The 57,671-nt window shown below is 62.0% G+C and carries 47 protein-coding genes (1 of these 47 running past the window's edge); 16 read left to right on the top strand and 31 right to left on the bottom strand.

Translation table 11 applies throughout. From position 1 onward, the window contains the following. The 4 genes from A4R35_RS23105 to A4R35_RS23090 form a co-directional block, all read left to right on the top strand. Window positions 1-1,702, top strand: the 3' portion of a protein-coding gene (locus tag A4R35_RS23105) for a hypothetical protein (RefSeq protein WP_146747314.1). The gene continues 1,664 nt to the left of window position 1, outside the view; the window shows 1,702 of its 3,366 coding nt (coding positions 1,665-3,366); its start codon lies beyond the left edge, outside the window; the stop codon is at window positions 1,700-1,702. Between the two features lie 42 nt (window positions 1,703-1,744). After that, a complete protein-coding gene (locus A4R35_RS23100; protein WP_112433693.1) occupies window positions 1,745-5,602 on the top strand; it encodes a helicase in 3,858 nt (1,285 codons plus the stop codon). Window positions 5,603-5,789: 187 nt separating this feature from the next. Beyond that, window positions 5,790-6,674, top strand: a complete 885-nt coding sequence (locus A4R35_RS23095; protein WP_112433691.1) for a class I SAM-dependent methyltransferase — start codon at window positions 5,790-5,792, stop codon at window positions 6,672-6,674. A 99-nt stretch (window positions 6,675-6,773) separates the two neighbouring features. Further along, a complete protein-coding gene (locus A4R35_RS23090; RefSeq protein ID WP_112433689.1) occupies window positions 6,774-7,670 on the top strand; it encodes a class I SAM-dependent methyltransferase in 897 nt (298 codons plus the stop codon). A 278-nt stretch (window positions 7,671-7,948) separates the two neighbouring features. Here A4R35_RS23090 and A4R35_RS23085 read toward each other — a convergent pair whose 3' ends face one another. From A4R35_RS23085 to A4R35_RS23045, 9 genes are all read right to left on the bottom strand, one after another. Further along, window positions 7,949-8,833: a TIGR03560 family F420-dependent LLM class oxidoreductase gene (locus tag A4R35_RS23085; protein WP_112433687.1), complete on the bottom strand. Its 885-nt coding sequence runs from the start codon at window positions 8,831-8,833 to the stop codon at window positions 7,949-7,951. A gap of 371 nt (window positions 8,834-9,204) precedes the next feature. Beyond that, a complete protein-coding gene (locus tag A4R35_RS23080) occupies window positions 9,205-10,125 on the bottom strand; it encodes a carbohydrate ABC transporter permease (protein WP_112433685.1) in 921 nt (306 codons plus the stop codon). Continuing rightward, on the bottom strand, window positions 10,122-10,958 hold the full coding sequence (locus A4R35_RS23075; protein ID WP_112433683.1) for a carbohydrate ABC transporter permease: 837 nt from the start codon (window positions 10,956-10,958) through the stop codon (window positions 10,122-10,124). Before A4R35_RS23075 ends, A4R35_RS23080 begins: the two co-directional genes overlap by 4 nt. A gap of 470 nt (window positions 10,959-11,428) precedes the next feature. Next, complete coding sequence (locus A4R35_RS23070) at window positions 11,429-12,835, bottom strand: ABC transporter substrate-binding protein (protein ID WP_112433681.1); 1,407 nt, start codon at window positions 12,833-12,835, stop codon at window positions 11,429-11,431. Window positions 12,836-13,591: 756 nt separating this feature from the next. Then, the gene (locus A4R35_RS23065) at window positions 13,592-14,407 is read right to left on the bottom strand and encodes an ATP-binding cassette domain-containing protein (protein WP_112433679.1); all 816 of its coding nucleotides are present in this window, start codon (window positions 14,405-14,407) and stop codon (window positions 13,592-13,594) included. A 97-nt stretch (window positions 14,408-14,504) separates the two neighbouring features. Beyond that, window positions 14,505-15,602, bottom strand: coding sequence for an ABC transporter permease (locus A4R35_RS23060; RefSeq protein ID WP_223258459.1), 1,098 nt, complete (start codon window positions 15,600-15,602; stop codon window positions 14,505-14,507). 219 nt (window positions 15,603-15,821) lie between these two features. Continuing rightward, window positions 15,822-16,865, bottom strand: a complete 1,044-nt coding sequence (locus tag A4R35_RS23055) for an ABC transporter substrate-binding protein (protein WP_189362232.1) — start codon at window positions 16,863-16,865, stop codon at window positions 15,822-15,824. Window positions 16,866-17,032: 167 nt separating this feature from the next. Further along, on the bottom strand, window positions 17,033-18,469 hold the full coding sequence (locus tag A4R35_RS23050) for an ROK family transcriptional regulator (RefSeq protein WP_189362230.1): 1,437 nt from the start codon (window positions 18,467-18,469) through the stop codon (window positions 17,033-17,035). Between the two features lie 246 nt (window positions 18,470-18,715). Further along, window positions 18,716-22,051, bottom strand: a complete 3,336-nt coding sequence (locus A4R35_RS23045; protein WP_112433673.1) for a lectin — start codon at window positions 22,049-22,051, stop codon at window positions 18,716-18,718. A gap of 760 nt (window positions 22,052-22,811) precedes the next feature. Here A4R35_RS23045 and iolB point away from each other — a divergent pair. Both iolB and A4R35_RS23035 read left to right on the top strand, forming a co-directional pair. Continuing rightward, window positions 22,812-23,687 carry a 5-deoxy-glucuronate isomerase gene (gene iolB / locus A4R35_RS23040; protein WP_112433671.1) on the top strand — a complete coding sequence of 292 codons (876 nt, stop codon included), beginning with the start codon at window positions 22,812-22,814 and terminating at the stop codon, window positions 23,685-23,687. 76 nt (window positions 23,688-23,763) lie between these two features. Further along, window positions 23,764-25,284, top strand: coding sequence for a xylulokinase (locus A4R35_RS23035; RefSeq protein ID WP_223258458.1), 1,521 nt, complete (start codon window positions 23,764-23,766; stop codon window positions 25,282-25,284). A gap of 48 nt (window positions 25,285-25,332) precedes the next feature. On the opposite strand, the gene A4R35_RS23030 is transcribed toward A4R35_RS23035, so the two are convergent. From A4R35_RS23030 to A4R35_RS22970, 13 genes are all read right to left on the bottom strand, one after another. Beyond that, complete coding sequence (locus A4R35_RS23030; RefSeq protein ID WP_112433667.1) at window positions 25,333-26,217, bottom strand: class I SAM-dependent methyltransferase; 885 nt, start codon at window positions 26,215-26,217, stop codon at window positions 25,333-25,335. A gap of 253 nt (window positions 26,218-26,470) precedes the next feature. After that, a complete protein-coding gene (locus A4R35_RS23995) occupies window positions 26,471-27,214 on the bottom strand; it encodes a zinc-binding dehydrogenase (protein ID WP_146747313.1) in 744 nt (247 codons plus the stop codon). A gap of 54 nt (window positions 27,215-27,268) precedes the next feature. Continuing rightward, window positions 27,269-27,553 (bottom strand): hypothetical protein, encoded by a 285-nt coding sequence (locus A4R35_RS23020; protein ID WP_112433665.1) that lies wholly within the window; start codon window positions 27,551-27,553, stop codon window positions 27,269-27,271. 92 nt (window positions 27,554-27,645) lie between these two features. Continuing rightward, window positions 27,646-28,659, bottom strand: coding sequence for a branched-chain amino acid ABC transporter permease (locus A4R35_RS23015; protein WP_189362228.1), 1,014 nt, complete (start codon window positions 28,657-28,659; stop codon window positions 27,646-27,648). An 86-nt stretch (window positions 28,660-28,745) separates the two neighbouring features. Then, window positions 28,746-29,636, bottom strand: coding sequence for a branched-chain amino acid ABC transporter permease (locus tag A4R35_RS23010; protein WP_112433661.1), 891 nt, complete (start codon window positions 29,634-29,636; stop codon window positions 28,746-28,748). 32 nt (window positions 29,637-29,668) lie between these two features. Beyond that, entirely contained in the window at window positions 29,669-30,460 is a 792-nt protein-coding gene (locus A4R35_RS23005) for an ABC transporter ATP-binding protein (protein ID WP_112433659.1), read from the bottom strand. Continuing rightward, entirely contained in the window at window positions 30,457-31,260 is an 804-nt protein-coding gene (locus tag A4R35_RS23000) for an ABC transporter ATP-binding protein (RefSeq protein WP_112433657.1), read from the bottom strand. The genes A4R35_RS23005 and A4R35_RS23000 overlap by 4 nt, the downstream gene beginning before the upstream one ends. 100 nt (window positions 31,261-31,360) lie before the next feature. Beyond that, window positions 31,361-32,596, bottom strand: a complete 1,236-nt coding sequence (locus A4R35_RS22995) for an amino acid ABC transporter substrate-binding protein (protein ID WP_112433655.1) — start codon at window positions 32,594-32,596, stop codon at window positions 31,361-31,363. Between the two features lie 370 nt (window positions 32,597-32,966). Continuing rightward, window positions 32,967-34,454, bottom strand: coding sequence for a dihydrolipoamide acetyltransferase family protein (locus tag A4R35_RS22990; RefSeq protein WP_112433653.1), 1,488 nt, complete (start codon window positions 34,452-34,454; stop codon window positions 32,967-32,969). Window positions 34,455-34,613: 159 nt separating this feature from the next. Continuing rightward, window positions 34,614-35,966 carry a M24 family metallopeptidase gene (locus A4R35_RS22985; RefSeq protein WP_112433651.1) on the bottom strand — a complete coding sequence of 451 codons (1,353 nt, stop codon included), beginning with the start codon at window positions 35,964-35,966 and terminating at the stop codon, window positions 34,614-34,616. Window positions 35,967-36,197: 231 nt separating this feature from the next. Then, window positions 36,198-37,235 (bottom strand): alpha-ketoacid dehydrogenase subunit beta, encoded by a 1,038-nt coding sequence (locus A4R35_RS22980; protein ID WP_112433649.1) that lies wholly within the window; start codon window positions 37,233-37,235, stop codon window positions 36,198-36,200. Continuing rightward, window positions 37,228-38,253 (bottom strand): thiamine pyrophosphate-dependent dehydrogenase E1 component subunit alpha, encoded by a 1,026-nt coding sequence (locus A4R35_RS22975; protein ID WP_112433647.1) that lies wholly within the window; start codon window positions 38,251-38,253, stop codon window positions 37,228-37,230. Before A4R35_RS22975 ends, A4R35_RS22980 begins: the two co-directional genes overlap by 8 nt. A 282-nt stretch (window positions 38,254-38,535) precedes the next feature. Continuing rightward, window positions 38,536-39,234: a FadR/GntR family transcriptional regulator gene (locus tag A4R35_RS22970; protein WP_112433645.1), complete on the bottom strand. Its 699-nt coding sequence runs from the start codon at window positions 39,232-39,234 to the stop codon at window positions 38,536-38,538. 302 nt (window positions 39,235-39,536) lie between these two features. Here A4R35_RS22970 and A4R35_RS22965 point away from each other — a divergent pair, with 302 nt between their 5' ends. Beyond that, window positions 39,537-40,490 carry an NAD(P)-dependent oxidoreductase gene (locus A4R35_RS22965; protein WP_112433643.1) on the top strand — a complete coding sequence of 318 codons (954 nt, stop codon included), beginning with the start codon at window positions 39,537-39,539 and terminating at the stop codon, window positions 40,488-40,490. Between the two features lie 135 nt (window positions 40,491-40,625). Here the strand turns inward: A4R35_RS22965 and A4R35_RS22960 are convergent, their stop codons facing one another. Continuing rightward, window positions 40,626-42,149 (bottom strand): ribonuclease H-like domain-containing protein, encoded by a 1,524-nt coding sequence (locus A4R35_RS22960; protein ID WP_189362227.1) that lies wholly within the window; start codon window positions 42,147-42,149, stop codon window positions 40,626-40,628. Window positions 42,150-42,514: 365 nt separating this feature from the next. Between A4R35_RS22960 and A4R35_RS22955 the strand changes: the two genes are divergently transcribed. Further along, window positions 42,515-43,027, top strand: a complete 513-nt coding sequence (locus A4R35_RS22955; RefSeq protein ID WP_112433639.1) for a hypothetical protein — start codon at window positions 42,515-42,517, stop codon at window positions 43,025-43,027. A gap of 1 nt (window position 43,028) precedes the next feature. On the opposite strand, the gene A4R35_RS22950 is transcribed toward A4R35_RS22955, so the two are convergent. After that, complete coding sequence (locus A4R35_RS22950; protein WP_112433637.1) at window positions 43,029-43,547, bottom strand: molybdopterin-dependent oxidoreductase; 519 nt, start codon at window positions 43,545-43,547, stop codon at window positions 43,029-43,031. A 431-nt stretch (window positions 43,548-43,978) separates the two neighbouring features. Here A4R35_RS22950 and A4R35_RS22945 point away from each other — a divergent pair, with 431 nt between their 5' ends. After that, a complete protein-coding gene (locus A4R35_RS22945) occupies window positions 43,979-44,617 on the top strand; it encodes a hypothetical protein (RefSeq protein ID WP_112433635.1) in 639 nt (212 codons plus the stop codon). A 229-nt stretch (window positions 44,618-44,846) separates the two neighbouring features. Here the strand turns inward: A4R35_RS22945 and A4R35_RS22940 are convergent, their stop codons facing one another. After that, a complete protein-coding gene (locus tag A4R35_RS22940) occupies window positions 44,847-45,599 on the bottom strand; it encodes a DsbA family oxidoreductase (protein ID WP_112433633.1) in 753 nt (250 codons plus the stop codon). Window positions 45,600-45,717: 118 nt separating this feature from the next. After that, window positions 45,718-46,236, bottom strand: a complete 519-nt coding sequence (locus tag A4R35_RS22935) for a DoxX family protein (RefSeq protein ID WP_112433631.1) — start codon at window positions 46,234-46,236, stop codon at window positions 45,718-45,720. Between the two features lie 170 nt (window positions 46,237-46,406). Between A4R35_RS22935 and A4R35_RS22930 the strand changes: the two genes are divergently transcribed. Continuing rightward, window positions 46,407-46,901 (top strand): winged helix-turn-helix transcriptional regulator, encoded by a 495-nt coding sequence (locus tag A4R35_RS22930; protein ID WP_223258457.1) that lies wholly within the window; start codon window positions 46,407-46,409, stop codon window positions 46,899-46,901. 82 nt (window positions 46,902-46,983) lie between these two features. On the opposite strand, the gene A4R35_RS22925 is transcribed toward A4R35_RS22930, so the two are convergent. After that, entirely contained in the window at window positions 46,984-47,301 is a 318-nt protein-coding gene (locus A4R35_RS22925) for a hypothetical protein (protein WP_146747312.1), read from the bottom strand. Window positions 47,302-47,629: 328 nt separating this feature from the next. Here A4R35_RS22925 and A4R35_RS22920 point away from each other — a divergent pair, with 328 nt between their 5' ends. After that, window positions 47,630-47,965, top strand: a complete 336-nt coding sequence (locus A4R35_RS22920; RefSeq protein ID WP_223258456.1) for an SHOCT domain-containing protein — start codon at window positions 47,630-47,632, stop codon at window positions 47,963-47,965. 406 nt (window positions 47,966-48,371) lie between these two features. Here A4R35_RS22920 and A4R35_RS22915 read toward each other — a convergent pair whose 3' ends face one another. After that, on the bottom strand, window positions 48,372-49,376 hold the full coding sequence (locus tag A4R35_RS22915; protein WP_112433625.1) for an RNA-guided endonuclease InsQ/TnpB family protein: 1,005 nt from the start codon (window positions 49,374-49,376) through the stop codon (window positions 48,372-48,374). A 22-nt stretch (window positions 49,377-49,398) separates the two neighbouring features. On the opposite strand from A4R35_RS22915, the gene A4R35_RS24455 reads away from it, so the two are divergent. Together A4R35_RS24455 and A4R35_RS22905 are read left to right on the top strand one after the other, a co-directional pair. Next, window positions 49,399-49,539, top strand: a complete 141-nt coding sequence (locus A4R35_RS24455) for a hypothetical protein (protein ID WP_189362225.1) — start codon at window positions 49,399-49,401, stop codon at window positions 49,537-49,539. A gap of 278 nt (window positions 49,540-49,817) precedes the next feature. Continuing rightward, window positions 49,818-52,067 carry a Piwi domain-containing protein gene (locus A4R35_RS22905; protein WP_112433621.1) on the top strand — a complete coding sequence of 750 codons (2,250 nt, stop codon included), beginning with the start codon at window positions 49,818-49,820 and terminating at the stop codon, window positions 52,065-52,067. A 105-nt stretch (window positions 52,068-52,172) separates the two neighbouring features. On the opposite strand, the gene A4R35_RS22900 is transcribed toward A4R35_RS22905, so the two are convergent. Further along, complete coding sequence (locus A4R35_RS22900; RefSeq protein ID WP_189362223.1) at window positions 52,173-53,207, bottom strand: WD40 repeat domain-containing protein; 1,035 nt, start codon at window positions 53,205-53,207, stop codon at window positions 52,173-52,175. 909 nt (window positions 53,208-54,116) lie between these two features. Between A4R35_RS22900 and A4R35_RS22895 the strand changes: the two genes are divergently transcribed. Further along, window positions 54,117-54,740 carry a cyclodeaminase/cyclohydrolase family protein gene (locus A4R35_RS22895; protein ID WP_189362221.1) on the top strand — a complete coding sequence of 208 codons (624 nt, stop codon included), beginning with the start codon at window positions 54,117-54,119 and terminating at the stop codon, window positions 54,738-54,740. Beyond that, window positions 54,737-55,630: a bifunctional 5,10-methylenetetrahydrofolate dehydrogenase/5,10-methenyltetrahydrofolate cyclohydrolase gene (locus A4R35_RS22890; protein WP_112433615.1), complete on the top strand. Its 894-nt coding sequence runs from the start codon at window positions 54,737-54,739 to the stop codon at window positions 55,628-55,630. Before A4R35_RS22895 ends, A4R35_RS22890 begins: the two co-directional genes overlap by 4 nt. A 125-nt stretch (window positions 55,631-55,755) precedes the next feature. Here A4R35_RS22890 and A4R35_RS22885 read toward each other — a convergent pair whose 3' ends face one another. Further along, window positions 55,756-56,157: a globin family protein gene (locus A4R35_RS22885; protein ID WP_112433613.1), complete on the bottom strand. Its 402-nt coding sequence runs from the start codon at window positions 56,155-56,157 to the stop codon at window positions 55,756-55,758. Between the two features lie 551 nt (window positions 56,158-56,708). Between A4R35_RS22885 and A4R35_RS22880 the strand changes: the two genes are divergently transcribed. After that, a complete protein-coding gene (locus tag A4R35_RS22880) occupies window positions 56,709-57,455 on the top strand; it encodes a hypothetical protein (protein WP_112433611.1) in 747 nt (248 codons plus the stop codon). On the opposite strand, the gene A4R35_RS22875 is transcribed toward A4R35_RS22880, so the two are convergent. After that, on the bottom strand, window positions 57,433-57,671 hold a 239-nt coding region (locus A4R35_RS22875), incomplete at its 5' end, for a zinc ribbon domain-containing protein (RefSeq protein ID WP_223258455.1). The genes A4R35_RS22880 and A4R35_RS22875 overlap by 23 nt on opposite strands.

Here is a 57,671-nt window from a genome sequence, read left to right as displayed (position 1 = left end):
CAGCAATGTCCTCTGCAAACTCGCCGTTAGCCTTCAGATTGAGCCGCTCTACTTCCTCAGTAAGGAGCATGGCAGCGAGGAGACTATCGGCAGCTATGCCATGAGCTACGAGCTTGGGCACCTGCAGGCCCTGCCCGTTATCCTGCTTCCCATAGAGGCGGATAAGCAGAAACAAGCAGAGTGCAAAAAGCTCTTCCAGCAGTGCTTTGGTGGCTTCAAACACATCGCCCTGGGCTACGGCTACCACCACCAGGGGCTAGCCGTCCGTTCCGAGGCCGCCTTTGTCTACCGCTTCACCTACCTCCTTCTCGCCTACCTCTTCATCAAACTGGTCGTCGACAGCGCCACCGCTATTGAGCCAGCCAGGCGCTTCATTCCGCTCATCTGCATCCACATCAAGAAAGAAGAGGCCGGCCAGGAGCACTACGACGATGAAAGCGTCCTGCACGGCATCACCAAGGTGTTGGAGCACCTGCTAGGAGCCGACTACCCGACCAGCTCGCAAGGCATGCACCTGGAGACCCTGAAAGAGGAAGGCAAAAACGTCTACCTGCTTAGAAGCGCCCTCTGCTCGCTCTACTCGAACCTGCCGCATCGCTTCAAGCCGCAGTCGGAGCAGACCAACAGCGGGCGCGCGGCAGCCCGTCAAGCAGCCCGTCAGCCAGCACGGGTCACGTCCGCCCATCGGAGCGCGGCCCTCCAGCCGGCGCCCGCCGCCGCCACCGACGCCGACCAGTCCCAGCCCGCGCGCCTTGACAAAGTGGCCATCCTGGTCGTCTCCAGCCGCAAATGCGACTACACTACCCAGGCCCGCGATCACTACCTGGCCGTCATCTACGGCGAAGTGCTTGGCCTGGAGCGGCAGGGCAACGAACTCCTGCTGCGTCGCCTGAGAACCTTCGCCGACAATCACCCCTCCGAAAGCATGCACACGCGGCCCGACATCATCATCGAACAGGCCCGCTACTGCGCCCAGCAGGGCTATCGTCACCTGCTCTACGTCGCCCACGCTCCCTACAGCCGCACCCTGGGCCTCACCAAAGGCGGCGCCCGCGAGCTGTTTTTCATGAGCCAGGACGTCATCCAGGCCATGCGCGAGGTTGCCAGCGACTTCCGCGTCTACCCCATCTTCTGCGACCTCTACTACGTCCTCGATCTCAAGGCCAGCTCTGCCAGGCACGATCAAGAGTCACTCTACATTGACGAGCTGCGCGAACTGGCCGACGTCGTCAACGATCCCAGCAAACGTACCGTCATGTTTCTCAATCTCTACAATGGCTACTATATCCCTTCTGGTTCCCCCGAGGCGCAGGAGCGCGTCTACAACGGCATCATGGCCTACTCCACCGTCACCCATGTCTACGACCAGGACCCCAGCTACGAGCAGTACATCTGGTCCGACCTGCTGGCCCCTGACCAGCCAGGCACCATCAAGCACGGCCTGATCGAGGCCATCACCCTGCTGCACTTCATGCGCTTTGAAAGACCGTCCAGCCCCATGATGAAGCTTGATCCCTACAAGCGCACCATCGGGGACCGCAGCACCGGTGCCCAGGCCATCATTCCTCACATGAAAGGCCAACAGCGTTTCAACATGCTGGCCTGCCTGACACACGTGCGCTCAGTGCTGCGCACCCTGGAGCTGAAGCAAGGCGGCGGCAACCATCAGCACCCGGAGCCGCCGTCATCCACCGCGTCCTGAGCTGGATACGACGGAAGAGGAACAAGGAGGATCACCAGCGCCATGTCAGCCATGCCAGAGCCATCTGGCCAAAGCGTCCAGACCAGGCAGCCAGAGCCAGCCAGCAGCAACCAGCATTTCGGCGAAGACATGGGCCGTCTCTTTGAAATCGGCTTCGCCACCGGCCTGCTCACGGCCCTTGGCCAGGAGCCGCGCATCCACTGCCCCCCCTCCATCTCCGATTACTATCGGCGCGAGCTGGCCCAGCTCCACTTTGAGCCGCTCTACAGCAAGCTCAGCAGGCGCAACTGCGTCTTCAGCAGCTGGGACCGCGACCTGCTGCGCCACTGGGCCATCTTCATCTTGCTACGCGGCTACCTGGGCGGGCGTACCTTCCTTCAGGAACTGCTGGAGGCCCTCATGGCCGCCCACAACGGGCAGATTGACATCGTCTACCTGCAATGTCGCTTTCACGGTCCCAACAGTCTGGAGACCTACACCAAAAAAGAAAGCCTGGCCTTCGCCGAGTTACTGGAGCAACTGCGTCAGCGCGACTACTCACTGCCAGCCAGCGAGCAGATCTACGAGCAATACTGCGGACGCGGCCAATTTCCCCAGGCCGACCTGTTGCTCTTGCTGCAGCAGGGAAAGGACTGGCGTCTCCTCTGCATCGACCTTTCGGTCTTCAGCGTCCGCAGCCTCAGCGACGCCGCCAGTCTCACCTCAGTCGACCAGATCCGCGGCCTGCTGCTGCGCGAGCTGCGCTACATGCGCACTCGCAGCGTTTTCTCCAACCTGAGCATCGACACCGACGCCGCCCTGCTCAGCGGACAGGAGCTACTGGCCACCGGCCTCAAACGCTACTTCCGCGCCTTCAGCCGCCAGGACAAAGAGAGCTACAAACTCATCCAGGCAGGTAGCTATGCCTGCAGCTTCTACCAGTTTCTCACGCGCCACGGCATCCTCACCCCCCAGGACTCCATTGTCTTTCACATCATTGGCTACACCGACCGTGGCAGCAATAGCATGACCCTGCGCCGCGATCAGCTCCCCGTTCTCGAAGCCTGCGCCGAGATCTACCGTGAGCGCGAGGAGCACCTGATTCCCGGGCAGGAGATCGAGGCCAGCCGCGAGCAGCTCCTTGAGACCATCAGCCGCTACGTGGCGCGCTGCTTTCAGCAGGGCAAATCGTTCGTCAAACAGCTCCGGGAAGAGGCAGAGCGGGGCGACGGCCTGCACTGGGTCTCTCACGAGGAGCTGCTGACCGACTTCGTCGGCATGGACAGCCCGCTGACCCCCGAACAGGTCACGCCCGAGCTGCAGGCCCTTTTCCCCGACCAGCCATGTGCCGGGCGCAAACTGCGCGAGCTGCACGCCGAGCTTGTGCTCCGCGAACTGGAGCAACCTACCCCCTACCTCTTTCTGACCGGTACGCCCGGCATCGGCAAAACCACCGCCATCGTCAACTTTCTCAAAGAGCGCGCGATGCAGGGCGAGGGCTTCCTGTTCGTCTACGTCAGCCCCCGCAAGCAGGTCAACCTGGACATCATCGACAAGTTCCGCAGCTCAGAATTCGACCTGCGCTGCGATACCCTGCTGGCTCTCACAACCAACTCCGCCCAGATCCGGGCCAACGGCGGCAAGCGCACCGTCCACTACTACTCGTCCCAGCGCAACGACCGCTTCTCACTGCACGGCATCGACTTTCTGCCCGCCGAAGGCCCCGACGCCCAGCAGCAACGTCCCCGCGAGCGCCGGCTAGAGGAAGTCGAGGAGGGGCTGCTCATCGACCGCGGCCAGAACGTCAGCGGCGTCCTCGACAGCCTCTGCTCGGCGATTGACGCCGCCCTGACAGAACAGCTCTCCAACACCATCGTCGCCACCGTCGCTGTGCAATCGCTCAGGCGCACCAGTCACGACCAGGCCACCACCCTGCGACACCTCAAGAGCCTGTTCCAGAGCCTGCTCAGTCAGGGACTGGTACAACAGGAAGCCCTGGAACAGCTCAGCCGACGCATCAAATACATCTTCTTCATGATCGACGAGGTCACCGGCGACGAGAGCGGCGCCGCCTTCGTCGAGGGCGTTCACAGACTGCTCCATCAGTGCCAGCTCTTCAACCACCCGGCCATTCGCTGCAAAGTCATTGTGGCCGACGCCTCGATCGTCGACCCGCAACTCATTCAGCGCCACCTTGAAGACAGCTCCTACGAACCAGATAAGATCTACTTCCGGCGCGCTAGCCAGCCGCCGCAGCCCCTGAGCCGCAGCGCCTTCGGCTTCAAGCGTCTGAACGCGGTTGGGATCAACGCGAACGCCTATCCAGCCAGCGCCCTGCGCCTGCGCTATCACGTTGGCCTGGAGATCGAGAGCTACGAAGACATAACCGCGCTGCGCGCCATCAGCCAGCAGCTCAAAAGCGGCCTTCAGCAGGAGCTGCTGACAGACCTGCTGACCGTCCTTCGACAGCCCGAAGCTCCACAGGTGCTGGTTTACATTCAGGACAAGCAGCGCCTGGCCGAACTGATCGCCGAGCTACGGCGGAGCCTGGGGCAATTCCAGCTCTACGAGGACTACCTGGCCATCCATGCCAACATTTCCGAGGAGGAGAAGAAGAAGGTAAGAGACTATCAGGACAAGGTGCGCGTTGTCTTCATGACCGCCTCGGCCAGCCGTGGCCTCTCCTTCAAGCGCGCCCGCGCGATCCTGGTTGACGTGCCACGCTTCGCCATCGAGCAGAACCTGATGGAGATCCTGCAGGTTATCTACCGTGGGCGCGGCGGCGACCTCGACAATACAGAGAAAGCCATCACCTTCTACCTCTCCGACCGCTTCTTTTACAGCCGGGCCGAAGAGCGCGACTCAGCCCTGCGCGAGAGCCTGCTCGCCTTGCTCAACATCCTGCTCATCCTTAAGACCGCTCTGCTCACGCGCATCAAGGGCGAGGGGCAGATCGGTCACGGGCGCTATCTGATGATCCCCATTGGCGGTAAGGCCGTGCTCTCCGCTGGCGAGAGCCTGACCTCGCGTCTGGGGCGCCTGGTCGAGCAGCTCGATGATCTGCGCGATCAGCACCCGGAGACCCCGGACTTCCGTGAGGTCGCCGAGGATCTGATCAGCCTCCTCAGCGAGGCCCGTCTAGAGCTGAATCCGCCGGCGTCGGAGTCGGGCCGACGGGCTCATGGCAGTCCGAGGGGACAGGCCCGGCAGGACGGGGACCAGCGTCATCCTCGTCCCTATTTGATTGAGCTGGATCAACTGGCCGACAGGTTTGAGGAGGCCGCCATCCACGGCTTTGACCACCTGCTGACCCTCCCTCCCCTGGAGCGGGCCTACATCGCCGGCAGCCTGCTCATTGTGCCACTGGGCGAGCGGCATCTGAGGGAAGAATACTGGATCAGCCTGATGAAGCTCTTGCAGGTCAACCGGCGCGGGCAGCTGCTGCTCAGCCGGATGGAGACGCTCCGGCGCCACCCGTACTGCAACGATGAGATCCGTCTGCTCCTCAAGGATGGCATCGCGCTCATCAGAGAGCTGGGCCGTATCGCCCGTGGGAACATGGTCATTCCTCATTTCGGGCAGGAGACACAGCACGCCGACCAGCACTACGCCATTCCCCTGCATGTCCTGCTGGTCAGCAAGGTCTTTCAGAGCTACTTTCAGAGCGGCGCTGAGGACGCCTTCGGCTCCTACTGGAGTTTTCGCCGCCTCCTCGAAAGCTATCTGCGCACGCTCTATCCCATCGACAGCGTTCTGCCGCTGGGCCGCCACTACGAACACTTTCCGTTCCTGCTCTTTCGCAGTTACAACCTGCCCGAGGCGCGGCGCAAGATCTTCCTCGACCATTACCTCTTTATGTCCCACGAACTCAATATCATCAACATGCTCCTGGCCAAGAGCGGCGAAGGCGAAGCGTCCTAAGCGGAAGAAAGAAACAACCTTGCGAATTGTGATATAGGCTGGTATGCTTTCTAAAGAAAAGGGCAAGATGGGCAGCATCTTCTCCCGCAGGCTCGGGCAGATTTGAGCAGGCTCTGCGGGCAAGCAGGCCGCCCACACTTTGACCCATCCAGGGATCAGAAGCTGAGCAAAGGAGATCTTGCAAGCTATGACTGCAGCTGAAGCCGAAGCGCCAGGCGGCGATAGTCAGCCCGCTGGGGAGCGCACCTATTTTATCGATGCCGAAGAGGCCGCTGAGTTGGCGCGCCTCATGCAACAAGACCGCCTGGTGACGGAGGCAATGGGCGGCTTGCTGCCCGAGCTGGAGGCACTGCCAAGCGCAGCCCAGGTGCTCGATCTGGCCTGCGGCCCCGGCGGCTGGGCCCTCGAAATGGCCTTTCGCTATCCCAAAGCCGAGGTCATCGGCGTCGATCTCAGCCCCAGCATCGTCGACTACGCCAATGCTCAGGCTCGTTCGCGCGGCCTCAGCAACGTCCAGTTCGCCGCAATGAACATCACGCAGCCCCTCGCTTTCGCCGACGCCTCTTTCGATCTGATCAACGCTCGCTTCCTGGCGGGCTTCATGCGGCCCCAGGATTGGCCACGCCTGCTGACCGAGTGCCGCCGCCTGCTCAAGCCCGGCGGCGTGATCCGCCTCACCGAAAGCGAATGGGGCCTGACCACCAGCCCAGCCACTCAACGCTACTACGCGCTCTGCTCAGAGGCTCTCAAGCGCGCAGGTCAAAGCTTCTCGCCCGATGGGCACCATCTGGGCATTACACCTATGCTCGCCCCGCTGCTGCGCCAGGCCGGCTTTGAGGACGTCCGCCTGCGCGGTGGCGCGCTGGAGTGGTCCAGCGGTACCCCCCAGCACTACAGCACCTTCAAAAATATATTCGTCATGTTCGATCTACTGAAACCTTTCCTTGTAAGGACAGGGGTTGCCAGCGCAGAGGAAGTGGAGCCGCTCTATCAGCAAGCCGTCGCCGAAATGCAGGCCCCTGACTTCTTTGCCGTGTGGTTCTGGCTGACAGCCTGGGGGCGTCAGCCATGAAGGGAAAGAGCTAAAAGCAGCTGGCGCAAGCTATTATCGAGTCACCCATCATTTGTCAGTCGAGCCAAACTACAAGAAAAGAAAGGAACGCAGAGGACCATGAGCGAGCCGCAGGCAAACCGGCCTGTTCCAGAAGCCCAACCAGCGGCGACTGACTCTACCTACCCTATTGACGCCGAGCAAGCCGATGAGCTGGCCCGCCTCATCCAACAGGATCGCCTGATCACGGAAGCGATGGGCGGCCTCTTCCCTGAAGGCCAGACCCTGCCCGAGGGTGGGTGCATTCTCGACCTGGCCTGCGGCCCCGGCGGCTGGGCCACCGAGGTCGCCTTCCACTACCCCTCTGTCGAAGTCGTCGGCATCGATATCAACCCCAGCATCGTCGAGTACGCCAACACCTACGCCCGTTCTCGCGGCCTCACCAACGTGCAGTTCCAGATTATGAATATCATGCAACCCCTCGCCTTTCCAGATGCCACCTTCGACCTCATCAATGGGCGGTCGCTTTTCAGCTTCATGCTCCCCGAGGCCTGGCCACGCCTGCTGGCCGAATGCCTCCGTCTCCTCAAGCCCGGCGGCGTGATCCGCCTCACCGAAACCGAATTCGGCCTGACCACCAGCCCAGCCACTGAACGCTACTTCTCCCTCATCGCCGCTGCCCTCAAGCAGGCTGGTCAGAGCTTCTCGCCCGACGGGCGCCACGTCGGCATCACCCCCGTCCTGCCCCGCCTGCTGCGCCGGGCCGGCTTCACCGACGTGCGCCTGCGGGCCAGCGCCGCCGACTGGTCCAGCGACAGCCCCCTACACTATCCCTCCTTCAAGGATATGTTTATCCTCTTCGAAGTGATCAAACCCTTCCTTCTCAAGACCGGTGTCATCAGTCGCGAGGAGCTGGAGCCACTCTATCAGCAAGCCGTCGCCGAAATGCAGGCCGAGGACTTCTGCGCCATCTCGACCTTGATCACCGTCTGGGGACAGAAGCCCACCACCGCTTAAGCAGGCCCCGGCACGATCCTTCCATCCACGAGATAGATGGCCCAGCCGGACCAGACAGAGCAACTGTCTACCTCATCGCCAGGATGAGCAGCAGTGAGCCTCTCATGCAGAGAGAGGAAAGGAGAACCAAGGCCAGCCGTACGATCAAGCGGCATCTTCTTCGCCCTTGCACCTGTCGGAGCCTCATGCCTCCCATCACCAGGGAGCGAATGGTTTTCCTTTCCTCTCTCCTCACCCAGCCAACCGATCAACCAACCAACAAATTTCTCTCCACGTCCCTAGAGTTCAGCAGCCGCCGGAATAATCTCCCTGGCAAAAACCTCCAGCGACCTCAGCTCGTACAAATCCGGTAGATTGACAATGGCATGAGTGAAGCCCATCGCCGCAAGCTCCCTCAGCCGCTCGAGTACGCCCGCCGCAGTATCGCCGCCCGCCAGATGGACGGTCGACAGGGAAGTTTTCTCAATCGTGGCATAGTCGCGACCCACGGACTCGCAATGCCTCTTAAGCGCATCGAGGGTCTGCTGCATCCTCTCACGACCGAAGCGCTCACTGATATTACAGGCATCGGCATACTGAGCCACCAGGCGCATTGTCTTCTTGGGACCAGAACCACCGACCAGAATGCGCGGATGCGGCTGAGAAAGCGGGCGGGGATTATTGGTAATGGCCGGAGCGACCACATGCTTCCCCTCAAACGAGGCCTGATCACTCGCCCAGAGCGTCTTCGCCAGCCTCAGCGTCTCCTCCAGCAGCGTAAAACGCTCCGCCAGCGCGGGGAAGGGCACACCAAAGCCGCGGGCCTCCTGCTCGTACCAGGCCGCCCCGATGCCGAAATAGGCCCGTCCACCAGAGAGAATATCAAGCGTATTCACCGTCTTGAGCAAAATCGAGGGGTAGCGATAAATGACCCCCGTGACCAACACCCCAAGATAGGCCCGCTCAGTCAGCCCGGCTAAATAACCGAGCGTGGTATAGCACTCCATCATGGGATCGGTATACGTCTCGCCGAACAAACCTTCAATCTGATAGAAATGATCCATCACCCAGAAGCTATAGAAACCCGCCTCCTCCGCCCTCGTCACCACTTCCTTCAACCTGGACCGGATCGCAGCCGCACCACCAGGACACTTGAACGACGGAATCTGGAGTCCAACGTACATCAAAAAACCTCCTGAGAGCTACTCTCTCTAACAGGATAACAGTCCACGATGCAGCGCAGCCTTGCCTCACCGACCAAGGAAGCCGCCGCTGCACTCAAGCAAGCCATCCTGGCCGTCGCCGACGTTTCACTATACACCCATCCAGACCACAGGCACCAGGCCAATCGTGGCCATTTATTAGCGGATTCTGCAGCGTTTCCCATAGCGCCAGCAGAGAATCCTAGAGAAAAAGCCCTCCCCTTCCAGCCAGGCTTTGCACCCACCCACAGCCGCCCAGACAACAAGACAAGAGACGAGAGCAGGCCGAGAGCTGCCGTAGCCACAGCTCTCGCCTGCCCTCATCCCTCTTCTTGCCGGGCAGACACCTCAGACTAGCCCTTGACCGAGCCAGCCAGAATGCCACGGATAAAGTAGCGCTGCAGCGCGAAGAAGATCACCAGCGGCAGCGCCATCGACAGGAAGGCCGCCGCCGTCAGCACCTGGTCGTTCTCGCCATAGGAGCCAACCAGGCTGGCTATGGTCAGGGTCATCGGCGCATTCTGCGGATTGCCTCCCAGGAAAATCAAGGCCACCAACAGATCGTTCCAGACCCACAGGAATTGAAAGATCACCAGCGAGGCCAGCGCCGGCAGCGAGAGCGGTAAGACAATGGTCCAGAAGAGGCGGAAATTCGAGGCTCCGTCGACATAGGCCGCCTCCAACAGATCCCGCGGCAAAGCGGCGAAGAAATTGCGCAGCAAGAAAATGGCAAAAGGCAGCCCAAAGGCCGTATGAGCCAGCCAGACCGCTGCATATTGCCCCGTCAGCCCAATGTTGGTAAAGATCTGCAACAGCGGTACCAGAGCAATCTGCAGAGGAATGATCTGCAAACTGATGATCAAGAAAAAGATAGTATTGCGTGCCGGAAAACGCATCCAGGCGAAAGCGAAGGCGGCAAAGGAGCCAATCAGCGCCGGCAGGATGGTACTCGGCACCGCGATAATCACGCTATTGATAAAGGCGCGGCCCAGGCCCTGGGCCGTGATCACCTGGACATAGTTCTGCAGCGTGAACTGCCACGGCGGCAGAAGCGCCGTCCACCAGCCCGTCGTCGAAATCAAGCTGGGAGGGCGGAACGAGCTAATTAGCAAGCCCAGCGTCGGCAGCGACCAAACGACAGCGATCAGCAGGGCGATCACCGTAATGACCTGCTCGCTCAGGCGGCGCAGCCAGGCCCGGCGCCTGGACCGCGGGCGGCGACGGGCTGTCGCCAGAGCTGGGATCAGCGGCTGCTGTACCTGCTCTCCGATCATGCCTGGCCCCCTTCCTCCAGCTGGATACGGCGAATATTGAGGTACATCACTGGCAGAATCGCCAGCGTCAGCAAAACCGCCAGGGCACTGGCCAACCCATAGTCGCCAAAGGTAAAGAGCTGGCGATAGAACTCGACCGCCACTACATCGGTATTGTAGTTACCACCTGTCATCACATAGACGATATCGAAGGTCTTCAAAATGTTGATGATCATGGTGGTGGTCACTACGCCGATGGTCGGGCTAATCATTGGCACGATCACCCGCCAGAAGAGGACCCAGCGATTGGCCCCATCGATGCGCGCCGCCTCCACAATCTCATCGGGAATTCCCTTGAGCGCCGCCGAGAAGACCACCACACAGAAGCCGGTCCACATCCATACATAGACAGCGATCAAGGCAAAGGTATTGACACTGGTGTTGACCAGCCAGGGTTGCGGAGGCAGCTTGAAGAAGACGAGAATGGCATTCAGCAGCCCAACCTGCGTCTGATCAGGAGGGCGATAGAGGTAGACCAGGCGCCAGATGATACTGGCGCTCACCATCGAGATCGCCATCGGGATAAAGAGCGCTGACTTGACCAGACCTTCGACTTTGAGGCGATCCACCAGAACAGCAATGACCAGGCCCAGCCCAACCGTCAACAGGGTGCCGAAGACCAACCAGAGCAGGTTGTTCTTGAGCACACTCAACATATCGGGATCGGTAAAGATGGCCTGATAGTTTTTGAAACCAACGAAGCGGGTCGAATCGGCGTTCTCGAAGCTGAGCTGAACGGTGTTGATGAAGGGGTAGATGAAAAAAAGTAAGCAACAACAAGACTGCTGGAGCAATCCAGGCCCACGCCTCCAGCGGCAGTTGCAGCCGGCGCCGGCGCGGGCGCATCGTCAGTGGAACAGCTTTCTCAATGGAGAGATCCATAGCAGTCGCTCACTCCCTTCGTCCCATGCTGCTAACAAAACCAGACGACAAGACAACCAACCCGGCGCAGTCACCCAACCCAGGCGGAGCGTGGACCCGGCTTTCCCGCGCAATCAGCCCCCCTTCCCCCCTGCAGAGAAGGAGACGCCCGAGCGGGTCGGAGCGAGTCACCGCGAGCAAAGCCGCCAAACAAGACGAACAAGGCAGTCAGATAGCCAGCAAAGGCGAGAGGGACCGATCCCCTGCAGTGGCGATGCAGAGAGCGATCCCTCTCCTTTTCGGCTGCTTCGACTTCAGCGCTGCACGCTTTCCTTCAAGCGACCTCTGCCTGCCATAGCTGAAGCTCGGGGCCAGTCGGTCAGCCGCAATCGGCATCCCCCAGTCAGGAGGGGTAGAGGCGCGTTGCAGCATCCTCTAGCGAGCGGAGGATGCTATCGAGCTGCGAGGGATTCTGAATATAGGCCAGCAGCCCTTTCCAATACTCCTGCTCCATCGTCGAGGGCAGCAGGTCATCCTGGCCCACACTGAAGTACTTCGCATTGAGCAGCAGCTCAGCGGTGCGACGAGAAACCGGATCAGGGTAGACGCTGAGTGGCACCTGATTGTTCACTGAGACAGCACCACCCTGCTTCGGCCAGATGCTCTGGCCCTCGGGCGAGGCCAGAAACTCCATATACTGGCGCGTCCCCTCGTTGTCGCGGAAAGCGGACAAGATATTGACAATGCCAGTCACCGCGTTCGCATACTGCGGATTAATCGTCGGGAACGGGAAAAAGTCGAAGTCAACGCCCGGCTGGATGCCGGGGAACTGCGTCTTGAGGAAGCTCGCTGTGAAGTCGCCAAGGAAGTACATATAGGCCTTTGGCGGATTCTCAAAGGGCAGATAGGCGGCATCCTGGAAATTGGTGGCCAGAATCGACTGCGGCGCCCCGCTGATATAGTGCTTACCATTGACGATCTCGCCAAAGAGCTGGAACGCCTGCTTGACGCTCGGATGAGTCCAGGGGATCTTATGATTGACCCACTGCTGCGACAGATCGGGGCCGTTGAGGCTCAGATAGATCTGGTCCACCCAGTCCGCCGCCGGCCAGCCAGTGGAGGAGCCGCCTTCAACGCCCAGCGACCAGGGATACTTGCCGCTGCTGGCGATCTTGTTCGAGAGGGCGATCATTTCGTCCCAGGTCTTGGGCGGCGTGTAGCCATTGGCCTTGAACTGCTTGGGACTGTACCAGACCGTGCTCTTGGTGTTGACACGCGGGATGACCGCGTAGAGGTGCCCGTTGTACGAGGCCGTATCGATCCAGATGCGCGCGTATTGCTGCTCTATCTGGCTCATATTGAAAAATCTGTCAAGCTGGAGCAGCTTGCCCTGAGCGGCGTACTGCTGGAACTCGGGCACGCTCGACATACCGGCCACATCGGGGGGATTGTTGCCACGCACACGCGTGCTGAGCACGGCCCGCAGATCGCTGGTCGGCTCAACATTGACCTTGATGCCCGTCTTCTGGGTGAAAGCTGTGTTGATGGCATTGAAGGCCGCCAGCTCTGCGCCACTGAGCTGGGTGAGCACATCGATCGAGCTGACCTTGGGCACATTGCCACTGCTCGTGTTCAACGTACCCGTGTTCGTGCCGCCGCAGGCCGCCAGAAGCGCCGTCGCCGCGCTCAGGCTCAGCCCCGCCGCTGTCGCCCGCTGCAGAAACTGGCGCCGATTGATGTTGCTGGTGGTCAGGTACTCCTCGACGAGCTGATCTAACTCCTTTCGTGCACGCCGATCATAGATGTTCATCACTCACCGACCTCCTCGTGCTGCAGGAGTATAGCGCAACCACAGAGAAGCTCCGCCGCTACCCTGTCGGCGTTGGCAGCGTGATAAGCCTCTGCACCCGCTCGCTAGCTGGCCTCGCACCGGTCTGGCCATCTCTCTCCAGAGCCAGAGCGGACCGGCACGCCGCAGTTTCTCCTCGCTCGCCGGTCGGCTCGCAAAGGGCATGCTCTCCAATGAGTAGCGGACAAGAAGAGATCAACTGACTCGACCACCCCGGACCGCAGCCGTAAAGCTCCCCCCACTGCTGCCCTACTGCCGTGCGAGGTCAGCTCTCTTGCTGCGACTGGCCAGAAGTGAAGGACCAGCAGGGGAGGCACAGCCTGCAGATAGGGTTCCGTCCAAAGGCGCTGTCTTACCTGGCCTGGCAATCAGACAGACAAGACAATGGCGACCAGCTGCGAAGGGCGCTCGCTTCTCCTTGGCCACATCTCGTGAAACAGGGCGCGTGCTCTCTCTTCCCCGCCCACTGATGGCTTTAAAGCCAGGATATACCCCGCTTCTCCCCTTGTTCCCCTCTCTTCACGAGAATGAGGATACCATAGCCAGATCCAGTTGTCCAGAGGATTTACCCTTCACATCTACAGAGCCAGTTTCAGTCAGCTTATACTTTTTTAGGACAATGCACCTTCTTCAAGAGATCAGCATATCCGTCGATCGTTCCCTATCTGCCTGCCGTCCAGGTTAGCCGCTGGATCAGCAAGCCTCTAAAGCCCGATCTCAGGCACGCTCGGCCCCCACCATCAGACCAACCAGCTCGTTGGTCGTGGTCTCGGCCACACGGCGCTCGCCCACCTTCTGGCCACGGCGCATGACTACCACACGATCGGCCACCGCGAAAACATCCTGCATGTTGTGACTAATCAAGATGACCGGCACGCCGCGGGCCCGCAGCGTGCGCACCAGCTCCAGCACCTTCTGCTGCTCCGCTACCCCCAGGGCCGCAGTCGGCTCATCCATGATCATCAGGCGCGCATTCCAGTAGATAGCCCGCGCAATGGCCACCGACTGCCGCTGGCCGCCCGAGAGCTGGCGAATGGGCTGGCGCAGATCGGGGATATGAATGTCGAGCTGTTCCAGCACGTGCTGCGTTTCTTGTAGCATATAGCGATCATCCAGCTCCTTCAGGAAACCCCAGCGGCGCCGCACTGGCTCGCGCCCCAGGAAGATATTAGCTGGGGCATCGAGATTCTCACAGAGAGCCAGATCCTGATAGATGGTCTCGATCCCGCGTCGACGCGCCTCCATCGGCGAGGCAAAACTCACCTCTTGCCCCTCAAAGAGCAACTGGCCGCCATCTGGACGATAGACGCCGGAAATGACCTTGATCAGCGTCGACTTCCCTGCGCCATTGTCGCCGAGCAGGCCCACGACCTCGCCGGGCCAGACCACCAGGCTGACATGATCGACAGCGACCAGGCCCCCAAAGCGCTTGACCAGATCGCGCACCTCCAGCACGGGCCGCGCGTCGGCAGCGCTCCCCAGTCCAGCCTGCTCGATTTCAGCCTTGGGCAGCTGCGCTTTCTCTTCAAGCATGGCACTCACTCCTCACACTCTGAAGCAACACCGAGAGAGCCAGGCGGAACGGCATCGCCTGGGCAGACAGAGACAAGACGCCCCAGGCCGCGCCGTACTAGCGATTGAGAACGCGCGCCTTGGCCTGATCCATGAGAACCGCCAGGATGATGACGGCCCCGATCGCCACGAATTGCCAGTAGGGATCGATGCCAATGATCACCAGCCCGTTCTGAATGACATAGATGATCAGGGTGCCGATCAGCGTCCCCACCATCGTGCCCTCGCCTCCAAAGAGCGAGGCGCCACCGATAACGACCGCCGCGATCGAATCGAGCAGGAGAGGATCGCCGGCGTTGGCATCACCGTTAGTGAAGCGCAGCACGTAGAGCACGCCAGCCACCGAGGCCAGGAAAGCCGAGAGCATATAGAGCTTGAGCGTCTGCCGGGCCACCGGGATACCAGCGCGGCGCGCGGCCTCCGGCGCGCCCCCCAGAGCATAGGTATGACGGCCAAAGCGCGTGCGGCTCAGCAGCCAGTAACAGAGAAGAAAGGCCACGATGGCCACGATCAAAGGAAAAGGCAGGATGGAGATGAGATCGCGCGGCCTGGCCCCCGGCGGCAGCAGCGGCGCATGGAGCCAGGAGAAGCCCACCGCCGGGTGATAGTAGAGCAGATAGCCATTGCCGATGTCGCCCACCCCGGGGGTCTGCACACTCACCGGCTGCCCGCCGCCTGAGAAGATAAAGCCCAGGCCGCGCGCGATGCCATACATGCCGAGAGTGGCGATAAAGGGCGGCACGCGCAGGCGCCCAATCAGGATGCCGTTGACCAGCCCGGGCAGGGTGCCAACGCCGAGGGCGATCAGGATGCTCAGTGGCAGCGCCAGCCCCAGACCCAGCGGCAACCGGCCTACAAGCGCATTGAGCACTACCGCCTCAATGACTGCCGCAAAGCCCATCGTAAAGCCGGTCGAGAGATCGATCCCCGCCGCGATGATGACAAAGGTCTGTCCCAGCGACATCAGCAGCGCCAGCGCCATATCGTTGGCGATGGACTGCAGATTGAGGAAGCTAAAGAAGCCAGGACCAGTCAGCGAGAAAAAGAGGAGGAGCAGCAGCAGAAACAGCCAGGACCAGAAGCGGCTGACAATCTCTAACGGACGGCTCTTGACCCTGGCCGCAGGCAGAGCCAGCTGCTGGACCATCTTCGCCATCGGGTTCCCCTCCTTTCGGTACTGTGCGGCTGAGCAAGCAGATAGGACAGCTGGATCGCAATCTCTCTCCCGGGAAGCCAGCCCGCGCGAGCTACCTGCGCCCGCCCGGCCCACGGGGAGAGGGTCGAGGAAGGCGCCGGCGCGAGCGCGCAGGCCGGCCCGTCAGGTCAGCCCACCCGTCTCGCCGGCACCATTGCGCCCCTGCCTTTCCCGGCCTGTCTAGCTACTCTTGTAGATAGCCGCCTGGGCCTCGGGCGTATCGACGTTATCGCGAGTAATGATCACGTAGCCGGTGGGGACTCGTTTCTGAATGGCGCCCATGTTGCCCTTGAGCGCATCAACGGCATACTGGACGCCGATGCTGCCCATGTCGGCGGGCTTCTGGGCGATGACGATGTCGACGACGTTGTTCTTCAGGTCGACGATGGCCTGCTCGGGGGCATCGAAATTGGCGATCTTGACCTGGCCCTGCTTGTGGGCATTTTTGACCGCCTGGGCCGCGCCTTCCGAGCCATAAATATTGGTGCCGAAGATACCGGCCAAATCGGGGACGCGCTGCAGCATGGCCGTCGTCTGTTCGGCGGCCTTGGCGGCGCTGTCGCCATTGAAATCGACGCCAACCAGGGTGACAGCCCCATGCGTCGCCTCAATGGCCTCCTTGCAGCCTTGCTCGCGCTGGTCGGTGGTGCTTGTGCCAGGAACCGTATTCTGGATGTAGACTTTGCCATGACCGCCGATGGCCTTGATGAGGGCCTCGCCGGCGATCTTGCCACCCTGAACGTTATCGGAGCCAATGTACGAGAGCGGGAAAGTCACCGGCCCATGCACATAATCGCCATCGCCAATATAGGTGTCGACGGTGATGACTTTGATGCCCGCGTTGCTGGCCTGCTGCAGCGGGGCAATCATGGCCTGCTTATCACAAGGGGCAATGATGATGGCATCAACTTTGCGGGCCATATAGGCGCTGACGATGGGAGTCTGGAGGGTAGCGCTCCACTGCGAGGGGCCATCAACGAGCAGGGTCACGCCCAGCTCTTTGGCTTTGGCCTCAGCCCCTTTCTGCATGGTGATGTAGAAAGGGTCACCTTTGACGCCTACAATGAGGGCCAGCGTATAGTTGCTGCTGCCAGCACCTCCGCTGGTCGCGGCGCTGCCGCCACAGGCCGCCAGCATCAGCCCGCCAGCCGTGGCCAGGCTAGCGCTCAAGAAAGCTCGCCGGCTCAGACGATACTGCTCTGCCGTGAAGTCGCGCATCCGCATAGCGTTTCGCTCCTTTGCTGGCCTGACTGTCAGCATGCTTCCGTTGCCTTATCCCCTCAAAGACTGCGAGGGGAGATGACAGCCCAACGAACGAGCACGATTTGCAGAGTTTCCAGCCCGGCCCGGCCTGCCCCGGCCCGCTCCCTCAGCGGAGGGCACCGCGAGACTCATCCCCGGCTTGCGTCTGACGGCTGGGCCGGATAGGACGGAAGCGCCTCCTCTCCCCCCGCCCTTCCTCCCAGCCCCGGCAGCGCGACAGCCGGCGAGGCAAAGAAGGCCGAGGCAGGCAGAGAGAAAGCGGCATCCAGCACAGTAAGAACGGCGCCGAGGGCAATGGCATTGCCCTCCAGAGCGCTCGGTAGAATCTGCGTGCCTTTCCAGGCGGCAGGCAGACTGACCGTCGCGGCCACCCGACGCAGCGGCGTCAGCAACAGCTCGCCGGCACGCGCCACCCCGCCATCCAGCACAATGACTGCGGGATTGAGCAGGTTCACGAGACCAGCCAGGGCCAAACCGAGACGCTCACCCGCCCGCTCAATGGCGGCGATGCTGGCTGCGTCCCCCTGGCGGGCCGCCTCGATCACATCGGCAATATCGACGGCTCCAGTTGCCGCGCGGGCTGCCAGCGCTGGCTCGGGCAGAGCCATCTCCTGACCTTCCAGCGCCAGCTTGCGCCGCAGCGACTCCCCACGACAGGCATCGGCGACGATGGCGCGCGCCCCCGCCAATGTCTCCAGGCAGCCGCGATTGCCGCAGACGCAGGGTGGGCCGTTCTCATCGATACTCAGGTGGCCCAGCTCTCCAGCGCTGCCAGTATGGCCACGATAGATGCGCCCATCGATGATCAGACCACCCCCAACGCCCGTGCCAACCTTGATGTAGGCCATCTGGCCAACGCTGCGCCCGGCCCCACAGCGGCTCTCGCCGAGCGCCCCCATGTTCGCATCATTATCGATATACAGGGGACAGGGAAACTCAGCCTGCAGCCGCTGCCAGAGATCGAGATTATCCCAGCCGGGCATATGGGGCGGCGAGCTGAGGCGACGCAGGTCCGGCGAGAGCGGCCCCGGAATGCCCAGTCCTATACCAAGCAGCGACTGCCAGCCAACCCCCTGCTCCGCGAGAAAACGCCGCACCTCGGCCACCAGGAGCGCCAGACATTCCTCCGGCCCACGCTCGGTATCGAAAGGCAGCGAGCGCTGAGCCAGCACCTCGGGGGCCAGGTTGGTCAGGATCATCTTCACATGAGTACGGCCTACGTCAAGACCAAGAATGCGGCCCGCGTCCGTATTAAAATGCACCAGAATGGCACGCCGGCCTCCACGCGGCGTCGCGTCGAGCAGATGCCCCTCGCGCACCAGCCCCTCCCGCAGCAGAGCATCGACAATGCTGCTCACGGTCGTGCGCGACAGCCCAAGACGCTGCGCCAACATGACGCGCGCCAGCGGCCCATGCTCACGAATATAGTTGAGCACCAGCAGGCGATTGAATTGACGAATGCGATGCAGATCAGCTCCGCGCAGCGCCGGCGCACCAGCTCCCTCTTCCAGGCGACCCTCCCGGGCGCGCATGTCTGCCAACAGTGAATGAATAGCTCGCTCCACAGATACGTCCTTCTTGTCGGCGCCTTCCTTGCCCTTGCTCCCCTCCCCTACCCACCCGCGGCCACTAGTGACAGCCACAGGCAAGCAGGGAATCCTCCACGCTATGATGGTGAGGATTGTAGCACCCGCCATCTTAGTTTGTCAAGCGTCGCAACTAAGCCCGACCGGAGTCCAGAAGAAGCGGGGAGATCCTGGCGCCTGCGGGCCAGGGTCTCCCCGCAAGGTGAGCCGACAGAGAGAAGCGGCCTAGCTCAGCGCATAGGCAAAGAGATGCAAGTGGCCCTGGCTGACCGTCGCAGGCAGCGTAATGCTGGCCACGGTCTTACCAGCCTCCAGAGCAATGGGGGCGCTGGCGAAGAGGTAGGTCTCAACTTCCTGCGGCGTTCCCGAGCCGCTATTGCGATAGGGCATCTGGGCGGCCACCACATTGCCATAGGCGGGCGAGCTGACGCCGGCATTGAGTGTCCAATCGCTGAAGCCAAGCTGGGCTGTCTGCGTGCTCCCATCGGTATAGGTGATGGTCAGCGTGCCGACCGATGGACCATTGGTAGCGCTGCCCAGGAAGGTCAGCTGTGTGGCACCGGGTTTGGGCACGACCTGGATAGTCTGGCCAGAGCACTGGACATTATCCTGCGTTTCAACCGGGACGTTGGGCCAGGTGTAACTGACGCCGTCGACGGTGACTGTGGCGCCAGGCTTGTAGCCCAGGCTGGCCAGGAGCTGAGCCGAGTAGCTGAAGTGCGAGCCATCGAAGTCGGCGATGGTTGGCGTATTATCGTTCGAGATGCCAATGTTATTGACAAGTGGCAGCAGGCTGCCCGCAGGAGCGACCAGCACCGGCAAGGTGACGGTGGGTAGCGTCGAGCCGTCGGCGGTCTGCACGCTGAAAGTGATGGTGGCATAGCCCTCTGGCTGCCCGGAGGCCGCACTGACGGTGAGCGTCTGGCTGGCAGAGCCATAGGTCGGCACGCTGAAACTGCCGCTGGTTGGCGAGACGCTCAGACCGGCTGAGGGATGGGCGCTCCAGCTGATGCTCTGCGTCTTCCCGAGCAGGTCACGAGCGACCAGGCTGACCTGTGTGCTGGCCCCAGGGGCCAGGCTGGCCCGTGCAGGTGAGAAGCTGATGCGGGCCTCCATCTGACCGGTAGCATAGGAAGGCGGAGCATCAGCAGGATCGCTGCCCCAGGCGGCATTGGGCGCTGTATCCAGCACAAAGTCGAGGGTGCCCCCCTGGGCGATGAAGGAGGGCGGCAGCCAGGGCCGTGTCGTAGTCTGGCCGTTGACGCGCAGGCTCTGCACGTAGGGCGCGCTCTCGGCGGCCTGGGGCGCGTTGATCTGGATGACCTGGCCGCTGGGGCGCGTCACTTTGATGCTCGGGAAGAGGGGACTGGCCAGCACCAGATCGGCGGTGCCGGGTACGATGGGGAAGAAGCCCAGAGCCGCAAAGACGTACCAGGAGGACATTTCTCCGAGATCGTCATTGCCGGCCAGGCCGCCCGGACCGGGCGCGTAGAGCGTGTTGACCGCCTGGCGTACCACCTGCTGGGTCTTGTAGGGAGCGCCGGCGTAGTCATACTCCCAGGGCGTTTCAAGCGTCGGCTCATTGCCGAGAAAGGCGTAGGGCTGGTCCGGCCCGGCGTTGAGCTGGGTGAAGAAGGTGTCCAGACGCGGTAGCACTTTAGCATTGCCGCCGAGGGCGTCGAAGAGACCACGCAGGTTGAAGGGCACCATCCAGTTATATTGCGCTCCGTTGCCCTCGACCCAGCCGGCCTGACTGGCCGGATCGTAGGCTGTGGGGAAGGTGCCATCGGCGTTGCGCGGCTCCAGGTAGCCGTCGGCAGGATTGAGCAGATTCTCCCAGTCCTGAGCCCGAGCCATGAACTTCTGCGCATCGGCCTGATCGCCCAGGGCCTGAGCGAAGGCCCCAATGGCGAAATCGGCGCTGTCGTATTCGAGCTGCGTCGCCGCCGAGCCATAGAAGTTGCAGCAGCCATAGCCGCCGTCCTGGGGCAAGTAGCCCAGCTCCTCCAGGTAGCGCAGGCCAGGACGAATATTGTTCGGCTGCGTGGCCTCCTGCATCATAGCCTCCAGGGCGGCCCGCGTGTCGAAGTCGTGGGCCCCGAAGGCGTAGGCGCCAGCGATGATCGGATCGGCAGGATCACCAACCATCACATAGGTCTCGCCATTGGCCAGGCTCCACTTGGGCAACTGGCCGCTTTGCTGATAAGCCAGCACCATCGACTGAATGATGTCGCTGGTCTCCTGGGGAGCCAGCAAGGCCAGCAGCTGGATCTCCGAACGGTAGATGTCCCAGCCTGAGTAGTTCGCATAGAAAGCATGACCGCGTGGTAGTGTGTGAACCTGGCCGTCGAAGCCGATGTATTGCCCGTTGATATCCGAAAAGACGTTGGGCTGCAGCAGGACATGGTAGAGCGCGGTGTAGAAGGTGGTGAGCTGGGTAGAGGTACCGCCGCTGACCTGAACCTCGCCCAGCCAGCGATTCCAGGTTGCCTGAGCCTGCTGGCATACCTGGTCGAAGTTGCCATCGGGGTCCTCGCTGTCGACGTTGAGGCGAGCATTGTCACTGCTGACGAAGGAGAGGCCGACACGCACAGTGACCACGTTATCGCGTGCCGTGTCAAAGGTGACAAAGGCGCCAGAGCCGGGGCCGGAGACGGTGACGTCCGGGTGCTGATGGGCCGCCTGGACAAGGGCGGGCGTGGGTCGGGCACCGCGCGCCAGCTGGGCCTGGGCCAATTGGACTTTGCTAACCAGGGAAGCCACTTGACTGCCACCGCGCACGCTGCGGCTACCCGTGCTGACGGCGTTGTTATGCCAGGTTCCAATGCTGGCAAAGGGCTGGCTGAAGCTGGCCCAGAAGTAGAGGCGGTAGACGTCGCTGGCGCCGCAGAAGTGACCGCTGCTGACCCAGCCTGAGATGGTGCGGCTCACTGGATCGATGGTAGCCTCGGCGTCTAAGGCCCCGTTGGCCGAGCCGGAGACGTTGACCAGCATGGTCGCTGTCTGCCCGCGCGGATAGGTGAAGCGGCCAATACCGCTGCGCTGGGTAACGCTCAGCTCCACTTTGACACCGCTGTCAAGGGTGACGGCATAGTAGCCAGCGCTGGCTTGCTCGTTGCTGTGGGAGAAGGTAGCGATGTAGCGCATGGGGTCAGCTGCTGGCGAGTCGCTGACCGCGCCAAGGTAGGGCATGAACGGAATATCGCCATAGGCGCTACAGCCAGCGCCGCTGAGATGAGTCAGGCTGAAGCCGCGCAAGCGGTTGTCGTTGTACCAATAGCCGCCCGGGACGTAGCTGACGGTGTCGGGACTCCACTGCACCATGCCGAAGGGGAGATCAGCCCCGGGAAAGGTATCGCCGCCGCCGAAAGGCGCCCCTTGCTGGATACCAGTCCCGGTGAAGGGATCAACCAGGCTTGCCAGGTCTGTCGCCCGCGCCGGGGCCGCCAGCCGCTGCGCTGCCAGCACTGGCCTCTCTAAGCCGGTCAATGGGATGATGAGTAGTATGGTCAAGATGATGATAGGAAAGAGCCAGAATCTTGCGCTCGTGACGTACCTCATCGTGGCATTCTCCTCATCTCTTTTATCGCGCGGCAGCCATGTCATTCTGCGACAGACCGCCGACCAGGAGACAAGGCTTCGGCTGACTGGCTGCGCCGCGCTGCCCTTGTGAGCAAACACGATTACAGCGCTATGGCCCAACAGCACAGAGTGGGCATCGTGAGCCACACGCTGCCACAACAACGGAGCAGCAATTGCAACGCTTCAAACCTGGTCAACGGTGGTGAAAGGCTATCTCCGGGCCACGCTCCCCCAGCTGGCCCTGTCGACATGGCAGCGGTTGTCTGCGGGAAGGGCACCCCGCCAGCCAGGCCTGTCGCTGAGGCCGCTTCTTCCCCGGCTGGCACTTCCCGAGCTAATTGGTACATTTGACTATCTTACTCCCACAGGAGTAATGATACACTGCCCCGGTAAGATAGTCAAGTGTACCAACCAACTGCAGTGCTTGCGGCGCGGCACAGACAGCTGCTGTGCCGAGAAGCGCAAGCGCAAGGAGTTGTCGTCTGACTCCCCCTCTGCTTGCGCGTCGGCAGTATCAGCTCCAGCCCAATCCAAGGTGGGGCGAGAGCGCTTCCTGCTTACTCATCTTGCCCCTACTCAAGAGCCACGGCCCTCGATTATCATGTTAGGAGAATGAGCAGCAGAGAGCGCGACCGGCAGGTTGGTAAAGGCGCCCACGAGTAAAAGGGCGGACTGGCCGATCGGGAAGCGCTCTCAGCATTGCAGGTCTGTCAGGGCAATAGTTACGAGGGAGTCTGGTATGGGTTTGCTTATTCGTCCAACATCAAGGCTGGCCCAGGCTGAGGAGCCGCAGGCCCGGTTAGCCGTGACCCCTGCCTCGGCTGGCTGGCAGTATGTATCGTTTACGGTTTACCACCTGCGCTCGGGCCAGCGCCTCCGTGGGACAGCAGAAGGTCAGGAGACTCTGGTGCTGATTCTGACGGGCGTAGGCGCAGCCTGGCTGAACGGCCAGGCGCTGGGGGAAGTAGGCGAGCGCCTGAGCGTCTTTGACGACCGCTCTCCCTACGCCCTTTATCTCTCTGTCGATGGGCATTACGAGATCATCTGTCGCTCCGAGGCGATGGAGATCGCCGTTGCCGCGGCGCCTGCAACCGAGCAGCATCTGCCGGCGCGGCTGATCGGGCCTGCCGATATCAGCCTGGAGATTCGTGGCTCCGGTCAGACCGAGCGCCGCATTCGTCATATTCTGGACACCGACCAGGAGGCTGAGCGGCTGATCGCCGTCGAGGTGATTACTCCGGGCGGCAACTGGTCATCGTTTCCCCCCCACAAGCACGATAGCGAGAATCCGCCGCACGAGTCCTATCTTGAGGAGACCTATTATCACCATATCCAGCCGGCGGACGGCTTTGCCATTCAGCGTGTCTACACCTACGACGGGCTGGACGAGACCATGACGGTACACGACGGCGAGCTGGTGCTGGTGCCGCGCGGCTACCATACGGTGGCGGCGGTGCCGGGCTGTGACCTGTACTATCTCAACGTCATGGCCGGGCCACGTCGCGTCTGGCAGTACCAGGTCGATGCGGCTTTTCGGCGTCTGCTGCCTCCCTCTGGCTCGATTATGGGCACTGTGCTGCGCCCGGGTTCGGGGACCTCGGTTCGCAGCAGCTGAGGCCGGCACCAGAGGGTCTGGCAACCAGGTGCCAGGCTGGGGCCAGCCAGCTCGGAAAGTGGGAAAGGAAGAGTAAGTGACAGGAAAGGATGCCACGATGGGAGCAACGACCGCATTACTCGGGATCGACCTGGGCACGAGTGCCGTCAAAGCGGTCATCCTCGACCTGGAGGGGCGCCTGCTGGGCGAGGGTCGGGCTGAGTACGCCCTGTTGACGCGGCGGCCAGGCTGGGCCGAGAGCATCCCCGCCGACTGGTGGCGCGCGACCCGGCTGGCCGTGCGCGAGGCGCGCGAGCGAGCGCCGCAGTGCCGGATCGCAGGTGTGGGCCTGGCCGGCCAGATGCACGGCGTTGTCATGGTGGCAGCCGATGGGCAGCCAACGCGCGCTGCCATGCTCTGGCCCGACCGTCGCGCCGAGAAGGTCCTCGCCCGGTTTCGCGCTCTGCCCAGCGCCTTGCGGCAGCGCCTGGCCAACCCGCTCGTGCCGGGCATGGCCGGCCCTCTACTCTGCTGGCTTGCCGAGCATGAGCCAGCCTGCTACGCGCGCTCTGCGCGGGCGCTCTTACCTAAAGACTGGCTGCGCCTGCGTCTGACGGCGCGCCGCTCGACGACAGAGGTGACAAGCGGCCTGGTAACGGAGGCCAGCGATGCCTCGGCGACGCTGCTCTACGACCTGCCGGCTGATCGCTGGGCCGAGGAGGTCATTGCCGCTCTGGGCTTGCGCTTCGACCTGCTGCCCCCGCTGCTTCCTTCGGCGGCTCAGGCCGGTACCCTCTCTTCGGAGGCGGCGGCGGCTTTGGAGCTGCCCAGCGGCCTCCCCGTCGCCACTGGAGCCGCCGATGTGGCCGCCGCTCTGCTGGGCGCGGGGGTCCTGGCGCCGGGCACGCTCTTGCTAAGCCTGGGAACGGGAGCGCAGCTAGTGCTGCTCTGCGAGGAGCCGCAGCCCGATCCTACCCTGCGTACCCACCTCTATCGCGCTGCCGACGGACGTCACTGGTACCGGATGGCGGCAGTCCAGAATGCCGGGCTGGTCCTCGACTGGCTGCGGCGTCAACTGCACGCCGAGTGGTCGGAGGTCTATGCCAGCCTGGAGCAGGTCCCGCCAGGGGCCGAGGGCCTGACCTTTCTGCCCACGCTGACCCCCGAGCGTCCCCACTACAACGGGCCGCAGACAGGGGCCTTTGTGGGGCTACGCCTGGAGCACAGTCGCGCTCACCTGCTGCGCTCCGCTCTGGAGGGAGTAGCCTGCGGTATCCGTCTGGCCCTGGAGCGTCTTCCCGGAGCCGGTGAGGTCAGCAGCCTCCTGGTTGCTGGTGGCGGCAGCCTGCACCCAGCCTGGCGCCAGCTGCTCGCCGATCTTCTGGGTCGCCCTCTGCTGTCGTTGGAGGCGGCAGAGACTACCGCTCGGGGGGCGGCTCTCCTGGGTGGCCTGGCTGCCGGCGTCTGGAGCGAGGGCCAGGAGCTGGCCCGGCTGGCTCCGGCCCGCAGTGTGGTTACGACACCAGGCGAGCAACAGGCCCGCTGTGCTGCGCTCTATGCACGCTATCTGGAGCTGCTGGCGCGCGGGCGTGAGACGGGTACCCCCCTGGGGCCGTGACTGGCCTGGTCTGCCTGACCCAGCTCGCTCAGGGTGGGCGTATTCAGATCAGGCCGGCTTGCGCCCCCAGGCCACCACGGCCACCACCAGGCCGCGGAAATCGTCGGCCTGCATCTCTGCCAGGGCCTGCTGGGCCAGACGCTCTAGCTCTTCTGCGGTAGCCAGGCCCATCTGAATCAGAAAGGGGCGCGAGACCTCGAGCAAAATCATGACGTCCTTGAAGAAGCTGTAGTGAGCCGGCGATTCGCTGGACCAGTCCAGGGCACTGGCCCGCAGACGCACCTGCTCGAAGCCAGCCTGGCGCAGGAAAGGTGCCAGTTGTGGGGTGATGCCAATATGACGCCCGTCCGGGGAAAAGCTCTGGCCGGCGCGTTTGAGGGCCTGAAAGCCTAAGGCGAAAAAGCGCTCGGTCGCCTCGCTGTTGGTCAGCGGCCCCTCGGTGTCTGTGAGACAGAGAACGCCGCCAGGTTTGAGCAGGCGCCAGCACTCTTTGAGCAGCTCAGGCCAGGCCGCTGGCAGCATGAAGCTGCTTAGCAGACGACCGTTGATGACATCAAAGGAGGCGTCGGGGAAAGACATCGGCTTCATGACATCCATCACCAGGAAGCTGGCGTTCTCCAGACGCCGCGATTGGGCCTGGGCGCGCGCATATTCGATCATGCTCGCGCTGATATCGACTCCGATGAAGTCAGCCTGGGGATAGAGAAAGGCCCCCTCCAGGACCCAGCCCCCAGGTCCACAGGCCAGGTCGAGGACACGCCCCCCCTGCGGGAGAGCCAGCTCTTCGGGGAAGATGCCCCCCATTGCCTCGATCGCCAGACGATTCTGCTGCATGAGGCGCGCCAGCTCGGCGGCCTGCTCGGTATCAATATGATAGGTTGAGCCTGCGCCGGCCTCTTGCCCGGCCACGTCCTGCTCATCAGGGGAAGCCATGACTTTGCTCTCCTCTTCGCTGCAATGACAGCATTTCGCTCAGATGATGAGACCACCCTCCGCAGCGGTAGCAACGCCACCAATTTCGTGCTATGCTGCCCAAGATCTCTTCAGAGCCTGTCTGCTGGGCGGTCCCGCCTGTTTTGCCTCTTTGCTTCAGGATAGCAGAGCAAGGTCGTGCCTGGCAAGTCTCAGCCCAGTCTGGCCTGGGTCTGGATCTTGAGCCGGGCAGCAGAAGCGGCGGGCCAGCCACTCAGCTCTGGGGATCGAGCAAAATCTTGCCGTGGGCCTGCCCTTCCGCCAGAGCCAGCAAGCCATCAGGAACGAGGCGCTCCAGCGGAATCACACGATCGATGACCTGCTTTGCCAGCTCCTCCCGACTCAGAAGGGCCAGGGCTTCGGGCAGATCGACGGGGCTGACATGGGCGTTGGTCGTGAGCAGCTCTATCTCGCGCACGACCGCTGCATGCAGATCCAGAGCCCGTGGCTCGGCCTGAAGGCCCACGAGTAAGACACGCCCACCGCGCTGGGCTGCAGCCAGGGCCAGCGCTGGGGCCGAGGCAGCCCCCGAGGCTTCGATCACCAGCTCCGGGCCTTCGCCGTCGGTCAACTGTCTCAGCGCCTGCAGCACATCCTCGGCACCGGCCTGGACCAGCTGGCTGGCCCCAAGTACAGCCGCCCGCTCCAGTCGTCGGGCATCAACATCGACAGCGATCAGCAGGGCAGGTTCCAGGGCGCGAGCCGCCGCCTCATCGCTACAGCCCTCTGGCACCGGATAGCACATCCCTGCGCCGACCGCTACCCGCTGACCAACAGCCAGCTCTACCACTCCAGGGCCGAGGGCCACAACGCGCCCCATGAACTCATGGCCCAGAATCAGCGGTCCCTGATGGCCGCTGAAGGGATGGCGCTCCTGCAGAGGCGCAAAATGTGGTCCATAAAGGTGTGCCGCCTCCTCTGGCTCTCTGCCGGCGGTTGACATGGCAGTCTCTCTCATGCTATCCTCGCCTTGCGAGGCCTCAAGGCACTGACCTGTGAGTCAGCAACGGCTTCACCTCACCCGGCGGGGGACAGGCGGGTCAACCCAGCCGCAGTGCTGTCCTGTCCTACGGGGCAGTGGGCTGCCGTCAACCAGCCCCGAAGCCCGGGCCGACGAGGCTGCGGGCAAGCCCCTGGCTTGAGCCAGGGGTCGTTGACGTAAGAACTCTGCCACGTCGGTGCCACAGATGCCCGCACGCAGCACCTGCAATAAGACCTCGCCCTCGCCCGGCGTTCCCGGTTCGGGGACCTCTTCAATGCGCACATCCCCACGATCATAATAGCTCGCTGCCTTCATGGCTGCCGACCTCCTCTCCCGCTCTTTATCTATTCCTATCCTTTTTCTTGCCTTTATCGCCTCATAGCCCCAACCCCGAAGAGAGACCTAACCTAGACTGTCAAGCGGCGTCCCCGCACGCGACGCACCAGGCCCATGACGCCATAGGGGGCCAGGAGTGCCACCAGAATCAGGATGATTCCAAAGACCACCCGGTCAAACTCCGGTGGGATGGTGGACCCGAGAAATGGCAGTTCCCCGGCCAGAATGCGCAGTACCTGAGCCGTCACCAGCATCAGCGGTACCCCAATCACCGGCCCCTGCCAGGTGCCCAGACCTCCGACCAGACTCATCAGCACCACATCGATGGAAATGTCCAGACTAAAGGTCCCTTGCGGCTCAATATAGCTCGTATGGAAGGCATAGATCGCCCCGGCAACGCCAGCCAGAAAGGCCCCCAGCAGCAGGGCCTGCGTCTTCAGCCAGGTCGTATGCACTCCCAGGATCTCCGCCGGGTCCTCATCTTCACGGATGGCCACCAGGGCGTAGCCAAAGCGCGAGCGTTCGATGATGAAGGCCAGCAGCACCGCCAGCAGCATCAGGCCCAGAAAGGCGTAGTAGAAGATCTGCTCGTTTGTAAAGGGGTCGAAAGGCAGCGATGGCATATAGATTCCGCTGGCGCCGCCCGTAATGTCCAGGTTCGTGACCAGCACCTGGGTCAGGAAGCTGATAATGAGAGTCAGGATCGCAAAGTAGACCCCACGCAGGCGCAGCGCCGGCACACCCACCAGCAGCGCCACCACTGTCGCCATCACTCCTGCCAAAGGAATGGTCAGCAAAGGATGGACATTGTACTGCGTGCAGAGGACCCCGGCGGTATAGGCGCCAACGCCAAAAAAGGTCACCATCCCGAAATTGAGATAGCCGGCGTAGCCTCCCAGAATATTCCAGCTCTCCGCCAGCAAGATATACATAAAGACCGCAGAGAGGGTCGTCACCCAGTCCAAAGGGATCAAGACGCCCAGCACCGCCAGCAGACCCACTGCCGCCGCCGCACCCAGTCCGCGATAGAGCCAGCGCCGCCAGCGTGTCCTCGCCGTCACCTGTTCAAGCAGCGCGCTACTCATAGTAATCATCCTCCCGCTCGCTCTCGTTTTGTCCTCTCTCCTGAGAGGGCGCTTCCTGGCGCCTTACCTCTGCCTCTCTGTCTGCCTCACAGCGCGCGACTCTGGCTCCCAGCCAGGCCCTGGCCACGCACCAGCAGCGCGACCACCAGCAGCAGGTAGACAATGAAGTAGACATACTGGAAAGGGAAGAGGACGCTGCTCACGGTCTCGATCAGACCGATCAGCAGGCCGGCCAGCAGCGTATTGCGGATGCTACCCAGGCCGCCGATGACCACCACCAGAAAGGCCCAGGCCAGCCAGCGATAGTGGTCCTGCGGATCAAAAGGAAAGATCATCGCCAGTACTACGCCTCCAACGCCGGCGGTCGCCGTAGCCAGACCAAAGACCAGCAAGGAGAGGCGATCGGTATCAATGCCCGAGATGCGGGCCGCATCGCGATTCTGGGCCATGGCGCGGATGGCCTTGCCGTAGAGCGTCGAGCGCAGAAAGGTATCGAGGAGCCAGACGAGGACCAGAGCAATGGCGGCGGCAATCAGTCGTGGCACAGCGATGGCAATGCCAGCGAGGGTCAGGGAGGCATTGGTATAGCTCACCGAGAGCACCTGCGTATCGGTCGTCCAGCGCAGGATCGCCGCCCCTTCGATAACCACCAGGACCCCAAAGAGCACCAGCAAGCCCGTCGTCTGCGAGGTACGCGCCACACGGCTGATCAGTAGCCGCTCTAAGAGAACCCCGATCAGGAAAAAGACTGGCACAGCAATGACGGCGCTGATGATGGGGTCAAGGCCCAGGCGCTGCAGCAGCTCTAAGGCCAGATAGGAGCCAAGCATGATGAGCGTGCTGTGAGCGACGTTGACCACGCCCATAATGCCCAGCGTCAGACTCAGGCCGAGCGAAATCAGAGTATAGACTAGGCCGAGCAGCAGGCCATTGATCAGCGCCTGCACCAGCAGCGACAGGCTGATCGTTGTCAGCATAGCGCTTCTCCTTCTCTTCTGCTCTTCCCGCACTAAAAGCGCAGCCAGCTCTTGATCAGGGCCTCCAGTCGGTCCTCAAAGGCACCGCGCTCGCCCTCCAGATTGTTGCGACCATATTCCAGCGTGTAGATATAATCGGCCAGGGCCACGGCGGCACGCACGTTCTGATCGACCAGGAGAATGGTACGCTGCTCTTCCTTAAGGCGGGCAATCTCCTCATAGACCTGATCGACGATGACAGGCGCCAGGCCCACCGAAGGCTCATCGATCAGGATGACACGCGGATCGGCCACCATCATGCGCCCAATTTCAACCAGGCGTTGCTGACCACCGCTCAGACTGCCAGCCTGCTTCTGGCGCCACTCCTTGAGCAAAGGATAGCGCGCGTAGACCGCCTCCAGCGCAGCGGCCAGGCGGCGGCGATCGCGCCCCAGGAGCCAGCCGCCGATCTCCAGGTTCTCCTGCACAGTCAGCTCAGGAAAGACCGAGCGTCCCTGCGGCAGCAGAGCCATACCCAGAGCCAGGCGTCGCTGAGGCGGCACCGTGGTGATCTCACGTCCGTCGAGCAGGATTTGCCCGCTGCGCGGCCTGAGCAGGCCATAGAGAACGCGCAAAGCTGTCGACTTGCCTGAGCCATTTGGCCCCAGCAGCACGGTCACTTTCCCCGGACGCGCATTAAGGCTGACGTTGTTCAAGACCAGGTCGTGACTATAGTAGCCGGCAGTGACTCCGCGCATGCTCAAGCCAGCGTTGGCGTTCGACGCCAGTCCATTGGGCGAGGGCGCGCCAGAGCCTGCCGGCACGTCGGCGGCGTGCCTCATCATGACGGATGCCCTCCTGCCTGTTCAAAATAGGAAGAAGACGAAACTGGCGACGAGGGCGAGGTCTGGATCTGGGCCTGCCCCCCGGCATGGCCCAGATAGGCCGCGATCACATCGGGGTGCTCGCTGACCTCCTGCGGGCTACCGCGGGCGATGATTCGCCCATAGCTCATGCAGATGATGGTCCGCGCCAGGCTCAGCAGGTCGGGGATCTCGTGGCTGACAATAATAAAGGAGACCTGGCGCTCTTGCTGCGCCTCGCGGATGCGCTCCAGCAGCAGGGCCTTGATCTCGGGATGGACGCCACCAAACGGTTCGTCCATCAGCACGAGCCGCGGCTCTGTCATCAAAGCCCGAGCGAACTCTAACAGCTTCTGCTGGCCGCCCGACAGCTCGCTGGCCGGCAGAGCCTGATAGCGCTCCAGGCCGACAAAGGTTAGCAGCTGGCGCGCTCGCTCCTGGGCCTCGGCACTATGTACGCGGGCATGCACCAGCGACACCAGCATATTCTGGGTGACGGTGAGCGTGTGGAAGACGCGCGCATTCTGAAAGGTGCGGCTGATCCCTAACAAGGCTAGTTGATGGGGACGCAGGTTGCGCGTTGGGCGGCCCAGATAGCGGATCTCGCCGCTATCGGGTCGATAGAGGCCATTCAGCGTATTAAGCAAGGTGGTCTTGCCGGAGCCATTTGGTCCAATCAGCCCCAGAATGGTGCCAGCCTCCAGCGCAAATGAGACGCGTTCCAGCGCCACAATGCTCCCGAAGCGTTTCGAGAGGGAGTCGACCTGCAAGACAGGTTCCATCGTTGCTCTCCCGTTTCGACTCGACAGCGTGCCAGAGGGAGGGCCTGTCTCCTGGCGTCAGTCCCAGGCCAGGAGACAGGCCCTCCCGCCATAGGCGTCGCTACTGCAGTTGTGGCTTGGCAGTAGCCCGACTGGGTGGCCAGACTACCTCGTTCTTGCCGTTGAGATACTGCACCAGCACAGCATTGTAGCGAGGCATGCCGTACTGATCGAAGGTCAGCGGACCATTGACGGTGTTGAAGCGATGGCTCAGGACATAGGCCCGCAGCTGCTGCTGATCAAGTGTGCGTGCTCCCTCAACCGCTTGCTGCATGACCTGCAGAATGGTCATGGCGACGGCGGCGTACTGGCTGAAGACGGTTTCGTGCCGCACCTGCTGCAGCATGGTAAAGAGGTCGTTGATGCCGTCGTAGCTGTCGCTAGGCACAGCCATCGCCGTGGAGAAAATGCCCTCACCTGCAGGCCCCAACTGGGCCCAGTAGGGCAGCGAGGTCACCAGCGAGCCGCAGGCGCAGTAGATCTTTGGCTTGAAGCCGAGCGAGTAGGCGGTACGCGCGATGAGGGCCGCCGGGTTGGGCAGCGAGAGGGCGAAGAAGAGATCGACCTTGGCCGCTTTGGCCCGCTGGATGAGGCCGCTGACGTCGGTGGCCGTGGGCGGATACTCTTCATTGAGGACGATCTGCATTCCGCGCTGCTTGGCGAAGTTGATGACCCCACCCTGGCCCTGGTAGCCATCACGCACGGCCAGGGTAAAGGGATTCTGCTCGGTAACGATACCCACGCGCGTGGGTCGCTCGCTGGCCGGCAGGGAGTCGATCATCTCGAAGACGCCGCGACTGTAGTCAGGCTCCTGGTAGGTATAGGAGCCAATCATCCATTGGCTGCTCTTGAAAAGCTTGATGCCCACAAAACCGCCATTCCAGAGGATCATGTGGTTGGCGGCGGCAATCGGCAGCACGGCCCCACCAATGGCCGTCGTATAGGGCGAGAGCAGAAGGTTGACCTTGTCCTGGTGAATGAGCCGCTGGTAGAGGCTCTGAGCGGTGGCCGGATTGCTCTCGTCGTCGTAAATAATCATTTTGACGGGATGGCCAAGCAGGCCGCCGTGGCTGTTGACCTGCTGGAGCCAGTAATCATAAGTGGCCTTGTAGTCAGCTGAGGGGCCGGCATAGGCTCCGGTCAGGCCGAGGGTGCCACCGATGACGATCGGCTGACCCGCTGGCGGCAGCCCATTCGATGAGCTGGTGCTGCTGCCAGCGTTCTGGGCGGCGCTGCAACCGGTCAATATCAGAACCAGCAGCACGGTTGTCGTGACGAAGAGACGAAAAGACTTCATGTCGTCCTCCTTACGCGACGCCTCGCGACAGAACAGCCGGGCTTGCCCGTCTCCGGCGGAAAGTCACCGTCCCCCCGGGCAGGTGGGCGCCTCTGCTCCATAATGTCTGTCCGCGTGGACGGCCCGAAATAGATTGCGCGCCATAAATCGCCCGATCCTGCTCTGCCCGACTGAGGGCCTGCCACAGAACAACGCTGTTCTTGTCGCTGCTCTGCAATGCTCTGCTTCAGTAAGGCACCAGTGAAGACAAAAACAGCTCCTGCTCGGTATTTAGTTTGTTCTTCTTTCTATCGACCTCCGCTCCTGGCAGTTGTCGTATGTGAGTGAGATCGCCGGCCCAAGCGAGGGGCCTTGCGACGAGGAGCCGGCTTCAGGCCAGCAGCTCCAGCGGCTCCTCCAGCAGCTCGGCCAGGGTAGCCAGGAACTGAGCCCCGCGGGCCCCATCGATGACGCGATGGTCGCAGGAGAGGCTCAGCAGCATAGTGGGCGCGACCACCGGCTGACCGGCGACGGCGATGACGCGCTCGCTGATGCGCCCTACAGCCAGGATGGCGGCCTGGGGCGCATTGATGATGGCGTTGAAGGCGTCGACGCCATACATTCCCAGGTTGCTGATGGTAAAGGTCCCTCCCTGCAGATCCTGGGGACGCAGGCGCCGGCTGCGCGCCCGTTCGACGAGATCCTTGCGTGCATTCACCAGGGCCGACAGGCTCAAGCGATCAGCCTCGTGGATGACCGGCACCACCAGCCCTTCATCGGTGGCGACGGCCAGGCCGATATTGATTGCTTCATGACGAACCAGGCGCCCATCTTGCCAGGAGGCGTTGATCTGGGGATGGGTCCGCAGAGCGGCGGCCACCACACGCACGAGCAGATCAGTATAAGTGACCTCGGGCGAACAGCGCCGCTGCATGGCTTGATGCCAGGCGAGCAGCCGCCCTGCCTGGACCTCACGCAGCAGGAAGAAATGCGGCACCTGCTGCCAGCTCTGGACAGTGCGCTCGGCCATGAGGCGCCAGACCTGGCTCAGCGTCGTTGTCGCCGCTGTCTCCTCGCTCACCTGGGTCGGCTGGGGGGCGACAGTAGTCGCTCTCCGCTCTGCCTGGATGGAGGCGGCAGCCAGGACGTCAGCAGCCAGGATCGCCCCCTCGGGGCCACTGCCGAGACCAGTGCGGGCAAGGGCCGCCAGATCCTGCCCCAGCTCAGCCGCCAGACGCCTGGCCTTGGGCGAGGCCGCCAACAGACGCGTTTGCCCGGACGAGCGCGCAGCAGACCCGCTCGTTGTCGGCTCTTGTATGCGATGGCTGGCCAGATAGGCCAGGACATCCGCCTTTTGAATGCGCCGCCCCTGGGGCTGGAGCTGACGCAGATCGACCTGATGCTCGGCAGCGATGCGCGCAGCCAGAGGAGAAACCAGCCTCCCCGAGCCGCGCGTATGCTCGTCCGTGAGCGCAGGGGAAGGGGGTTCCACTGTGAGCGGGCTGGTACTGGTCGGATTGGAAGCTGCCGCTGGCCTGACCGCCTCGCCGGCGTCCCTCTCTTCTCGATGCTGCTGCTCACGCTCAGCCGGCTGGCGCGCTGCCGCTGCCGTCGAGGCAGGCCCAGCCAGGGGCTGCTCACTGGGAGCCAGAATCAGGGCAATCTGCTGCCCCACAGGAATGTCCTCCCCCTCTCTGGCCGTGATCGCGCTCAGCAGACCCGAAGCTGGTGCCTCCAGCTCGACGGTCGCTTTATCTGTCTCAATCTCAGCCAGCGGCTCGCCCTGGTGCACCGGCTCGCCCTCGCGCTTGAGCCAGCGCAGAATCTTCCCTGTCTCCTGGGCCATTCCTAACGCGGGCATGATGACCCTGGTCGCCATCAGTGCACTCCTCTGCTCTTCTGTTGCTCTGATAATCGGTGTTCAGCTCAGGCGCGGTGACCCAGGGTCTGGCCTGCCCCCTGTCTGGGGGAACCTGGCACGATCAGGGCCGGCAGAACAGGCGAGCAGACCAGACCGGAACGGACCAGCGGGCAAGAGCTAGAGTGTATGACCTGCTGAGGTTGCTGCTGGCGCCGGCATCCGCGGTCCACCCTGGCCAGCAGCCGTGTTCAGATGCGACTGCACCTCACGAATGGGGGAGAGTGGCCCGTTGACGGTGTAGTAGCGCGTACCGGCCACAAGTAGCTCTTCGGCGGGGAAGCGCGTAATCACTTCACAGCCGTCCTTCGTCACCACAAGCTGCTCCTCAATGCGGGCCGCCGTCCAGCCGTCGCTGGCGGGCCAGAAGGTCTCGAGCGCGAAGACCATGCCCTCCTCGATGACCTCGGGGTGATCAAAGGAGACCAGGCGACTGAACACCGGCTTCTCCCAGATCGTCAGGCCCACGCCGTGGCCGAACTGCAGCGCGAAAGCCGCCTCCTCATTGGGGAAGCCGAACTCCTCGGCGCGCGGCCAGAGCTTGACGACATCGGCAGTGGTCACGCCCGGCTTAATGGCATTGATGGCCACATCGAGGATCTCGCGGCAACGCTTGTAGGCGTCCACCATCGCTGGCGAGGCACTGCCAACGGCAAAGGTGCGGTAATAACAGGTGCGGTAGCCATTGAAGCTGTGCAGAATGTCAAAATAGGCGGGATCTCCCGGACGCAGCACGCGGTCGCTAAAGACATGCGGGTGAGGACTGCAACGCTCGCCTGAAATGGCGTTGACTCCTTCGACGTGCTCCGAGCCGAGATCGTAGAGGACCTTGCTGACCAGGGCCACGCACTCATTCTCGCGCACACCCGGGCGCATCCAGCGATACAGCTCCTCGTAGGCCGCATCAACCATCATGCAGGCGGTGGTCAAGAGGGTAATCTCATCCTGGGTCTTGATCATGCGCGCCGTCTGCATGAGATTCTGCCCGTCGGCGATGGTAATCCCTTCTTTCTGGAGGGCAAAGAGGACCTGCGGCTCAATGACATCGACCCCCAGCGGCTCATGCAGGAGGCCGCGCTCCTCCAGCTCGCTGCGGATCTTGCGCGCCACATCCTCGGCACGTCCAGAGCCGGGCGCCATCGCCCCGCGCATCGTCGAGATGCCCGCACGCGCCCGCTCTCCCATCCAGGGCGCATAGAGCTGATCATGGCGCGCCGCCGAGCCGAAGGTCCACAGAATCGGCTCGTCATCGCGTGGCAGCAGCGTAAAGCGGAAGAGCTTGTCCATGGCCCAGGTGCCGATGTGGGTCGAGGTAATATAGCGAATGTTGCTCATGTCGAAGCAGAGCAAGGCCCCTAGCTCGGACTCCCTGAGCAATTTTTGCACCCGCGCCAGTCGCTCGCGGCGCAGCCGCTCGTAGTCGACACGCACCTCCCAGTCAACGGCCATCGGTCCATACGTCTTGATCGCCATAGCGAGTTTCTCCTCCCTCAGAGTCGCAGCGCCGCGCCAGGTATTGCCCACCTGGCGCCGCACGCCTACGGATCAACGTCGATCGCGCTGACAAGAAGCTGTAACGACAACGGTCATGCTGAGATGCAGAACATCTTTGACTGGTCGCTTCCCTGCCGTTGACCGCGGATCTCGCCGCAAGCCTATTCATTCCCGCTGAGCAGGCAGGAGCGAGAGAGGGCTGGCAGAGTCTCAGGCTCTTCCACAGAGGGTTTTCGCCATCTCCACGACGGCGGCTGGCGTCGGCACGGTCAGATCCTCCAGAACAGGCGAGAAGGGTACTGGCACATCGAGGGCCCCGAGGCGCTTGACCGGGGCATCGAGATAGTAGAAGGCGCCTTCGCTAATGACGGCGGCAATCTCGGCGGTCACCCCGTAGCTCTGATAGCCCTCGTCGACAACGATCACGCGGCTGGTCTTCTTGGCTGACTCGATCAGCGTCTGCTTGTCCAGGGGCGAGGTTGTGCGCGGATCAATGACCTCAGCGCTGATGCCGAGCTGCTCCAGCTCAGTGGCGGCGGCCAGGGCCACCTGGACCATGCTGCTCGTGGCCACAATGGTCAGGTCGCTTCCCTCGCGCTTGATATCAGCCACGCCGAAGGGAATGGTGTACTCTCCCTCGGGCACCAGCCCCTTGAGCTGGTACATCATCTTGTCCTCAAAGAAGAGGACCGGGTTATCATCGCGAATGGCCGTCTTCAACAAGCCCTTGGCATCGTAGGGCGTTGAAGGCAGCACGACCTTCAGCCCGGGGATATGGCTAAACCAGGCGTGCAGGCTCTGGCTATGCTGGGCCGCCGAGCGGCGCGTGGCCCCGAGCGTTGTGCGCACTACCAGCGGCACCTTGAGCTTGCCGCCAGACATGTAGTGCACCTTAGCCGCCTGATTGACGATCTGGTCCATCGCCAGCGTCAGGAAGTCCCCGAACATGATGTCAACAACGGGCCGCATGCCAGTCATCGCCAGGCCCACGCCGATACCCGTAAAGCCGGCCTCTGAGATGGGAGTATCGATGACTCGCTCCGGTCCAAACTCCTCGACCAGGCCACTGAGTACTTTGAAAGGATTACCGGCTTCGGCGACGTCTTCACCTAAGAGGAGGATACGCGGATCACGGCGCATCTCCTCTGCGAGCGCCTCACGAATGGCCTGCCCGAGCGTGATCTCGCGCCAGCCCTCTGGCGCTTGTGGCACTTGTGGCGCACTTGCTGCGCTTGAGGCACTAGGCATAGACATGCTGGGCCACCTCTTGCGGATCAGGATAGGGAGCCTCCAGAGCAAAGCGCACTCCTGCCTCGATCATGGCACGCACGCGGCGCTCGATCTCAGCAAAGTGGCTGTCCTCGGCCAGTCCCTGCTCGCGCAGCCAGGAGCCGAGGAGCTTCAGGGGATCGCGCTGCGCCTTCCACCACTCTTCTTCTTCGCGGGAACGGTAGTAGCTGCGCTGGATGTCGCCGACATGATGGCCGTAGAAGCGGTAGGTGTTGCACTGGAGATAGGCCGGCCCTTCACCGCGCCGCGCGCGCTCGACGAGGCGCACAGCAGCCGCGTAGACAGCGCGCACGTCCTGTCCATCGACTTCCTCGGTGTGAATGCCGAAAGCCCGGGGGCGGGCCAGCATGTCGCCGGCGGTCGTCTCGCGATTGGGCGTGTACTCGTTGTAGAGATTGTTCTCGCAAACATAGATGACGGGCAGCTGCCAGAGCGCAGCCATGTTCATGGCCTCGTAGAGCAGGCCCTGCCCCAAGGCGCCATCGCCGAAGAAGCAGACCACAACCTGACCGCTGCCCCGCCGCTTGCAGGAGAGGGCAGCCCCGGTGGCGATACCAGCACTGCCTCCGACGATGGCATTGGCTCCCAGGTTGCCGCTTTCCTGATCGGCAATGTGCATAGAGCCGCCCTTGCCGCGACAGTAGCCGGGCTGCTTACCGAGCAGCTCGGCAAACATACGGTCGACGGCGGCGCCCTTGGCGAGACAGTGCCCATGACCACGATGGGTGCTGGTGATGTAGTCGTCGCGGCGCAGAGCCGCGCAGACCCCAACGGCCACCGCCTCTTCGCCGCTGTACAGGTGGGCCAGGCCCGGCATTTTGGCGCTCATATATAGCTCGTTCACCTGCTCTTCAAAGAGGCGTATGGTGAGCATCTGCTCGTAGAGACTCAGCCAAAATTGTCGCTCGCGCGCCCGGCTGGCTTCGTCAAGCGCCAGCGGACGCCCTTCGGATGAGGTGAGGTGCTCTGAGACCATCGTTGTGCTTCTCCCGCTCCTGACTGATGCGGCGTTCTCACTCAGCGCCCCGGCTGGCCCGCGGGCCTCACTGGCGACGCGGCTCCCCGGACATTGCTGCCCGGCCAGCCATTGTAGCCTGATGAGAGGACAATAGGATGAGTATATCTCATCAGCGATGACGAACAGTCTCAGCGCAGGGAGGAGCAACGGCCCGCCCCCCTCGACAGCCAGGCCAGGCCGTTTGGCCCGCTAAACTGCCAGGGGGGTCACCCCAGCAGAGGCGCTCATCAATTGCTGCGCCTAGCCGCGGTTGGCCGTCTCCAGATCCTGGCGGACCTGGTGCAGGTGCTCCTGCATGGCAATGCGGGCGGCTTCGGCGTCGCGGCGGCTCACCGCTTCCAGAATGCGCTTGTGATGATATTGGGCCCGCTCCATTGCTCCACCGATGCGCGAGATATGTTTGCGCTGCTCGCTGAGCAGATCGACGATCGAGTCGACAAAGGTCAGGATCAGGCGATTGCCCGAGGCTGTGGCGAGCGTGCGATGAAAGTCGTTGTCGGCGGCAATGTAGGCCTCGACATCGTGGAGACTGGCATCCATCTGCTCAACAACCGCGCGCAGGCGCGCAAGATGCTCTTCGCTCGCCCGTGCCGCCGCCAGGGCGGCAATGCCCGGCTCAAGTAGCTCCCGTAGCTCGACCAGATTGGCATAACCGTCCTCGCGCCCAACACGCACCATTAGCTCTAAGGTCTGCTGCATGGCGCGCGAGGTGGCATTGATGACGATGGTGCCGCGTCCCGGTCGCATGTCGACCAGCCCCCGTTGAGCCAGCGTCTTCATGGCTTCTCGGACCGCCGTCCGGCTCGCCCCAAATTGCTCGCTTAGTTCGCGCTCGCTCGGTAGACGATCGCCGCTGCGCAGTTCGCCTCGCAGAATACGCTCCTCGATCTGTTCCGCAATCTGTTCGAACAGCTTGCTGGATTGAATAGGTGTGTACAATCCTTTCTCCGCTGCTGCCAGGATCTTTACCTGGTCAGAGACCAGATGGTATGTTTATCATACCAATGATTATAGTATAATCAGACCGGCTGTCTTTGACAACCCTTTGGCACGGTGCTTCTGTTTGCCGCTCCCCAGTTCACCAAGACGAGACGGCCTGGCGAAAGTCGTGAGAGAGGGGAACTGGCTGGCTGGCTGGCAGAGACAGTAGCGCCGGGTTGCCAGGTTGGAGTAGAACTATCTAGCAGCAAGGCGCGGAGCGCGCTCTATCAACTCTACTGTAGAGGAGGGTATTGACAGCGATGGCAAATCTGGGTTTCGTTGGTCTTGGAGCTATGGGTGGGCGCATTGCCTACCGCTTGCTGCAAGCCGGGCACATACTCACCGGCTACAATCGCACTCGCGAGAAGGCGCGCTGGTTGCTGAAGGCCGGCATGCGCTGGGGAGAGAGTCCGGCGGCGGTGGCCCAGGCCGCCGACATTATTTTCAGCATGGTGGCAGACACAGCGGCCTTGCAGGCCATCACCGAGGGGCCACAGGGCCTGTTGGCTGGCCTGGGTCCTGGCAAGATCTACGTTGATATGAGCACAGTCAGCCCTTCGGTCAGCCGCGCCCTGGCGGCCCGCGTCGCTGAGCGTGGCGCCCACATGCTCGACGCTCCCGTTTCAGGAAGCACGGTGACGGTCGAACAGGGCCGGCTGGCGATCATGGTCGGTGGCGATCAGGCCGTTTTCGAACAGGTTCGACCGGTGCTGCTCGACATCGGTCCGAAAGTCAACTATGTTGGTCCCAACGGGCAGGCTGTGCTGATGAAAATCGCCATCAATCTCAGCCTGCCGGTGCAGTTCCTGGCCTTCAGCGAGGGCTTGCTGCTGGCCGAGAAGGGGGGCATTCCACGCGAGACGGCTTTTCGTGTCTGGATGGAGAGCGTCGTGGCCTCGCCGGCGATGCAATACCGCGCTCCGTTTGTGCTTGAGCGTCCAGCGGAGGCGCTCTTTTCGGTCAATATGATGCAGAAAGATCTGCTGCTGGCTCAGGAGCTGGGTCGCGAGGTCGATGTGCCGCTGCCGTCGGTTGCCCTGGCCAACGAGCTGCTGACAGCGGCGCGGGCTTTGGGTCTGGGCCAGGAGGATTTTGCGGTACTCTTCGATGTGCTGGCCCATATGGCGGGCGTACCTGGCTCTCCCAGTGCGGACCAGCAGTCGTCGTCAGGCAGACAAGACAAGACCAGGGCGACAGGACCAGAACAAGGCTAAACGGGCCAGCGCCACGGACGAGAGAAGCTAAATCAGGACGGGCATAGCCAGCTCTCCTGCCTGTGCGACAAGAAGCGCCGTGACCTGGGCCAGAGCTTGCTTACAAGGTCACGAAGGCGAGGAAAAAGGGCCGCTCTAGCTGGGAGCTGGCTGGCCTCGGCCAGGGTACGGTGACGAGATCGACGAGCCAGAGGTCGTCGGTACAGTGCCGAGCAGGTACTGCATGACATGAGCCAGGGCCAGGACGTCCTCGGCATTGTAACCCATGAGCGTCTCAACTGGTAGAGGTTCGCCGTAGGTCCGATATTCCTCATAGAGCAGGCCGGCCTCAAAGCCATCGAGATCGCCGCTGAAACGGAAGCCGCACCAGACGGCGACCTCCTTGAGCGACCAGCTCGCCAGCGGAAGCACCAGGATCTTTTTGAGCGCTTGCAACAGGTCGAGCTTGGGCAGAGATCTCCAGCGCGGCAGGAGCGATGGCGCCCAGCGGGCAAGGCCCGCCTCGATGGAGCGTTCGTCGAAGCGGCGACCGCTCCAGGAGCAGAGCGTCGCGCCTGGATGGGCCTCCACATAAGCCAGGAAGTCTCTGTACATAGCCTGACGGCGGCCTGGATGCTCTTCGGGGACGGCCCACTGACGCAGGGTCTGGCCATCGAAGGTGCCAATGAGCCACGGCTCCGGGGTTCCCAGTTGAAGAGGATCACAGGAGGCGAGGCCGGTCTCAACGTCGTAGAAGAGGAGCGGCGAGGGCAGCTGCGGCGCCTTCAGCCAGATGGCACAGTTCTCCTGACAAGCGCGCAGGTAGCTGTCCAGCACCAGGCGACGCTGAGGGCCGAACTGGATGGCTTTGAGCACTTCGAGCGGGGCCGTACGCAGTTCTTCCAGGCGCGTGATGCCGTAGGCCGCTAACCGCGCGGCGCGCCGGGGGCCGATATGTGGTCCGCGCAGACGGGCGGGTGGCTCCAGCCAGGTCACTGTCGGCAGGGCCGCGGTGGCCTCCAGCTCGATCAGAGCGGCGCGCGCCAGCTCGGGATTGACGTCATCTGAGGCCCCATTGACCACCAGCGCCTCGCCCAGGAGGGCCGTCTTGCCGCCTCGTGAGTGGCAATGTCCACAGAGAACCAGGGCCGGCTGCTGAGTGAAGACAAACTCCTTGAGGGCCTCCGAGCCGAGACGGCTGAAGCCGAAGCGAATACCGATGTCGAGACGGCAGCCCGCCGGCGGGGTGTGCGAGACTACAACCAGGCGTCTCGCCGCCTCGCCCAGGCGCTGGCGCGCCTGATCCAGGTGAGCACGCACCTCGCTCTCGGGATGGAGAATCTTGCCGATGCTGTTGCGTTCTCCGTCACAAATGGCTCCTTCGATGCCGATAAAGCCAACGTCTTCAATGAGGAGTGGCTCGGCGTGGAGATCATGCACGCCGCGTGCGTGCAGCACGAGGCGGTCTTCCGGCCCGCAATCGTTGCCGATGACGCCCAGCAGGCCGTAGCGGGCATAGCTGGCCAGCTGACTGAAGTAATTGCGCCCAGAAGAGACCTGGAAACGCCGCACATCATCGCCGCCATAGACGATCACATCAACGGGCGCTACGGAGCGTAGCAGTTGCTCAGCCAGCTCCAGCTCCTGGATACGCCAATCAGAGAAGAAGAAGATGCGCATAGCACGAAGCTCCGCTCTGCTCTCTCCAGGTGATAGGTTTCTTTCTGCCCAGCCGCCCGCGATCCGGGCCATCCCTGTTCCGCTTGCAGAGCGACCCTGGCAAACTGGACATTCTGCATAGGCAGACGCAGGAGCCGGCAGATTTTTGATGATGAGGTGTTCCTACAGCCGAGGGACGTTCAAGGAGGGCCGGATGTCGTTAAGGGTTGGCTTTCTGAGAGAAAGGTGCTATAGTTAGCAGCACGAAAGAACCAGGCTACTAGCGGTGAGTCTGGTCGGTGCCGGTCCTTCATGAAGGATGAGGCGAGAGTCACTTCGTCCTGGCCGGGACCCCCGATAGAGAGGTTAACGGAGGATGCGACGCCATGCTGAGGAGAATCACCCTTATTGCTCTCGTGCTGGGGCTGACCTTGAATCTGCTCGCCGGCGGCCTCTCGCTCTTTAATCCGGAGCGGTCACTGAGTCTCCTCTTCTCCTTCTTCTTCTTCTTTACGACCGCCGTGCTGACCTATGGCCTCGCTCTAGCGCTGGCCATGGTTATGGTGCTGCTCCGGCTGATCACTGGCTGGCGCCTTCTCTATGGCCGGCGCGCCCGCTTCCTGGCTACAGACCGCTATAACGAACGACTGCTTTGGCGCTTCTTCGCTCAACGACTGGTTCTCATTGTCTGTATTGCTCTTATACCTCTTATAATCAATTTTCTACTAAGGTATCAGGCAGAAATGAGCATTGAAACCAATATGTCCCTCACCATGCTCATTTTACCGGCCATTATTTGTATCATCCTGCTCATTGAGAGAACCTCTCCCCCGCGGACGGCGGCGACCACGCCAGACCCCAGCACAGCAGGCGGCCAACAGCGTGGATCAGGGAGCTAGCTCAGCGAGCCTCCAAACGCTGACGAGCAATCTCCTCGGCAGTGGATACACCCACCGTCTCGCTGATAAGCAAGGTATCGACCCACTTCACACTTGTATAGCACTTGCCGCCAGGGACGAGCAGCCGCCACGGAGCCCCATGCTCGCGCGAGAGGGGGGCGCTATTGAGACGATCGCAAAGCAGGGCCTGCCCGGCCTCTTCAAGAGTTAGCCAGACGGTGTAGCCACCGGAGCAGACGGCCACTGCGCGCGCCGTGGGCAAGGGCCGGGCCAGATCGAGCAGGCTGCACAAACGCCAGCCCTCCCAGGTCAGGGCGGGCACGGTCCAGCCCTCCTCACACGAGAAAGGAGCTTGCCAGGTCTGGCGAGGGAGATGGGCCAGGTCCGCCACCTCTAGCTCCAGGGTATGGGCAACGCAGCCGCAGATGCGTAATTTTCTCTTGATCTCCTCAGCCGCGTCCCCCAGCGGGTGAGACGGCAGGGTGGAAAGCTGCTGCGGCGCTTCTTTTTTTTGTTGCATCGTTCTGCTCCTGAACAGTGGAGAGCTGTGCTCTTACGAGTTATAGCACGCGGCGAGATAGCAGGCAAGGCTATCTTCGCCTCCTTCTGATCGGAGGCTGGGAGAGTTAGCAACCAGGCGCTATTTTTCAATAGAGAGACACACTGATACTATTTGAAATCTCTTGACAATAAGCGCAGACAATTGTACACTCCTCAATAGAAAAGTATCAATTTCAAGTGTGTCGGGACGGGTCAATTTTTCAGTGCGAAATAATGGTGTACCATTACGGACGGCATGGCCCTCGAGCCTGGTTACGCCGCTGGCAGCGTCGCTATTGGCGGCCCCCGCCGCCGACGCCAGCCAGAGAGGAGAGACAGGCCCTACCAGCAATCCTGCCACTGCGACTCAACGTGCGTGTCTGGCAACTCACAGAAAGGATCATCGTCATCATGATTGACTTCAACTTCCAGGACGAACCTGAAGCACTGGAACCTGTCAACTTGCCCCACCTGCCAGGGATTTCTGACAGTGGCATTCCTCCCACTCTTCACAACCGACTTTGTTTGCGCGCCGCACAAGAGTTGCGGCGATTGGCTCAAGAGACCGCAACCCGTCATCATTACTTTTACCTCAATCGCTCAGCCCTCCGACGGCAAGCTGATCAGATTGCGACAGAAGAACTCGGCAAATCTATACCAGAAACGAGGCTGAGCACCAAGGCTTATCTGGAACTGCAAGAGAGTGCCGTGAATTTCTACGTCAAAGAATTCACAAACAGTGTGATCTCGGAGAGACGTAATGCAATATTTGTCGATGAAGAGCAGTATGCTCTGGCCAAGAGGGCCAAGGAGGAAAGAGATCGCTACCGCGCTGCTAAAGATCCTTATCAACGCGATCTGGCTGTCATAGCAGTACTACAGATTCTTCAAACAAAATGTGATCAAAAACTATCTGATGACCAGCTAGATCAAATTCATCGAAATGCGGACTGGTATGAACGGGTCATCCACGAGGATATAGAGATCATCGAGTGGCCTCCAGCCGAGGGACCCTTTCGTCACGAGCGCAACAACGACATGGGGGACTGAGCTTGCCGGCAGGATCAGCCGCCAGCTTGGGCGCCTCTCTGGTGCTCTGCCTGGTTTCAAGGGGAGCAGGCAGCAGCGCCTTTTGATTGCGCTGCTGATCCTGAAGTTCCTGGCGTTGCTCACCCTGATTGGGCTTGTCTGCTACCTGATTCTGCGCTAGGCGCCTCCCGACGGGCAGGAGCTGGGCCACGCTGGCGACTGTGGATGGACTGGCCCAGCCCCCAGAGCCTCAGCCAGCGCGCTCGCTGCCCGGCAAGGCACAGCTCCCGTCGGCGCAAGGCTGTTCTTGGTCCAGGCTCTGCCCGTCGTCGGCGCTGGCAGCAGCCACCACCTGCGGCTGTTCCCGAGCGCTCTCGCGCCAGGCCCGTTCCAGCACCTGACGCAATAGTGAGACTGGCTGTGCGCCCGAGACCGCATAGCGTCCAGCGAAGAGGAAGAAGGGCACACCCTGCACGCCCAGCTCGTGAGCGCGCCGCTCATCATCACGCACCGCCTCAGCATAGGCCGAGCTTTGCAACACAAGCTCTATCTCCTCCTCTGGCAGACCCACCTCCGTTGCCAGGCGCCGCAGCGTCTCTGGCTCACTCAACGCTGCCCCCTCGCCGAAGTAGGCGCGAAAGAGGCGCTCGGCCAGCTCCTGAGTTCGTCCGTGTGCAGCGGCCAGATGGAGTAAGCGGTGAGCATCGAAGGTATTGCTATAACGCGCCTGCTCCAGACGGAAGGTCAGGCCCTCCTGGGCAGCCAGGGCACTGACACGCGCATTCATAGCCTCGGCCTCGGCCAGGGAGACACCATACTTACGCGCCAGCATCGCACTGACGCCCTCACGGGCCTCATACGGCGCCAGCGGATCAAGCTGAAAGCTACGCCAGACCAGCCTGACACGCTCGCGCTGGGGAAAGTCTGTCAGCGCTTTCTCCAGGCGCCGCTTGCCGATATAGCACCAGGGACAAACAAGGTCCGACCAGATCTCAATCTCCATGATACTCGCCTCGCTCCGCGATGGCCAGCTGGACCCCCAGCGCCCGTCCCAGAGCGAACTGACCGACAGGGCGCCGCGAGCCAGCCAGCTAGCTTTATGCGGACAGACTCAGGCATCCTCAGGCATCCTGCGAGGCTGTCTGTGGCCTGCGACTAATAACAATACCAATTGCCACTACGATGAGTGCAGCCAGGGCCAGCCCAATAAAGAGCACTGTCTCTCGCTGGCCGATGCCAAGCAGGGCATCGAGTGCATAGTTGCCCGGCCCTGTGAGACCGATGACGATGCTCACCAGCATCAGAAGTAGACTATATTCATAGCCACCGCGCTGCATCCAGAAGCCGTTGCGCCAGTGGCTCTTGAAGGTCGCCATTGCCATCGCGCCCGCCATGCCTGCCGCTCCTACAGCAGTGAGGAAACCTAGCGCCACCGCCAGACCACCCCCTACTTCCCCCAGAATAGCGAGCGTCACCCAGAGCCAGGCCGGCTGCAGGCCCTGACGCGCGAAGTTCTCGCGCGTGCGCGCCAGTCCCGCCCCGCCAAACCAGCCAAAAAGCTTCTGCAGTCCATGCCCGGTCAGCGTTAAACCAGCCCCGAGACGCAGGATAAGCAGCCCCAGGCTCAGGGTTGTTGACATGAGAAGACCACTCCTTTCCTTTCTATTGCCGACCCGCTCCGGGAAGAGGCTTCTCTCTTCCCCGGCAGCGATGCCTATCTTTTCTTTCTGTATGAAAGTAAGAGTATCATAGAAAGTTCCTATCGTCAAGGATGTTGCTTTTCTATTTATAGTATGATATACTAGTAGCCATGAAGAGAGCTGAGCGAGAACAGCCGGCGGCGAGGCCGGAGGCCTGTAACGCAACAACCCCAATGGGGCGAGCCATTCGCCTGGTCGGCGATGTCTGCATCCTGCTGATCATCATCAATCTCTTGTCGGGGCCGCGGCGCTTCAGCGAGCTGCTGGAGCAGCTAGGCCACATCAGTTCGCGCACCCTGACCCAACGCCTCCGCTTGCTAGAGGAACTGGGCTTTGTCGAGCGGCGCGCCTTCCTAGAGATTCCGCCGCGCGTCGAATATCATCTGACGCCCACAGGCCAGGAGTTCGGCCAGGTCATTGCCGCGATTGAGGAGTTCGCGCGCAAGAATCTCGCCGATCCTCTGCCAGCCTCTTCCTGCGGCACACTGTGCTCCGCCTCATCCTCGGCATCCGCTGACCAGTCCCCCATCAGCAGGTCCGTCACCGCCCCTCTCTGTGGCGAGAACGATGCCTTTGCAGGGACAAGTGAAGAAGCAGAAAACTGAACGAGAAAGAGCCTTTCTCCCCTTGAACAGTCACTAAAGAGATCTACCGTCTAAGAGAGGCACTTGCGTGCGGTAGAGGTCATCATAGCCGGCGCTCCAGGCCAGCTGCTACCTTCCGCTCTGCCAGGGCCAGGCCCTCGGCCTCGCGGAGGGTCTGCTCTAGCTCCGTGATGAAGTCCTGGTCCGTGAGCAGCTGGCCCTGCTGTTCTTGCCGCTCATCCCAGACCTGTTCGAAGAAGGTGGTGTCCCGACCTGGTAGCCTCCGGTTCAGAGGTGAGATTGTGAGCCCGGCGAAGAAATAGATTGCCAGGCGACGATGTTTCATAAAAGGGGAGGGGAAAAGAGACCAGGTAGACAGCGGAGCCAGCATGAGGAGCGAGTGACGACGGCTTGCAGGCAAGAGCCAGACACTGCCTGCATAGCATTTAACCTGTGAACTCCTCGTGCGTATCTCTTGAGTGGAGGAGAGAAAAAGGCCGGCAGGCAGACGACCTACGTGAGCCGGAGAGAGGAGTGGATTAGCCAGAGGAACGTCCGCCGGGCGCTAGCAGCAGCTCCGAGCGAGTCTTCAGCTAGCTGATTGCCTCCTGGTCTGCCTGCCGGTCCTCTAGCTGGTCGGAGGAAAGAGGCACGACAGCCACAGAAAGGCTGGCCGTCGCGAGTACCCCGAGAGGGCGGGGTAGAACAAAAAGGCAAGCGACGCTTACACAGCGAGGAGGGTGAACAGTATGCATCATCATCATCATGGTTGGGGCTGGGGTGGCCCCGTCTTCTTCCCCTTCGGCTTCGGTTTCGGCGGTGGGTTGTTCGGTGACCTGCTAGCGGGCGGCCTGGGCTATATGCTTGGCCGCTGGCAGGGACGCAATCAGCCGTATCAGGGCTACCCGCCATACTATCAGCAGGGCTATGGTTATCCACCCTATCAGGCGCCGACGCAGAATCCTGGCACCCCGACGGATGCCCGCCTGGCCCAGCTCCAGTTGTTGGAACGACTGCGCGCTTCGGGCGCTCTGACAGAGGCCGAGTTTGAGGCAGAGAAGCAGCGCATTCTGAGCGGCTACTGATGCCTCCTCGGATCAAGGGAGACCAGCAGCTCTCAGGCTCCTGGGAGGATAGCAGGAAAGAAAGAATCGAGCCAGTGAGCTAGCTTACTGGCCCCTTCCTCTCCCTCACAAGGGAGTAGAGGCGCTCCATACGAAGTGGCTGCTTGTCTGATCGCTAACAGGCAGCCACGGCGTATGGAGCGCCTTTTTGTGGCAATGGCCATCCTTCTTCCGAGGGTTCCCTTAGATTAGAGAGAGCAACCGAGAAGTGCCTCTGGCAACGTTTTTTTCATGGATAGGTCCAGACACTTGCCCCATAGGGGCCTCAGCATGCACTTGCACTCTATGCCTGATGTCTGACCAGACTACTTATCTTTCATTGGCACTGAGATCGTTACGGAGGGTTCCCAGGTCAACGACCCCCGGCTCAAGCCAGGGGCTTGCCCGCAGCCTCGTCGGCCCGGGCTTCCGGGCTGGTTGACAGCAGCCCACTGCCCCGCAGGACAGGACAGCGATCTCGAATATTACGGGCCGCATTGATATCGGCATGCTCCTGGAACCCACAGTGGGGACAGGTGAAGCGATGCCGGCGACGCGTTCCGCGTTGGCCGCAGTGGGAACAGAGCTGGCTGGTGTAAGCCGGGTTCACCTCTGCCACGCGCAACCCCTTCTCCTGCGCCTGCTGCTCGGTCCAGCGGCGGATCAGTCCCCGCTGCCAGAGTGCTAACCGGCGCCGCAGTGCTCGCCCCCGGATGTGTTCTTGCTGAGGCTGAGGGACCTGCAGCCGTTCAAAGACCAGTACCGCCTGCGGTGGTGCCCACTCCACCAGGCGCTTCGCTACTGTCTGCGCAAAGGTCTGGGTGCGGTGCCGTTGCCGGTGGCCAGGCCGTTGCAGCACCCGCCGGACACTTCTCGTGTCCCGGTGCTGTGCCTTGTGGGCCGCCAGCTTCCGCTGCAACCGCGTCCGCGTCTTCGCCGTGCGCCGATTGCGTACCTTCACCGCTTTCCCGCTGACAAAGAGGACCCGCTCCTGTCCATCCACGGCCACCAGCGCATTCGTCTCGTTCAGATCAATCCCCCCGACGGCCTCGGTCTTCGGGCATGCCATCGGGAGATCAGGTACCTCCAGCGTGATGGTGAGTCGCCCGATCAGCTTCCCACCTCGTTCCAGCACGGTGAGGCTGTCCATCGTTTTCGCCTGCGTCAGCCGCTGCTGAAAGGCCTCCGGGACCTGGTACGGGAGACGCTTGCGTCCGGCGACGGTCCAGATCGAGAGAGAGCCATCGGGGCGCAGACGGGCATCGCGTCCTCGTGGCCCGATCAGGAACAGCGCCCGTCGGCGTCGAAACTGGAACGGATGCTGTGGGGGACGGCGGTTGCTCTGGGCACTCTGGTAGGCGGCGGCCACCAGGCGGATGGCGCTACAGGTCATCACGGGAGCGCATGCCAAAACAGTGCTTGATCAGCTGATCAGCAGCCAGGCCTGGCCGGCGCCCCAATACGCCATCGTGAACAACTGCGCTCTCCTCACTGAAGACATCTCCACGATCACCGATTGGAACGCCTATATCGCCATCATGCAGCAGCTTTGCTAAACGGCTGGCACGGTCTCAGGGCACCCATCTGGTCACTCCTGCAGGACCCTTGCCCTGAGACCGCGCCAGATACCTGTCTGCCTGTCAGGCCCCTGCCTCCTTTCTGCCAGCCCCCCCATTGTGGGGGAGCTTTTCCGCCTCCAGCACCTTAACATAGAAAAGAGAAGGAAAGGACGAGAGCGATGTCCCCCGTGGCAGACCTGCCCTCGCCGGGGATAGCCCGGCTGTACCACAGCAGTGCAGTCTTCTCCTATTAACTCAATAAAATATATAACGATATGGAAGCATTAATTTCTGAAATTTTCCCTCTTAACAGGGAGGCTCTGCCTCCTCTTGTTGGTTACCTGCTGGATCTGACGACCCACGATGACCCGGCCATGATTGGCGGCAAGCTGGCCTATGATCTGCGCCGGCGCACCGGGGGCCACTGGTTCTGGAGTCGCAGCAGCCGGCACCTGGTCAGCGACCAGCTCTGCACTGCAGAGCAGCTGAAGCAGCTCTGTCGAGACCTCTGGTCCACGCCGAGCGGCGTTTTTGGTGGCCTGCGTACGATCCAGCTCGAGGAGCAATGGCAGGCTGGGCCAGGCGAGCAAGCCGACTATGTAGCGCTTGGCCTAGCCGACGAACTGGCGGAAGAGTTAAAACAGGCCCTGCAGCCCTTCCACGAGGAGCTGCCACCGGCGCTTCAGATCTGGCGTATCTACCACCTGCGTGGCTGGCTGGTCCAGGGGGAACCAGCCATCTCGCTCTCGGTCAGTTCCCAGCCGGTGCTGAAGCAGGACCTGTGGTCGTTCTGTCAAAGCTTTTCCTGGCAAACACTGAGCGAGCTAGAGGAACACATTCGCGATCTGCGCGTCAAGGCCAAAGAGGGAGACCTCTGCGGCTCCATTGCTCGCGTGACAGGGAAGGTCGCTACGGAGCGTCAGCGACTGCTGGCCCTGGCGACGCGAGAGCCTTCGCGGCGGCGTCTAGAGCAAGCCAGAGATGAGGAGGCCGTGGTCTTAGTAGCCACGGCGAGCGGCAAAGGGTACGAATATCCGCTGAGCGGGCTGCGCATTGTGGTACAGCCAGGAGATTATGAGCGCCTGGGCCTGAACGGCTGCCAGGTCCATAGCCGCCTGCACCTCTCGCCCGCCAGGCGCGCTGCGATGATCCGCTCGCTGTCGCAGCCTCTGCAGCAGCGCAAACTGATCAAGTCCGCGGCCTACAGCACGCAGCGGACGCCGAGGCTCTTCCAGCATGGTACCGACCTGGGTTTTGTTCCTCGGCTCCGCGTTGGCCAGGATCAGATCATCGAGCACAAGGACAGCGGGGAAGTCATAACGGGCTTAAAGCGCTACGGCTTCTATCGCCCAGCGCCCTCGCTGGCTGACAGGAGAACTCTGCGCCTTGGCCTTGTCTCAACAAGAGATCTACGCAAAGAAGAGGCGGCGAGCTTTGCTCGGCTTCTGGGGAAGGCTTTCAAGCTCTTCCAGGCACCCGTGCAATTCTCTCTGAAGCGGCTCCCCCATAACAGCAAGGAGGCCTTGGAGCAGGTCATCGCCTCCCTTCGGGAGGAGCGCGCCGTCGATGCGCTGCTGGCTTTCTTCCCCGATCGGGAGGCACAGCCTTCGCCCCGAGAGGAAGCCAGCCAGAAGCCCTGGACCCTCTACCACCATTTCAAGGCCCTCACGGTTGGCAACGACATCCCCAGTCAGGTGGTTCTCTTCTCGACTCTGAAAGAGCGGGTCTTTGCCGCAGCTAACATCGCTTTGGGTCTCTTGAGCAAGATGGGTGGCATCCCCTATGTGCTTGCCGAGCCTCTCCCTTATGCCGATGTCATCGTTGGCATCGATATCGCTCGGCGCCTCAAAACGTCGCTGCCGGGCAGCGTGAACCTAACAGCTCAGACGAGAATTTTTCAAAACGATGGCCAGCTGCTTCAGTACCGGATCGCCGATGCGGTCATCGATGGCGAGACTATTCCCAGTCAAGTTTTGCAACAGCTCTTTCCGAAGGCCCTCTTCGCTGGCAAGCGGGTGCTGATCCAGCGCGATGGTCCCTATCGCGGACGCGAGAAACAGGATCTTCAGGAGTGGGCTCAACGCATTGGAGCGACGTTCTTGCTGGTCGAGGTCATCAAGCAGGGAGCTCCGCGACTCTATGGCTTCCAACCGGCTCCAGGCCGAGCCGCCGTGGCACCATCAGGCAGCCATCGCCCAGCTTCTTCCTCTCGTCAGCAACTGGAGGGGATTACTTTGCCCTCAAAGGGTAGCGCTATGCTCCTGAGCGACTACGAGGCCCTGCTTGTTTCAACCCTGCCACCCTCGTCGGCAGCCACCCCGGAGCCGCTGCATATCCGTAGCGAGCCGCCTTTCCCTCTCAAGGAGGCCCTGCATTCAGTGCTCGCCTTGACCTTACTGCACGCCGGCTCGCTACGTCCTCCACGGCTGCCGATTAGCATTCACTATAGTGATGAGCTGGGTGGGCTGGCACTGGTTGGCATTCGTCCGCAGCGGGCTGAGGGTACGTTGCCTTTCTGGCTTTGAACCTGAGCCGGGCAGGTGTGTCCGCCAACACGGACGAGCGCCAGGGAGGCAGGCCCTTCGTAGGGAAGGGACACCCTCCCTGGCAGGCAGGGACGCTGTGATCAGTCAGCGCCCCGGGGCCTGCCAGATCTGCACTGTGCCATCCCTCCCCCCGGAGGCGATCCACTGGCCATTTGGCGCCCAGGCCACCGCCTGGACGAGATCGCGGTGCCCTCGATAGCTCAGGGCCAGCCGCTGGCGCCCCACCTCCCAGACCTGCACCTCCGCCCCCTGGCCGGCTGTCACCAGATAGCGGCTGTCCGGCGACCACGCCAGGCTATGGGGATAGACCACCAGCCCTGACCTGCCCAGGTCCACCAGAAAGCGCCCTTCCAGCTCCAGAAGCTGGCGCCCCGTCTCAACCTCACGCACGATGATCAGCACCGGCAGGGGCAGGGCCGAGCCTGCGCACCTGACCATGTCCCACCCCACCATATAGGCAAGAGCGCGACCATCCGGCGACCAGGCTGCCGCAATAGCCTGCCCCTGCTCAGGGAAATGCTGCCGGGATTGGCCCGTGGCCGCCTCCCAGAACTGCACCGCATGCATGCGCCCCGCCGAGGCAATCGTCTGACCGTCCGGCGACCAGGCCACAATATAGGAGGGCTGACCACCCGGCAGCGGCTGCGGTGGGTAGGCCGCCAGCATCCGACCGCTGCTCCGCTCAATCACGACCACCTGGGCCTTGCCTGCCACCGCCAACCGAGAGCCATCCGGGGACCAGGCAAAGCTGTGATGAGAAATAGCGGTCCCTGCGCCCAGACTCGCAGCACAGTGGACCAGGCAGCTACCGTTGGTCAGCTGCAGCACTTGCAGGAGGCCACGCGACAGCCCGAGGAAACTTACAAGAGAGGAGCCAGAGACAAACCAGCCAAACACGCTGATGGCATCAACGGCCTTATTCTGGTAGAGCACAAGCGTCTTGCGACTGCTCATATCGCAGACCCGCAGGTCTGGAATTTCGCCCGCCGTGCAGTAAGCCAGCAGACGATTGTCAGGAGACCAGGCCAGATCTGCGACGGCCACCCCTGCCGGGGTCCGAAAGGTCGCCAGCGTTGCCTCTGATGTGATCGAGAGCCGAGCCAGCGAAGAAGGGGTCATGATTGCTATCGCCCTATCTACCCCAGCGGGAGCCGACGCCGGCTGGCACCGGCAGCCTCGTATGCCAGCACCCTCCCGCCATGGCGTCGACCCCGCCAGAGTACCCTTCATTCCCTGATCATCGCAGGCAACGCAAAGGCTGCCGCTATTCATAGGGGAACCCTCCACAGGACACAGGAAAGCGTTGCAATCGCTGTCGGGTCGCTGCGCTGGTAACTGCCCCGTCGGGCTGACCCTGGGAAGCTACCAGTCAGACCCGCCCCTTTGCTTGGCTATTACTCGTGGTAGAGGTACGTCAGCGGTTGACCTGGTCTGGCCCAGGGTTGCAGTAACCGGGCCCAGCCCGTTGAAGGAAGAGCCAGCGCTGGCCCGCAACCCGCGGCTTCTCGGAGCGCCCAGGGCGGAACGCTATCCACATCGCCGGCCAGGCCATGCATCGCGGTAGGTGGAATGAGAGAACAGCGGCTGTCTGCACAGTGCACCGGGAGGCTGGCAGAGGCTGCACCATTCCCCTCGCATAAGCGAGATAGAGGGGGAAGAGTAGCCATTTTCATTGAACTCGACTCTCCATGCGATCTTTCATTAGTTTCTTAAAAAAGGGTTATTTCGCCGACTCAGCAATGAGTTTGTAAGAAGAAACATCGGAGTTAGATCTTTTTCCTGTACGAAAGGTAGCTGCCAGAGGGCGATCTCGCCAGGTCGTAGTTCACACGAGAAAAGTGACGCAGTTCACAAAGCCCCCGGCAGGGACTACCCTCACGCTATGCCCAGGGGAAGGCTCAGCCAGCCATTGCAGCGTAAGAGCACGCGCAGCATCACCAGTTCTGTGCTATAATGTCTCTCAAAATGCCTGTCCCTCTGGGATACTGCAGACAGCCAACAGCTACTGCTCTTTGCAAGGACATGTACATGTATTTAGATCAATCCTTACGGGAGTATCTCAATGATCTCTCTTCCTCACAACCAACACCCGGGGGCGGCTCCGCTGCGGCGCTGAGTGGAGCGATGGGTGCGGCCCTTGCCAGTATGGTCACTCGACTCACCATTGGCAAAAGCGGCTACGCTGACGTACAAGATGAGATTGAAGAGATTCTACAAAAGACTGAGGAATTGCGCGAGCGATTCCAACAACTCATACAAGAGGATATTGACGCCTACGAGCGGCTTGCCATGAGTTTCCGGCTTCCCAAGGGGAGCAGCGAAGAGAACGAGGCTCGCAGCCGTGCCATTCAGGTGCGGCTTCATGAGGCGGCCCTGGTGCCGCTGGAAGTAGCCGAGCGAGCGGCGGAGCTGATGCACTTCTGCGTGCGCCTGGCCCAGATCGGCAACAAGAATGTCCGCAGCGACATCGCCGCGGGGGCCGCCCTGGTGATGAGTGCGGCCCAGGGGGCAGCGTGGATGGTGCGCGTCAACCTGCGCTCTCTCAAAAACCAGCAACTGGTCGAGCAGCTGCAAGGGCGCCTGGAGGCAGCCCTGCAGCAAGTGGAGGCAGGCCAGAGCGACGTGGCGCGCCTGGTAGGAGGGACTTTGTGAGTGCGACAATTCTCGATGGGCGCGCCCTCAGTGCCGAGATTCGGGGCGAGCTGCGCACTGAGGTCGCTCGCTTCCGTGAGCAGCAGGGCTACCCACCCGGTCTGGTGATTGTGCGTGTGGGCGGCGATGCTGCCTCGGGAGTTTATACCAAGGCTATCCTGCGCATCGCCGGAGAGATCGGTGTGCAGGCACGACTAGAGGAGCTACCTGCTCTGACCAGCGCCGACGAGCTGCGCGCCCTGCTGCTTCAGCTCAATGGGGACCAGCGCACCCACGGCATCATTGTGCAGATGCCCCTGCCTGCCCACCTCTCGCAGAAGATGGTCGCCGATACGGTGGCACCGGCGAAGGATATCGATGGCATCAGCCCTGGCAGCGCCGGCAATCTCTTCCTGGGCCTGCCCAGCTTCCTGCCTTCGACCGCTGCCGCTGTCGTGGAGATTCTCGATCGCCATCGGATACCACTGGCAGGCAAGCGTGTGGTAATCTTGGGGCGCAGCAATGTGGTGGGCAAGCCGCTGGCGCTGATGCTCTTGCAGCGTAATGCCACGGTAAGTGTCTGCCATTCGCGTACACGCGATCTGACAGCCCTGACGCGCCAGGCCGATGTGTTGATCGCCGCCGTCGGACGCCCGCGCCTGGTGACTGCCGAGATGGTGCGCCCGGGAGCGGTGGTCATCGATGTAGGGATCAATGCCTTACCGGAAGGGGGCATCGTGGGCGATGTGGACTTTGAGGCAGTACGTGAGGTTGCTGCGGCCATCACCCCAACGCCGGGTGGCGTCGGTCCGTTGACCAATGTCATGCTGCTCAAACAGTGCGTCCGCGCCGCCTGGCTGGCCAGCGGACTGGCGGAAGAGGCGCCGGATCTCTCCATCCCTCAGTTTTAGCTGGGGGAACGTTGCTTCGCCTCTTCGCCTGCTGGCCCCCAGGACCCCGGTACGGCGAAGAGGGGGGGAGGGGCAGCCGCACCCAGGAGGGCAAATAAGTAGTGCGGTGCCCCTCACGCAACGTGCTATGGTTCACCAGCAGCGATCATCTGGGAGCTGATGACCTCAAAAGCCTGTACCCAGGCATCTTGCATGGCCGGCGTGAAACGCGGCCCGAGAAAGTCGCTAAAGGTGGCGAGCAGGGCCTGCCCAACCAGGGGATAGTGCTCAGGCTGCACACCATAGCGGTAATGGCGCTCACCCAGCTTGCGCAGCACCGGCACAAGGTTCTCTCCACGCTCAACGCCGGCGACGACTGCGGCAAGGGTGGCCATGAGGGCGCTCTCCTGACGCCGCATGTCGGTGCTGGCAAAGAGCGGGCGCGTTTGGGGATAGGTCGTAAAAAGGCGCTCATAGAACTGACGCGCAAAAGCCTCTTTCTGAGGAGCAATTAGCTCAAAGCTTTCCTTGAGCAGGGGCGCATTCATAAAGACGTCGCCTCTCTCCCTTTCTTCTCTCTCTTTCCTTCTTTCACACCGCGTACGGCACTGATGGTGCCCTACTCTGGCTCACCTCGCCACTCTGCGGCTCTCCCCAGCCAGCTTGAACGTTCGCTGCCAACAGGCAGGACCCCTGGCACCCTTGCTTGTTGATCTCGCTCGCTGCGCTGCAATGGTCAGTAATGTGGGCGCTCTTGTGAAGTATGCCTAATTTGTTTCTCTGGTTATACAGTATCACTTTCTTTTTTCCCTGTAAATGAGTAGAATATCTAATTCTATCCCTAAGTATTTGGGCACTGTGTACAATTTTCCTCACGGCGCGGTCCGCGCCTTCAACACTGTATAGACCTATGTCTATATGAACAAGATCGCCTCTTGCCTCCGGCTCGCCACTCAGCTATACTGGTAGAAGGTGGTCAGGCCATTGCCTCCGCCCCAGAGGGGTTAGCGGCTTCGCCTCCCGCCCCATGTATGTTGTTCTCCTCCTTTCCCATCAGGCCCCAATCCAAGACCTCCCCAAAGCAACAGGAGATCTCACGATGGTTCGTACTCTTCCCAATCCCCTGAACGTGGCTCTCAGCAGCCTGACGCGCCGTCCCGCCCTTGTCCTCAGCGTTGCCGACCGTGTCCTGCACTATGCTCCCTACCAGACCCCTGGCACGCCCGAGAGCTGGCATGATGCCTGCCTTGCCAGCGATGGCAGCATCGTGCGCGTCCGCCTGGCGGGGGCCAGCTCTTTTCTGAACGGGACTTTCCAGGTCCAGCGCATCAGCGATCCTGCCCAGGCCAGCCAGTGGGCCACCAGCGCCTGGGTGACGCTACCGGGTGCCAGTGGGGTTATGAATCAGGACGGTGGTTGCGCCATTGCCAACTGTGGTGGTCTGCTGCGAGCTTTCGCTCAGCGCGGCAGCAGCGGCAGCCAGCTCTGGGTCTGGACCTCAGCCAATAACGGTCTGAGCTGGAGCGGCCCGACAACTGTGCTTTCCCCACCGAGCAACGCCCTGATCAAAGGTATTGCCTGCGCTGGCACCAACGATGTCTTTTTTCTCTACGACGTCATTGGTGGCGAAGCCCTCGGTTGCTCCTTTTTCAACGGCGCTGGCTGGTCCAGTCTGCAGAGCTGGTCGCTGCCCCCGCTGGGAGCCAGCGGGGGCCTGGCCGCTGCCTGCACCGGCACGCTCTATACGCTGATTTATTCGGATAACTATTCACTGAGCACCTGCACCTTCAACGCCGCCAATGGACAGTCAACGACCCCTGGCTTCAAGCCAGGGGCTTGCCCGTAGCCTCATCGGCCCGGGCTTCGGGGCTGGTTGACAGCAGCCCACTGCCCCGCAGGACAGTACAGCGTGCACGCGCTCGAATGTTGCGCGCTGCATTGATGTCGGCATGCTCCTCGGCCCCGCAGTGTGGGCAGGCGAAGCGATGCCGGCGACGGGTTCCTCGCTGGCCACAGCGTGAACAGAGCTGGCTCGTGTAAGCCGGGTTCACCTCTGCCACGC

Origin of the sequence: Thermogemmatispora tikiterensis, from assembly GCF_003268475.1 — a bacterium.
GTDB lineage: Bacteria > Chloroflexota > Ktedonobacteria > Ktedonobacterales > Ktedonobacteraceae > Thermogemmatispora > Thermogemmatispora tikiterensis.
This window is presented reverse-complemented; position numbering and strand designations above follow the sequence as displayed.

What these genes read in the sequence shown, in the direction of transcription:
- A4R35_RS23060 (WP_223258459.1), bottom strand. Translation starts at nt 15,602, where the DNA reads ATGGCGAAGATGGTCCAGCAGCTGGCTCTGCCTGCGGCCAGGGTCAAG.
- A4R35_RS22935 (WP_112433631.1), bottom strand. Translation starts at nt 46,236, where the DNA reads ATGTCAACAACCCTGAGCCTGGGGCTGCTTATCCTGCGTCTCGGGGCT.
- A4R35_RS23100 (WP_112433693.1), top strand. Translation starts at nt 1,745, where the DNA reads ATGTCAGCCATGCCAGAGCCATCTGGCCAAAGCGTCCAGACCAGGCAG.
- A4R35_RS23030 (WP_112433667.1), bottom strand. Translation starts at nt 26,217, where the DNA reads ATGGCTTCCCCTGATGAGCAGGACGTGGCCGGGCAAGAGGCCGGCGCA.
- A4R35_RS23085 (WP_112433687.1), bottom strand. Translation starts at nt 8,833, where the DNA reads ATGTACGTTGGACTCCAGATTCCGTCGTTCAAGTGTCCTGGTGGTGCG.
- A4R35_RS22950 (WP_112433637.1), bottom strand. Translation starts at nt 43,547, where the DNA reads ATGCAACAAAAAAAAGAAGCGCCGCAGCAGCTTTCCACCCTGCCGTCT.
- A4R35_RS23055 (WP_189362232.1), bottom strand. Translation starts at nt 16,865, where the DNA reads ATGCGGATGCGCGACTTCACGGCAGAGCAGTATCGTCTGAGCCGGCGA.
- A4R35_RS22940 (WP_112433633.1), bottom strand. Translation starts at nt 45,599, where the DNA reads ATGGAGATTGAGATCTGGTCGGACCTTGTTTGTCCCTGGTGCTATATC.
- A4R35_RS22930 (WP_223258457.1), top strand. Translation starts at nt 46,407, where the DNA reads ATGAAGAGAGCTGAGCGAGAACAGCCGGCGGCGAGGCCGGAGGCCTGT.
- A4R35_RS22965 (WP_112433643.1), top strand. Translation starts at nt 39,537, where the DNA reads ATGGCAAATCTGGGTTTCGTTGGTCTTGGAGCTATGGGTGGGCGCATT.
- A4R35_RS23995 (WP_146747313.1), bottom strand. Translation starts at nt 27,214, where the DNA reads ATGAGAGAGACTGCCATGTCAACCGCCGGCAGAGAGCCAGAGGAGGCG.
- A4R35_RS22900 (WP_189362223.1), bottom strand. Translation starts at nt 53,207, where the DNA reads ATGACCCCTTCTTCGCTGGCTCGGCTCTCGATCACATCAGAGGCAACG.
- A4R35_RS23080 (WP_112433685.1), bottom strand. Translation starts at nt 10,125, where the DNA reads ATGATCGGAGAGCAGGTACAGCAGCCGCTGATCCCAGCTCTGGCGACA.
- A4R35_RS23090 (WP_112433689.1), top strand. Translation starts at nt 6,774, where the DNA reads ATGAGCGAGCCGCAGGCAAACCGGCCTGTTCCAGAAGCCCAACCAGCG.
- A4R35_RS22975 (WP_112433647.1), bottom strand. Translation starts at nt 38,253, where the DNA reads ATGGTCTCAGAGCACCTCACCTCATCCGAAGGGCGTCCGCTGGCGCTT.
- A4R35_RS22945 (WP_112433635.1), top strand. Translation starts at nt 43,979, where the DNA reads ATGATTGACTTCAACTTCCAGGACGAACCTGAAGCACTGGAACCTGTC.
- A4R35_RS22895 (WP_189362221.1), top strand. Translation starts at nt 54,117, where the DNA reads ATGTATTTAGATCAATCCTTACGGGAGTATCTCAATGATCTCTCTTCC.
- A4R35_RS23095 (WP_112433691.1), top strand. Translation starts at nt 5,790, where the DNA reads ATGACTGCAGCTGAAGCCGAAGCGCCAGGCGGCGATAGTCAGCCCGCT.
- A4R35_RS23045 (WP_112433673.1), bottom strand. Translation starts at nt 22,051, where the DNA reads ATGAGGTACGTCACGAGCGCAAGATTCTGGCTCTTTCCTATCATCATC.
- A4R35_RS23070 (WP_112433681.1), bottom strand. Translation starts at nt 12,835, where the DNA reads ATGAACATCTATGATCGGCGTGCACGAAAGGAGTTAGATCAGCTCGTC.
- A4R35_RS22995 (WP_112433655.1), bottom strand. Translation starts at nt 32,596, where the DNA reads ATGAAGTCTTTTCGTCTCTTCGTCACGACAACCGTGCTGCTGGTTCTG.
- A4R35_RS22915 (WP_112433625.1), bottom strand. Translation starts at nt 49,376, where the DNA reads ATGACCTGTAGCGCCATCCGCCTGGTGGCCGCCGCCTACCAGAGTGCC.
- A4R35_RS22885 (WP_112433613.1), bottom strand. Translation starts at nt 56,157, where the DNA reads ATGAATGCGCCCCTGCTCAAGGAAAGCTTTGAGCTAATTGCTCCTCAG.
- A4R35_RS23005 (WP_112433659.1), bottom strand. Translation starts at nt 30,460, where the DNA reads ATGATGAGGCACGCCGCCGACGTGCCGGCAGGCTCTGGCGCGCCCTCG.
- A4R35_RS23065 (WP_112433679.1), bottom strand. Translation starts at nt 14,407, where the DNA reads ATGCTTGAAGAGAAAGCGCAGCTGCCCAAGGCTGAAATCGAGCAGGCT.
- A4R35_RS22905 (WP_112433621.1), top strand. Translation starts at nt 49,818, where the DNA reads ATGGAAGCATTAATTTCTGAAATTTTCCCTCTTAACAGGGAGGCTCTG.
- A4R35_RS23010 (WP_112433661.1), bottom strand. Translation starts at nt 29,636, where the DNA reads ATGCTGACAACGATCAGCCTGTCGCTGCTGGTGCAGGCGCTGATCAAT.
- A4R35_RS22960 (WP_189362227.1), bottom strand. Translation starts at nt 42,149, where the DNA reads ATGCGCATCTTCTTCTTCTCTGATTGGCGTATCCAGGAGCTGGAGCTG.
- A4R35_RS23000 (WP_112433657.1), bottom strand. Translation starts at nt 31,260, where the DNA reads ATGGAACCTGTCTTGCAGGTCGACTCCCTCTCGAAACGCTTCGGGAGC.
- A4R35_RS22880 (WP_112433611.1), top strand. Translation starts at nt 56,709, where the DNA reads ATGGTTCGTACTCTTCCCAATCCCCTGAACGTGGCTCTCAGCAGCCTG.
- A4R35_RS22980 (WP_112433649.1), bottom strand. Translation starts at nt 37,235, where the DNA reads ATGCCTAGTGCCTCAAGCGCAGCAAGTGCGCCACAAGTGCCACAAGCG.
- A4R35_RS22990 (WP_112433653.1), bottom strand. Translation starts at nt 34,454, where the DNA reads ATGGCGACCAGGGTCATCATGCCCGCGTTAGGAATGGCCCAGGAGACA.
- A4R35_RS23020 (WP_112433665.1), bottom strand. Translation starts at nt 27,553, where the DNA reads ATGAAGGCAGCGAGCTATTATGATCGTGGGGATGTGCGCATTGAAGAG.
- A4R35_RS22955 (WP_112433639.1), top strand. Translation starts at nt 42,515, where the DNA reads ATGCTGAGGAGAATCACCCTTATTGCTCTCGTGCTGGGGCTGACCTTG.
- A4R35_RS22920 (WP_223258456.1), top strand. Translation starts at nt 47,630, where the DNA reads ATGCATCATCATCATCATGGTTGGGGCTGGGGTGGCCCCGTCTTCTTC.
- iolB (WP_112433671.1), top strand. Translation starts at nt 22,812, where the DNA reads ATGGGTTTGCTTATTCGTCCAACATCAAGGCTGGCCCAGGCTGAGGAG.
- A4R35_RS22985 (WP_112433651.1), bottom strand. Translation starts at nt 35,966, where the DNA reads ATGGCGATCAAGACGTATGGACCGATGGCCGTTGACTGGGAGGTGCGT.
- A4R35_RS23015 (WP_189362228.1), bottom strand. Translation starts at nt 28,659, where the DNA reads ATGAGTAGCGCGCTGCTTGAACAGGTGACGGCGAGGACACGCTGGCGG.